51 protein-coding genes are annotated in these 55,888 nt (G+C 67.0%); 33 read left to right on the top strand and 18 right to left on the bottom strand.

Annotated features, from left to right (window positions below):
* Positions 1-82 precede the first annotated feature (82 nt).
* The 6 genes from ACWIGM_RS30420 (at position 83) to ACWIGM_RS30395 (ending at position 7,938) form a co-directional block, all read left to right on the top strand.
* Complete coding sequence (locus ACWIGM_RS30420; protein ID WP_454029722.1) at positions 83-1,060, top strand: ABC transporter permease; 978 nt, start codon at positions 83-85, stop codon at positions 1,058-1,060.
* Positions 1,057-1,893 carry an ABC transporter permease gene (locus tag ACWIGM_RS30415; RefSeq protein ID WP_454029721.1) on the top strand — a complete coding sequence of 279 codons (837 nt, stop codon included), beginning with the start codon at positions 1,057-1,059 and terminating at the stop codon, positions 1,891-1,893. Before ACWIGM_RS30420 ends, ACWIGM_RS30415 begins: the two co-directional genes overlap by 4 nt.
* Positions 1,893-3,500 (top strand): ABC transporter ATP-binding protein, encoded by a 1,608-nt coding sequence (locus ACWIGM_RS30410; RefSeq protein ID WP_454029720.1) that lies wholly within the window; start codon positions 1,893-1,895, stop codon positions 3,498-3,500. Before ACWIGM_RS30415 ends, ACWIGM_RS30410 begins: the two co-directional genes overlap by 1 nt.
* Before the next feature lie 130 nt (positions 3,501-3,630).
* Positions 3,631-4,920, top strand: coding sequence for an ArgE/DapE family deacylase (locus ACWIGM_RS30405; protein WP_454029719.1), 1,290 nt, complete (start codon positions 3,631-3,633; stop codon positions 4,918-4,920).
* An 86-nt stretch (positions 4,921-5,006) separates the two neighbouring features.
* The gene (locus ACWIGM_RS30400; protein ID WP_454029718.1) at positions 5,007-5,891 is read left to right on the top strand and encodes a DMT family transporter; all 885 of its coding nucleotides are present in this window, start codon (positions 5,007-5,009) and stop codon (positions 5,889-5,891) included.
* Positions 5,892-5,958: 67 nt separating this feature from the next.
* Complete coding sequence (locus ACWIGM_RS30395; RefSeq protein WP_454029717.1) at positions 5,959-7,938, top strand: hybrid sensor histidine kinase/response regulator; 1,980 nt, start codon at positions 5,959-5,961, stop codon at positions 7,936-7,938.
* A 10-nt stretch (positions 7,939-7,948) separates the two neighbouring features.
* Here ACWIGM_RS30395 and ACWIGM_RS30390 read toward each other — a convergent pair whose 3' ends face one another.
* From ACWIGM_RS30390 to ACWIGM_RS30350, 9 genes are all read right to left on the bottom strand, one after another.
* Positions 7,949-8,980, bottom strand: a complete 1,032-nt coding sequence (locus ACWIGM_RS30390) for a LacI family DNA-binding transcriptional regulator (protein ID WP_454029716.1) — start codon at positions 8,978-8,980, stop codon at positions 7,949-7,951.
* 122 nt (positions 8,981-9,102) lie between these two features.
* The gene (locus tag ACWIGM_RS30385; protein WP_454029715.1) at positions 9,103-10,227 is read right to left on the bottom strand and encodes an ABC transporter substrate-binding protein; all 1,125 of its coding nucleotides are present in this window, start codon (positions 10,225-10,227) and stop codon (positions 9,103-9,105) included.
* Positions 10,228-10,304: 77 nt separating this feature from the next.
* Positions 10,305-11,288, bottom strand: coding sequence for an ABC transporter permease (locus ACWIGM_RS30380; RefSeq protein ID WP_454029714.1), 984 nt, complete (start codon positions 11,286-11,288; stop codon positions 10,305-10,307).
* On the bottom strand, positions 11,285-12,265 hold the full coding sequence (locus ACWIGM_RS30375) for an ABC transporter permease (RefSeq protein WP_454029713.1): 981 nt from the start codon (positions 12,263-12,265) through the stop codon (positions 11,285-11,287). Before ACWIGM_RS30375 ends, ACWIGM_RS30380 begins: the two co-directional genes overlap by 4 nt.
* Positions 12,262-13,776 (bottom strand): sugar ABC transporter ATP-binding protein, encoded by a 1,515-nt coding sequence (locus ACWIGM_RS30370; RefSeq protein WP_454029712.1) that lies wholly within the window; start codon positions 13,774-13,776, stop codon positions 12,262-12,264. The genes ACWIGM_RS30375 and ACWIGM_RS30370 overlap by 4 nt, the downstream gene beginning before the upstream one ends.
* Entirely contained in the window at positions 13,773-14,630 is an 858-nt protein-coding gene (locus tag ACWIGM_RS30365; RefSeq protein ID WP_454029711.1) for a sugar phosphate isomerase/epimerase family protein, read from the bottom strand. The genes ACWIGM_RS30370 and ACWIGM_RS30365 overlap by 4 nt, the downstream gene beginning before the upstream one ends.
* A gap of 280 nt (positions 14,631-14,910) precedes the next feature.
* Positions 14,911-15,531 carry a protein-L-isoaspartate(D-aspartate) O-methyltransferase gene (locus ACWIGM_RS30360; protein WP_454029710.1) on the bottom strand — a complete coding sequence of 207 codons (621 nt, stop codon included), beginning with the start codon at positions 15,529-15,531 and terminating at the stop codon, positions 14,911-14,913.
* 209 nt (positions 15,532-15,740) lie between these two features.
* Positions 15,741-16,316 (bottom strand): peroxidase-related enzyme, encoded by a 576-nt coding sequence (locus ACWIGM_RS30355; RefSeq protein ID WP_454029709.1) that lies wholly within the window; start codon positions 16,314-16,316, stop codon positions 15,741-15,743.
* Positions 16,313-16,807, bottom strand: a complete 495-nt coding sequence (locus ACWIGM_RS30350; protein WP_454029708.1) for a CMD domain-containing protein — start codon at positions 16,805-16,807, stop codon at positions 16,313-16,315. The genes ACWIGM_RS30355 and ACWIGM_RS30350 overlap by 4 nt, the downstream gene beginning before the upstream one ends.
* 117 nt (positions 16,808-16,924) lie before the next feature.
* Here ACWIGM_RS30350 and ACWIGM_RS30345 point away from each other — a divergent pair, with 117 nt between their 5' ends.
* The 13 genes from ACWIGM_RS30345 (at position 16,925) to ACWIGM_RS30285 (ending at position 31,403) form a co-directional block, all read left to right on the top strand.
* Entirely contained in the window at positions 16,925-17,905 is a 981-nt protein-coding gene (locus ACWIGM_RS30345) for a LysR family transcriptional regulator (RefSeq protein WP_454029707.1), read from the top strand.
* Positions 17,902-19,368 carry an NAD(P)-binding domain-containing protein gene (locus ACWIGM_RS30340; protein WP_454029706.1) on the top strand — a complete coding sequence of 489 codons (1,467 nt, stop codon included), beginning with the start codon at positions 17,902-17,904 and terminating at the stop codon, positions 19,366-19,368. Before ACWIGM_RS30345 ends, ACWIGM_RS30340 begins: the two co-directional genes overlap by 4 nt.
* A 12-nt stretch (positions 19,369-19,380) precedes the next feature.
* Positions 19,381-20,343 carry a Bug family tripartite tricarboxylate transporter substrate binding protein gene (locus ACWIGM_RS30335; RefSeq protein ID WP_454029705.1) on the top strand — a complete coding sequence of 321 codons (963 nt, stop codon included), beginning with the start codon at positions 19,381-19,383 and terminating at the stop codon, positions 20,341-20,343.
* A complete protein-coding gene (locus ACWIGM_RS30330) occupies positions 20,334-20,837 on the top strand; it encodes a tripartite tricarboxylate transporter TctB family protein (protein ID WP_454029704.1) in 504 nt (167 codons plus the stop codon). Before ACWIGM_RS30335 ends, ACWIGM_RS30330 begins: the two co-directional genes overlap by 10 nt.
* Positions 20,834-22,330, top strand: a complete 1,497-nt coding sequence (locus ACWIGM_RS30325) for a tripartite tricarboxylate transporter permease (protein ID WP_454029703.1) — start codon at positions 20,834-20,836, stop codon at positions 22,328-22,330. Before ACWIGM_RS30330 ends, ACWIGM_RS30325 begins: the two co-directional genes overlap by 4 nt.
* Positions 22,331-22,758: 428 nt before the next feature.
* The gene (locus tag ACWIGM_RS30320) at positions 22,759-23,355 is read left to right on the top strand and encodes a flavin reductase family protein (protein ID WP_454029702.1); all 597 of its coding nucleotides are present in this window, start codon (positions 22,759-22,761) and stop codon (positions 23,353-23,355) included.
* A 17-nt stretch (positions 23,356-23,372) separates the two neighbouring features.
* Positions 23,373-24,377 (top strand): MsnO8 family LLM class oxidoreductase, encoded by a 1,005-nt coding sequence (locus tag ACWIGM_RS30315; RefSeq protein ID WP_454029701.1) that lies wholly within the window; start codon positions 23,373-23,375, stop codon positions 24,375-24,377.
* A gap of 17 nt (positions 24,378-24,394) precedes the next feature.
* Positions 24,395-25,738: an LLM class flavin-dependent oxidoreductase gene (locus ACWIGM_RS30310; RefSeq protein WP_454029700.1), complete on the top strand. Its 1,344-nt coding sequence runs from the start codon at positions 24,395-24,397 to the stop codon at positions 25,736-25,738.
* A gap of 9 nt (positions 25,739-25,747) precedes the next feature.
* Entirely contained in the window at positions 25,748-26,926 is a 1,179-nt protein-coding gene (locus tag ACWIGM_RS30305; protein ID WP_454029699.1) for a M20 aminoacylase family protein, read from the top strand.
* A gap of 26 nt (positions 26,927-26,952) precedes the next feature.
* The gene (locus ACWIGM_RS30300) at positions 26,953-27,486 is read left to right on the top strand and encodes a GNAT family N-acetyltransferase (protein ID WP_454029698.1); all 534 of its coding nucleotides are present in this window, start codon (positions 26,953-26,955) and stop codon (positions 27,484-27,486) included.
* 40 nt (positions 27,487-27,526) lie between these two features.
* A complete protein-coding gene (locus ACWIGM_RS30295) occupies positions 27,527-29,326 on the top strand; it encodes an amino acid ABC transporter permease/ATP-binding protein (protein WP_454029697.1) in 1,800 nt (599 codons plus the stop codon).
* 76 nt (positions 29,327-29,402) lie between these two features.
* Positions 29,403-30,344, top strand: coding sequence for an ABC transporter substrate-binding protein (locus ACWIGM_RS30290; RefSeq protein ID WP_454029696.1), 942 nt, complete (start codon positions 29,403-29,405; stop codon positions 30,342-30,344).
* 9 nt (positions 30,345-30,353) lie between these two features.
* The gene (locus ACWIGM_RS30285; RefSeq protein WP_454029695.1) at positions 30,354-31,403 is read left to right on the top strand and encodes an LLM class flavin-dependent oxidoreductase; all 1,050 of its coding nucleotides are present in this window, start codon (positions 30,354-30,356) and stop codon (positions 31,401-31,403) included.
* Positions 31,404-31,570: 167 nt separating this feature from the next.
* Here ACWIGM_RS30285 and leuA read toward each other — a convergent pair whose 3' ends face one another.
* Positions 31,571-33,238, bottom strand: coding sequence for a 2-isopropylmalate synthase (leuA, locus tag ACWIGM_RS30280; protein ID WP_454029830.1), 1,668 nt, complete (start codon positions 33,236-33,238; stop codon positions 31,571-31,573).
* Between the two features lie 237 nt (positions 33,239-33,475).
* The gene (locus ACWIGM_RS30275) at positions 33,476-34,732 is read right to left on the bottom strand and encodes an NAD(P)/FAD-dependent oxidoreductase (RefSeq protein ID WP_454029829.1); all 1,257 of its coding nucleotides are present in this window, start codon (positions 34,730-34,732) and stop codon (positions 33,476-33,478) included.
* 140 nt (positions 34,733-34,872) lie between these two features.
* Here ACWIGM_RS30275 and ACWIGM_RS30270 point away from each other — a divergent pair, with 140 nt between their 5' ends.
* The 5 genes from ACWIGM_RS30270 to ACWIGM_RS30250 are packed head-to-tail and all read left to right on the top strand — an operon-like array spanning position 34,873 to position 40,687.
* On the top strand, positions 34,873-35,751 hold the full coding sequence (locus ACWIGM_RS30270; protein WP_454029694.1) for a MurR/RpiR family transcriptional regulator: 879 nt from the start codon (positions 34,873-34,875) through the stop codon (positions 35,749-35,751).
* A 46-nt stretch (positions 35,752-35,797) separates the two neighbouring features.
* Positions 35,798-37,369, top strand: a complete 1,572-nt coding sequence (locus ACWIGM_RS30265; protein WP_454029693.1) for an ABC transporter substrate-binding protein — start codon at positions 35,798-35,800, stop codon at positions 37,367-37,369.
* 28 nt (positions 37,370-37,397) lie between these two features.
* A complete protein-coding gene (locus ACWIGM_RS30260; protein WP_454029692.1) occupies positions 37,398-38,330 on the top strand; it encodes an ABC transporter permease in 933 nt (310 codons plus the stop codon).
* Entirely contained in the window at positions 38,327-39,172 is an 846-nt protein-coding gene (locus ACWIGM_RS30255) for an ABC transporter permease (RefSeq protein WP_454029691.1), read from the top strand. Before ACWIGM_RS30260 ends, ACWIGM_RS30255 begins: the two co-directional genes overlap by 4 nt.
* A 33-nt stretch (positions 39,173-39,205) precedes the next feature.
* Positions 39,206-40,687, top strand: a complete 1,482-nt coding sequence (locus ACWIGM_RS30250) for a M81 family metallopeptidase (protein WP_454029690.1) — start codon at positions 39,206-39,208, stop codon at positions 40,685-40,687.
* A 44-nt stretch (positions 40,688-40,731) separates the two neighbouring features.
* Here the strand turns inward: ACWIGM_RS30250 and ACWIGM_RS30245 are convergent, their stop codons facing one another.
* Genes ACWIGM_RS30245 through ACWIGM_RS30225 form a run of 5 tightly spaced genes read right to left on the bottom strand, consistent with a single transcriptional unit; the run spans position 40,732 to position 44,772 of the window.
* Positions 40,732-41,067: a hypothetical protein gene (locus ACWIGM_RS30245; RefSeq protein WP_454029689.1), complete on the bottom strand. Its 336-nt coding sequence runs from the start codon at positions 41,065-41,067 to the stop codon at positions 40,732-40,734.
* Positions 41,067-41,951 (bottom strand): DUF6772 family protein, encoded by an 885-nt coding sequence (locus ACWIGM_RS30240; RefSeq protein WP_454029688.1) that lies wholly within the window; start codon positions 41,949-41,951, stop codon positions 41,067-41,069. The genes ACWIGM_RS30245 and ACWIGM_RS30240 overlap by 1 nt, the downstream gene beginning before the upstream one ends.
* 4 nt (positions 41,952-41,955) lie before the next feature.
* Complete coding sequence (locus tag ACWIGM_RS30235; RefSeq protein WP_454029687.1) at positions 41,956-42,783, bottom strand: carbohydrate ABC transporter permease; 828 nt, start codon at positions 42,781-42,783, stop codon at positions 41,956-41,958.
* Positions 42,776-43,648 (bottom strand): carbohydrate ABC transporter permease, encoded by an 873-nt coding sequence (locus ACWIGM_RS30230; protein ID WP_454029686.1) that lies wholly within the window; start codon positions 43,646-43,648, stop codon positions 42,776-42,778. The genes ACWIGM_RS30235 and ACWIGM_RS30230 overlap by 8 nt, the downstream gene beginning before the upstream one ends.
* Positions 43,648-44,772 carry a mandelate racemase/muconate lactonizing enzyme family protein gene (locus tag ACWIGM_RS30225; protein ID WP_454029685.1) on the bottom strand — a complete coding sequence of 375 codons (1,125 nt, stop codon included), beginning with the start codon at positions 44,770-44,772 and terminating at the stop codon, positions 43,648-43,650. The genes ACWIGM_RS30230 and ACWIGM_RS30225 overlap by 1 nt, the downstream gene beginning before the upstream one ends.
* Before the next feature lie 96 nt (positions 44,773-44,868).
* Here ACWIGM_RS30225 and ACWIGM_RS30220 point away from each other — a divergent pair, with 96 nt between their 5' ends.
* From ACWIGM_RS30220 to ACWIGM_RS30205, 4 genes are read left to right on the top strand one after another with little or no spacing between them, the layout of a single operon-like run.
* On the top strand, positions 44,869-45,660 hold the full coding sequence (locus ACWIGM_RS30220; RefSeq protein WP_454029684.1) for a FadR/GntR family transcriptional regulator: 792 nt from the start codon (positions 44,869-44,871) through the stop codon (positions 45,658-45,660).
* On the top strand, positions 45,632-46,933 hold the full coding sequence (locus ACWIGM_RS30215; RefSeq protein ID WP_454029683.1) for an ABC transporter substrate-binding protein: 1,302 nt from the start codon (positions 45,632-45,634) through the stop codon (positions 46,931-46,933). Before ACWIGM_RS30220 ends, ACWIGM_RS30215 begins: the two co-directional genes overlap by 29 nt.
* Before the next feature lie 31 nt (positions 46,934-46,964).
* A complete protein-coding gene (locus ACWIGM_RS30210; protein ID WP_454029682.1) occupies positions 46,965-48,254 on the top strand; it encodes an ABC transporter substrate-binding protein in 1,290 nt (429 codons plus the stop codon).
* Complete coding sequence (locus tag ACWIGM_RS30205) at positions 48,254-49,006, top strand: SDR family NAD(P)-dependent oxidoreductase (RefSeq protein ID WP_454029681.1); 753 nt, start codon at positions 48,254-48,256, stop codon at positions 49,004-49,006. Before ACWIGM_RS30210 ends, ACWIGM_RS30205 begins: the two co-directional genes overlap by 1 nt.
* Before the next feature lie 7 nt (positions 49,007-49,013).
* On the opposite strand, the gene ACWIGM_RS30200 is transcribed toward ACWIGM_RS30205, so the two are convergent.
* Positions 49,014-50,405: an ATP-binding protein gene (locus ACWIGM_RS30200; RefSeq protein WP_454029680.1), complete on the bottom strand. Its 1,392-nt coding sequence runs from the start codon at positions 50,403-50,405 to the stop codon at positions 49,014-49,016.
* Positions 50,402-51,196 carry a response regulator gene (locus ACWIGM_RS30195; protein WP_454029679.1) on the bottom strand — a complete coding sequence of 265 codons (795 nt, stop codon included), beginning with the start codon at positions 51,194-51,196 and terminating at the stop codon, positions 50,402-50,404. Before ACWIGM_RS30195 ends, ACWIGM_RS30200 begins: the two co-directional genes overlap by 4 nt.
* A 149-nt stretch (positions 51,197-51,345) precedes the next feature.
* Here ACWIGM_RS30195 and ACWIGM_RS30190 point away from each other — a divergent pair, with 149 nt between their 5' ends.
* From ACWIGM_RS30190 to ACWIGM_RS30170, 5 genes are read left to right on the top strand one after another with little or no spacing between them, the layout of a single operon-like run.
* Complete coding sequence (locus ACWIGM_RS30190) at positions 51,346-51,561, top strand: hypothetical protein (protein ID WP_454029678.1); 216 nt, start codon at positions 51,346-51,348, stop codon at positions 51,559-51,561.
* A gap of 53 nt (positions 51,562-51,614) precedes the next feature.
* Positions 51,615-53,081 carry a TolC family protein gene (locus ACWIGM_RS30185; RefSeq protein ID WP_454029677.1) on the top strand — a complete coding sequence of 489 codons (1,467 nt, stop codon included), beginning with the start codon at positions 51,615-51,617 and terminating at the stop codon, positions 53,079-53,081.
* Between the two features lie 21 nt (positions 53,082-53,102).
* Positions 53,103-54,539: a multicopper oxidase family protein gene (locus tag ACWIGM_RS30180; protein WP_454029676.1), complete on the top strand. Its 1,437-nt coding sequence runs from the start codon at positions 53,103-53,105 to the stop codon at positions 54,537-54,539.
* A 29-nt stretch (positions 54,540-54,568) separates the two neighbouring features.
* The gene (locus ACWIGM_RS30175; protein ID WP_454029675.1) at positions 54,569-55,048 is read left to right on the top strand and encodes a cupredoxin domain-containing protein; all 480 of its coding nucleotides are present in this window, start codon (positions 54,569-54,571) and stop codon (positions 55,046-55,048) included.
* A gap of 21 nt (positions 55,049-55,069) precedes the next feature.
* Positions 55,070-55,348, top strand: a complete 279-nt coding sequence (locus tag ACWIGM_RS30170; protein WP_454029674.1) for a copper-binding protein — start codon at positions 55,070-55,072, stop codon at positions 55,346-55,348.
* Positions 55,349-55,888 lie beyond the last annotated feature (540 nt).

The following is a 55,888-nucleotide window of genomic DNA, read 5'->3' as shown; positions in this document are numbered from 1 at the left end:
CGGTCGGGACAAGCCCGACCATGACGAGTGGTCTTGCCGGCCTGATCAATCGGCCGATCGACAATCTCTTCGGATCGCCTGAATGAACCTCGCGCAATTCCTCGCCGGCCGGCTCGCGAAGGGGATCGTCGTCCTCTTCGCCATCGCGGTGCTGAACTTCTTCCTGATCCGGGCCGCCCCTGGTGATCCGGCGCAGGTGCTGGCTGGTGAAGCCGGCGCTGCCGACGAGCAGTTGCTGATCCAGCTGCGCGAGCGCTTCGGCCTCGACCAGCCGCTGCTCACCCAGCTCTGGGTCTATCTCAAGGGCTACCTGACCTTCGATCTCGGCTTCAGCTATCGCCAGCAGCAGAGCGTGTTGAGCCTGATCCTCGACCGGCTGCCGGCGACGCTGCTGCTGACCGGCGCCGCCTTCATCGTCTCGCTGGGACTGGGCACGCTGATGGGCGCGCTCGCCGCCCGCCGCGCCGGCCGCTGGCAGGACAGCGTCATCACCACGCTGGCATTGGTCTTCTACGCGACGCCGCTGTTCTGGGTCGCGCTGATGAGCCAGATCGTCTTCTCGCTGAAGCTCGGCCTAGTCCCCAATGTCGGCTACGAGAGCATCGGTGCGAACTATACCGGGCTCGCCCGTGCGCTCGACATCGCCAGCCATCTCGTCCTGCCGGCTTTGACGCTCGGCCTGTTCTTCACCGCGCTCTATGCGCGGATGATGCGGGCCTCGATGCTCGAGGTCGCCGGCGCCGATTTCGTCAAGACCGCCCGCGCCAAAGGCCTCAGCCCCGGCGTGATCTCGCGGCGCCACGTCGCCCGCAACGCGATCCTGCCGGTGGTGACCCTTGCGGGGCTTCAGGCCGGCCAGCTCGTCGGCGGCGCGGTGCTGACCGAGACCGTCTTCGCCTGGCCGGGGATCGGCCGGCTGATGTTCGATGCCCTGGTCCAGCGCGACTATTCGGTGCTGCTCGGCGTCTTCTTCATCTCCTCGGCCATGGTCGTTGGCTTCAATATCCTGACCGACCTTGTCTACCGATTGGCTGATCCGCGCATTGAGGCGGTGTCATGAGCTTCCTTGAGCGTTTCGTCCGCAACCGCGGCGCCGTGATCGGCCTTACCATCCTGATCGTGGTGATCCTCTTCGCAATCATCGCCCCCCAGCTCTATCCGCAATCGCCGTGGCGAACGGTGGCGCGGCCCTTCCTCGCGCCTTTCGTGATGGATCGCTTCCCGCTTGGCACCGATACGCTCGGGCGCGACATCGCCTCGGGCCTCGCGCACGGCGCCCGCGTCTCGCTGACGATCGGGCTGGTCTCGACACTGGTCGCATTGCTCATCGGCGTGCCGCTCGGCGCGATTGCCGGCTATGCCGGCGGGATCATCGACGATGCGCTGATGCGCTTCACCGAGTTCTTCCAGACCATCCCCTCCTTCGCGCTCGCCATCGTCCTCGTCGCGATCCTGCAGCCCAAGCTCGGCTCGATCGTGCTCGCCATCGGCGTGGTCAGCTGGCCACCGGTGGCGCGGCTGGTGCGCGGCGAGGTGCTCTCGCTGAAGACGCGGGAATATGTCCAGGCGGCGATCACCATCGGCCAGCCGACCGCGCGGATCATCTGGAGCCAGGTCCTGCCCAACACGATCGCGCCGATCATCGTGATGGGCTCGCTGATGATCGGCTCGGCGATCCTGCTCGAATCCTCGCTCTCCTTCCTCGGCCTCGGCGATCCCAACCTGATGAGCTGGGGCTATATGGTCGGCGCCGGGCGCACCCGCCTGCTCGACGCCTGGTGGATCAGCTTCTTCCCGGGCGTCGCGATCTTCCTGACCGTGCTGGCGCTCAATCTCGCCGGTGAGGGGCTGAACGACGCGCTGAACCCGCGCCTCGCCCGGGGGAGGGAATGATGGCCGCTCCCGTTCTCTCGATCGAAGGCCTGAAGCTCGCTCTGCCGGCAATGGCCGACCGTCCCTATGCGGTCGAGGGTGCGACGCTGCGCATCGCCGCGGGCGAGACGCTCTGCGTCGTCGGCGAGTCCGGGTCCGGCAAGTCGATGATCGCCCATGCGGTGATGGGCCTGCTGCCCAAGGCCGTGAAACCGGTCGCGGGGGCGATCAAGCTCGCCGGCCGCGATCTGCTCGCTCTCTCGGAAGACGCGATGCAGGACGTGCGCGGCCGCGAGGTCGGCATGATCTTCCAGGAGCCGATGACCTCGCTCAACCCGGTCATGCGCGTCGCCGACCAGATCGTCGAGACCTTCGAGGCGCATAAGCTGCTGAGCAAGCCGGAACGCTATGCCCGCGCCGTCGCGCTCCTGACCGAGGTCGGCCTGCCCGAGCCGGAGCGACTGGCGCGCGCCTATCCGCATGAGCTTTCCGGCGGCCAGCGCCAGCGCGTGATGATCGCGATGGCGCTCGCACTCGAACCCAAGCTGCTGATCGCCGACGAGCCGACAACCGCGCTCGACGTCACCACGCAGGCGCAGATCCTCAAGCTGATCGACAATCTCCGCCACAAGCACGGCACCGCGGTCTTGTTCATCACCCACGACATGGGCGTCGTCGCCGAGATTGCCGACCGTATCGCCGTGCTGGAAAAGGGCGTCCTGGTCGAGGAGGGCACGGTCGACCAGGTGCTGGGCTCGCCGCGCCATCCCTATACGCAGAAACTGCTCGCCGCCGTGCCGTCGCTGACGCCGCCGGAGCGGCCGCCGCTGCCGGAGAGCAAGCCGGTCCTCACCGTCGAGAGGCTCGGCAAGGTCTATCGCAAGCGCGCCTTCTTCCGGCCTGGCCGCGAGGTCAAGGCGGCGGATGATGTCAGCTTCACCTTGGCGCGAGGCGAGACGCTCGGCCTCGTCGGCGAATCCGGCTCGGGTAAGTCGACGGTCGGGCGCTGCTGCCTGCGCCTGATCGAGCCGGATTCGGGCCGGATCACGCTGGGCGATCTCGCCATCACCGAGCTCAGCGTTGCCGCCCTGCGCCCGCACCGCAAGCGCATTCAGATGGTGTTCCAGGACCCGTTCGCCTCGCTCAACCCGCGCCAGACGGTTGGGCGGATCATCTCGGACGGGCCGGTCGCGCATGGCGTCCCACGCAAGGACGCGCTGGCGCGGGCGAAGGAGCTGCTCGAGCTGGTCGGCCTTTCCGCCAATGCGATCGACCGCTACCCGCACGAATTCTCCGGCGGCCAGCGCCAGCGCATCGGCATCGCTCGGGCGCTCGCGCTCGAACCCGATGTGCTCGTCGCGGACGAGGCGGTCTCGGCGCTCGACGTTTCCGTGCAGGCGCAGATCCTCAAGCTGATCAAGGACATCCAGCAGCGGCTCGGCCTCGCCATTCTGTTCGTCACCCATGACCTGCGCGTCGCCGCGCAGATCTGCGACAAGATCGCGGTGATGCAGCGCGGCCGGATCGTCGAGGCTGGCCCGACCGCCGCGCTCTTCGCCGCTCCGCAGCACGACTATACCCGCCAATTGCTCGCCGCCGTCCCCGGCGGGGAGCGGTTCGGGCGGTGATCACACCTCGTCATGGTCGGGCTTGCCCGACCATCCACGCCGTCGCCGGCCGCCGCCGGTGTTCAAGATATGGATGCTCGCCACAAGGGCGAGCATGACGGCGTAGCCCTACGACTACCGGAGACCTCCTATGCCGCTCGATTCCGCCCTGCGCGACCGCATCCTCGCTTCCGTCGAAGCGGGCTTTGCCGAGCAGATCGCTTTCACCCAGGAAATGATCCGCTTTCCCTCGACGCGTGGTGACGAGCACACCGTCCAGGACTTCATCTTCCGCGCGTTGAAGCAACGCGGCTTCACCATGGACCGCTTCGCCATGGATCGCGAGGCGATCGGCCGCCATCCCGGTGGCGCGCCGTTCTCGGACACGCATTCCGAGGCGCCGATCGTCGTCGGCATCCACCATCCGCGCGAGGAAAAGGGCCGCTCGCTGATTCTGCAGTCCCATGTCGACGTGGTGCCGACCGGCCCGGCCGAGCTCTGGACGCACCCGCCCTTCGATCCCGTCATCGAGGGCGACTGGCTCTATGGCCGCGGCGGTGCCGACATGAAGGCCGGCGGAGCCGCCAACCTCTTTTGCCTCGACGCGCTCCGGCGCATCGGCCTGCAGCCGGCGGGAACCGTCTATGTCCAGTCGGTGGTCGAGGAGGAATCAACCGGCAATGGCGCGCTGATGACGCATCTGCGCGGCTACGAGGCCGATGCCGTGCTGATCCCCGAGCCGGAGGAGGAGATGCTGGTGCGCGCCAACACCGGCGTGCTCTGGTTCCAGTTCGAGGTCCGCGGCGTGCCGATGCATGTGCGCGAGATGGCCGCCGGGGCGAATGCGATCGACGCCGCCTACCGGGTCATCGGCGCGCTGCGCGAGCTGGAAGCCGCGCTCAATCGCGAGAAGCATGGCCGCAAGCATTTCGAGGACATCGCCCACCCGATCAACCTCAACATCGGCAAGATCGAGGGCGGTGACTGGGCCTCCTCGGTGCCGTGCTGGTGCAGGGTCGATTGCCGTATCGGGCTTTATCCCGGCATGTCGGCCGAAGAGCTCGGCAAGCGCATCGAGGCGAAGGTGCTGGCCTTCGCCCGCTCCGACACCTTCCTCTCGAACAATCCGCCCAAGGTCGTCTTCAACGGCTTCTGGTCCGAAGGCTATGTGCTCGAACCCGGCAGCGAGGCCGAAGCTGTGCTCGGCCGCGCCCATCAGGGCTCGACCGGCAAGGCACTGAAGAGCTTCATGACCCCCGGCTATCTCGATACCCGGGTCTATGCGCTCTACGACAAGGTGCCGGCGCTCTGCTACGGGCCGATCTCGCAGAACATCCACGCCTTCGACGAGCGCGTCAGCCTGGCCTCGCTGAAGCGCATCACCGGCACCATGGCGCTCTTCGTCGCCGAATGGTGCGGCGTCGAGGCTATTGGGGGCTGAGGGAGGCTTGGTGCGCGCCTGCCGTGCATCGAGCCTGCATCGAAATGACATGACGGCGCAGGCTCGTCCTCACGCATAGTTCCATTATGCCGCCAGTGCCCGCCCGCTCGCTCCTGCTCGTCCCGCTGCTCGGGCTCCTCTGGGGCTTCAACTGGCCGGCGGTGCGGATCTCGCTGACCGAGATCGCGCCCTGGACCTTGCGGGCCGGCGGCATGACCTTCGCCGGCCTCGCGCTGGTCGCGGTCGCGCTGGCGCGCGGCGTCAGTCTCAAGGTGCCGGCGGCGCACTGGCCGAGGCTGATCGCTGCCGGCATCCTCTCGATCGCCGCCTTCAACATCCTGCTCGCCTTCGCGCAATTGATGGCGCCGACCTCGCGCGCCGCGATCCTGACCTTCACCATGCCGGTCTGGGCGACGCTGATGGCCTGGCCGATACTGGGCGAGCACTTCGATCGCCCACGGCTGATCGGCCTGGGGCTCGGCATCGCCGGATTGCTCTGCCTCGGCCTGCCGCTGATCCAGGCGGGACAATTCTCGCCGGGACTCGCTCTCGCTTTGCTCGCCAGCCTGAGTTGGGCGCTCGGCACCATCGTCACCAAGCGCTGGCCGGTGGCGGCGCCGACACTGACGATCGCCGCCTGGCAATTGCTGATCGGCGGCGCGGCCGCCGGCATCGGCATGCTGATCTTCGAGGGTGTCCCGGCTCCGAAAGCATTGTCGCCGCCGGTTGCGGCGGCACTGACCTTCCATATCCTCGGCGCGCAGGCGCTCGCCTATTTCCTCTGGTTCACCGTGATCGCCCGGCTTCCCGCCGGCATCGCCAGCCTCGGCACCCTGATGGTTCCGGCCGTCGGGGCGCTCGGCTCTGTGCTGCTTCTCGGCGAGCGCCCGGCGGCGAGCGACTGGCTTGGACTGGTGCTGGTCGTCGCCGCTTCAGGCGCGATTCTGATCTCGCCCAAACCGGCCCGCTAACCCTACGTCAATTTTTCTTTGTTCCACCGGGAACCTTTTGCGGAACGCCGCGTTCAGCGCGTTCGACATGTCACATGCCAAGGTTCCAAACGTGCTTCAGATTGCGGAAGGTCCGGTGACCGCCGAGCGCTATCGATTGCTGGTGGAGTCCGTCACGGACTACGCCATCTACATGCTCGATCCGCAGGGTATCGTGATCAGCTGGAACCCGGGCGCACGGCGCTTCAAGGGCTATGAGGATCACGAGATCATCGGTCAGCCTTTCTCCCGGTTCTATACGGACGAGGATCGTGCAAGCGAGCTGCCGGCACGTGCGTTGCGCGCGGCCGCGACCGAGGGGCGCTTCGAGAGCGAAGGCTGGCGGGTTCGCAAGGATGGCACGCGCTTCTGGGCCCATGTCGTCATCGATCCGATCCTCAATCCGGGAACTGGACGAGTGCTCGGCTACGCCAAGGTCACGCGCGACCTGACCGAGCGGCGCCAGGCCGAACAGGCGCTCAGGCGCAGCGAAGAGAAGTTCCGCCTGCTGGTGCAGGGCGTCACCGACTACGCGATCTACATGCTCGACGCCGACGGTATCGTCACAAACTGGAATGTCGGTGCGCAGCGCATCAAGGGCTATGCGCCCGACGAGATCATCGGCCAGCATTTCTCGCGGTTCTATACGCCGGAGGATCGTGAGCGCGGCGAACCGCAGAAGACGCTCCAGGCCGCGATCGACAATGGCAGTGCCGAGAAGGAAGGCTGGCGCGTTCGCAAGAACGGTGAAACCTTCTGGGCCAGCGTCGTCGTCGACCCGATCCGCGACGACAGCGGCGAGATCATCGGTTTCGCCAAGGTCACGCGCGACCTGAGCGAGCGCCATAAGGTCCAGGCCGAGCTCGACGCGGCGCGCGAGGCACTGTTCCAGTCGCAGAAGATCGAGGCGCTGGGCCAGCTCACAGGCGGCGTGGCGCACGACTTCAACAATCTGCTGACCGCCGTGCTGGGCAGCCTCGAACTCGTGCGCCGCCAGATCGGCGACGAGCGCCAGCTCAACCTGATCGACAATGCGATCAAGGGGGCTAGCCGGGGCATCTCCCTGACGCAGCGCATGCTGTCCTTCGCCCGCAAGCAGGAGCTCGCCTTGCAGCCCGTGGCGGTCGACGTGCTTGTTGCCGAGATGGGCGAGCTGCTGCAGCGCTCGCTCGGTCCGCTGGTCCGGATCGAGACCGATTTCCCCGCCGATCTTGCGACGGCTTCTGCCGATCCGAACCAGCTCGAAGCCGCCTTGCTCAACCTTGCCGTCAATGCACGCGATGCCATGCCGGAGGGCGGGACGCTCCGCATCGCCGCCGGCAACGAGGCTATCGGCAGCGGACACCGCACCGGCTTGCCGTCTGGGGATTACATCCGGCTTTCGGTGATCGACACCGGCAGCGGCATGGACGCCAGGACGCTCGCCCAGGCGACCGAGCCCTTCTTCACCACAAAAGGGGTCGGCAAGGGAACGGGGCTCGGCCTGTCGATGGTGCACGGCATGGCCGAGCAGCTCGGTGGCCGGCTGCTCCTCGATAGCCGTCTGGGACAGGGCACGACCGTGGAGATCTGGCTGCCGGTGGCGGCCGCAGCCGCTACGGCCGAGGCCGCCCGACCGACCGCGGAGCCTCAGGCTGCGCCCGGCGCGACGGAGCGCCCGCTCACCGTGCTCGCGGTCGATGACGACGCGCTCGTGCTGATGAACACGACGGCGCTGCTCGAGGATCTCGGCCACAAGGTTTTCGAGGCCAGCTCGGGCCGCGAGGCGCTGGCGATCCTTGAGAGCAATGGCGAGATCGATCTGCTGATCACCGACCATGCCATGCCGCAGATGACCGGCGCGCAACTGATCGCGGAGGTCGGCGAGCGCTGGCCGAGCCTGCCGGTGATTCTCGCGACCGGCTATGCCGACCTGCCGGCCGGCGCCGGAGCGGGTGTGCTGCGGCTCAACAAGCCGTTCTGGCAGGCCGATCTGGAGAAGACGGTCGCGACGGCGATGGCACGGCGCGCAACGGCGGCCGCGGCCTGAACCTGTCTTGTCAGGTCCGGCCGCTTTGCTTGGGCGGTGTAGCGGCGGAAGAGCGCTCGACAAGCCGCGTCGGCAGCACGAGATCAGTTTGGTCGCTGCGCCCCGACAACTGTTCGATCAGCAGCGCCATGGCCGCCTGGCCGATCTCGCGGCGCGGCTGGTGGACCGTGGTGAGTTGCGGCTCAACGGCTTCCGCTAGCACGATATCGTCGAAGCCGACGACGGAGACATCGTCGGGGACATTGCGGCCACGGGCACGCAACTCGCCCATGGCGCCGACCGCCATCTGGTCGCTTGCGGCGAAGACGGCAGTGTAGCTGGCGCCTCTCTCATCCAGCGTCCGGATCGCGGCTCGGCCGGCCGCGAGCCCGAAATCGCCCTCGACGACAAGCTCAGGATCGGCCGGAATGCCGGCATCGGCAAGGCCGGCGAGATAGCCGTCGCGGCGGTCGAGGCTCATCGGGTCCGGCATCGGCCCGGCGATATGGGCGATGCGACGATGACCGAGCCCGGCGAGATGGGCGACCGCGGCGCGCGCCGCGGCATGGTTGTCGACCTTGACCGTCGGCAGGTTCAGCCCGGGCAGCATCTCCAGCGCGACCACGATCGGCGGCAGTCTTGTGCGGCTGGCGAGAGCCTCGGGGAAGCGGCCGACCATCAGGATCAGCCCATCGGCATGACGCTCCCTGACCATGTCGACATAGCGCAGGATGCGCTCGTCATCGTCTCGGGCATCGCCCATCAGCACCTTGTAGCCGGCGTCGATCGCCGCCTCTTCGACGCCCTTGTAGATCTCCAGATAGAACGGGTTGCTGATGTCACGGACCAGGAGGATCACGGTACGCGTCGCCTGCAGGCGGAGATTGCGGGCCTGGGCGTTGGGGATGAAGCCGGTCGCCTTGACCACATCGAGCACGCGCTCGCGGGTGCGGGCCTTGACCTTCTCGGGCTGGGCCAGGGTGCGCGAGACCGTCGCGGTCGAGACGCCGGCGAGGCGGGCGACTTCGGCGATGGTCGGAGCGGCTGGGGTTGCGTCTTGCAAAGCTGATGATCTGGAAAAGCGGCAGCGAATCGGCAGGAGGAGGCAGGACGCCCATCATGCCGCAATCGCTGCCGGCAGGGCAGGGGTAGGCGCCCACGTCGCGCGGGCGCCCGATATCGTCGTTATTTGCCGCCCCAGCGGGCCGGATAGTTCGTCATCTGCTCGCAGCCGCAAAGCGCATAGTGCAGCGGCGGCATCTTGTCGTTGACGAACTTGTCGAGGTTCTCGGCCGTGATCGCCGGCTGTGGCAGCTTCCAGGTCGGGCCGGTGACGGGCTCGCCCTTGAGGATGCGGATCGCTGCGATCACCGGGGTGCGCCACTGATAGGTCGGATAGGTCGGCGCGATCGCGGTGAGCTTGTTCTTCTTCCACTTCTGCAGGAAGTCCTGCTGGTCCTCGCCATTGATCACCGGATAGGGCTTGCCGGCATCCTCGAAGGCTTCGAGCGCCGCGACGGCGGTGGCACCGGCATCCATCCAGACGCCGTCGATCTTGCCGAAGCGGTTGATGTAGTCCTCGACGATCGCCTTGGTCTTGGCGTTGTCGCCATTGGTGAACTCGGCGCCGACGACCTTGATGCCCTTCTCCTTGAAGATGCGCTCGGCCGCGGCCCAGCGGTTCTCCAGCACGTCGACGCCCGGCAGGATGCGCAGCGCCAGCACCGAGCCGCCGGCCGGGATCTTCTCGGCGATGAAGCTCGCGCCCTGGATGCCGAAGCCGTAGCCGCCGATCGGGTTGATGAAGGTGACCGGGGCCTTGCTGTCGACGCCGCGGTCGAAGACCACGACCGGCAGCTTCTTGGCGGCCGCCTCGACCGCCGGGGTCAGCGCCGCCGTGGTGTTCGGCGAGACGATCAGCGCGTCGCATTGGCCGCTGTTGACGAAGGCGTTGATGTCCGAGATCTGCTTGTCGTCCTTGCCCTCGGCATCGGCATGGGTGAACGAGGCGATGTCGGCCTTGTTGGCGTCGACCTCGGCCTGCATGTTGGTGAAGCCGACGACGCGCCAGGGATTGTTCACACCGGCATTGGAAAAGCAGAGCTTATAGGGGCCGGGCTTCTTGTACTTGGCGGTGTCGACCTTCTCGCCGCCGAGATTCTGCTCCCAGGGCTTGCCGTCGGGACCTTGCGGCGCGACCGTCAGCAGCGCCTTCTGCCGCTCGAATTCGGCGGGATCGTTGAAGTTTTGGGCGATGGCGCCCGTCGACAACGCCGCCAGCAGCGCCGTCAGGCCAATCTGCGTCTTCATCTTCACCTCCCTCTGTCGCGCCGCCTTGCCGGCGGCCTCTGGCGGAGCGCGTGGGATCACGCGCCTCCGAAAACTTGTTACGCCCGCCGCATGCGCCAGGCGCTCGACGCCACCGCGGCGATCAGGATCAGGCCCTGCACGGTTTCGCGCAGCGGCTGCGGCAGGCCCATCAGGTTGAGCAGGGTGAACAGGGCGAAGAGGCTGAGTGCGCCGGCGACGGCGCCGGTCACGCTGGCGCGCCCGCCGAGCAATTGCGCGCCGCCGATGACGCAGGCGGCGATCGCCTGCAGCTCCAGCCCTTGTCCGACCGCGGTCGAGACGCCAGCGAAGCCGCCGAGCAGGATGCCCGCGGTCACCGCCGACAGCGCCGAGATGATGAAGACCAGCACCCGCGTCGCGCCGACCGGCACGCCGGAAAGCTCGGCCGCGCGCGGATTGTCGCCGACCGCCAGCACCTGCCGGCCGAAGACGGTGGCGTGCAGCAGCCAGGCAGCGAGTCCGACGAAGACGGCGAGGATGATCACCGAGAGCGGCATGATCCCCGTCACCGGCACGTCGCGATAGACGAGCCGCCCGAGTGCCCGGAAGTTCTCCGGCAGATAGCCGCGCGGCGCGCCGCCCGACCACATCAGCGCAGCGCCGTTGAGCGAGAGCAGCATGCCGAGCGTCGCGATGATCGAGGGCACCTTGAGCAGGGTGACGACGAGCCCGTTGACCAGCCCAACGCCGAGCCCGATCAGATAGAGCACGCCGATCGTCCACCAGGTGTTGTCGGGATTGCCGCCGGCGAGCATCGAGCCGCCGAGCACGGTCAGCGTCACCAGCGAGCCTATCGACAGGTCGAAGCCGCCGCCGGCGATGACGAAGAGCTGGCCGCAGGCAAGGATGATCAATGGCGCTGCACGACGCAGGAAATTGAGGAAGCCCTCAACCTCGAAATAGCTAGGCTGCAGCACGGCGATCGTGCCGTAGAGCACGAGGAAGACGGCGAGGCCGACATTGATGCCGCGGGCGAAGCGCAGCGCCGTCGAGGGTCCAGACTGGGCAGCTGCGGCGCTCATGCGACGTGCCCCTTGCTGCGGACCGCATAGACCGCGACGGCGAGGATGACGATGGCGCCGCGCAGCACCTGCTTCGGGAAGGCGTCGATGCCGGTCATGTTGAAGACGGCGTCGAGCGTGGCGAACAGGAAGACGCCGGCGAGCGTGCCCCAGACGCCGCCGCGCCCGCCGGCGAGCAGCGTGCCGCCGATCACCACCACGGCAATGGATTCGAGATCATAGACGCCGTCGCGGCCGACCCAGGGCGCGCCGGCACGCAGGCGGCTGGCGAGATAGAGCCCGGTCAATCCGGCCATCAGCGAGCACAGCATATGCGCGCCGATCATCACGCGCTCGGTGCGGATGCCGGCGAGGCGGGCGCCGTCGCGGTTGCCGCCGGTGGCGTAGAGGTGCGCGCCGAAGCGCGTGCGGCTCAAAAGCAGCCAGATCGCGAAGGCCAACACGAACAGCAGCAGCACCGACCAGGGCAGGGGCCCGATCCGCCCATAGGCGAAGGCCTGGAAAGCGGCCGGGACCGAGCCGGCGAAATTGCTGAAGCTCGCCGAGAGCAGGCCTTGCAGGATCAGCCCGACACCGAGCGTCGCGATCAGCGGATTGACGTCGAGCCGGGCAATGATCAGCCCGTTGACGAGACCCACAGCCGCCGAGAGGGCCAGCACCGCCAGCACGGCCGGGGCGATCATCGCCGGCTCGCCCTTCATGATGAAGGAGGCGAGCACGGCCGAGACGCTGATCAGGTTGGCGACGGAAAGGTCGATCGAGCCGACCAAGATGGTCAGCGTCTGCCCGAGCGCGACGATGCCGAGCCCGACCATGCGCTGCGTCAGGCCGACAAAGCCCTCGCCGGTGAGATAGGCGTGCTGCCCGGTCGCGAGCGCGGTCGCGACATAGAGCGCGAGCGAGCCGGCGAACAGCAGCGGCGCAACCGGCACTTCGCGTGCAGGGCGGAGAGCGACGATGTCAGCGCTGGCGCTCATGCTGCGGCCTCCGCATGGCCGGTGCCCAGCGCAAGGTGCATGACGTCTTCTTCGCTGGCGCCGCGCTTCAGCTCGCCAGCGATACGGCCCTCATGCATGACGAGGATGCGATCGCTGACCCCGATGATCTCCGGCAGGTCGGAGGAGATCATCAGGACGGCGCGGCCGCGATCGGCGAGGCCGCGCATGAGCTGGTAGATCGCCGCCTTGGCCGCGACATCGATGCCGCGGGTCGGCTCCAGGAAGATCAGGATTTTGGGGTCGCGCGCGAGCCAGCGGCCGATCACGACCTTCTGCTGGTTCCCGCCGGAAAGCTCACGAATCTCCTGCGCGAAGCCGGCGGCGCGGACGTCGACCTCGGTCAGCTGCAGGTCGGCGGCGGCGCGCGCCATTGCGCCCGAACCCGGCGGCAGCAGGCGGCGCGCGAAGGCCCGCAGGGTCATCAGGACATTGTCGCGCAACGATTGCTGCGGGGCGATGCCCTCCTTCTTGCGGTCGTCGGAGAGGAAGCCGATGCCGGCGGCAATGGCGGCGCGCGGCGATGAGATCAGGCCGTCCTGTCCGTCGATGGTCATGCGGCCGTGCGTGAAAGGCTCGTCACCGAACAAGGCCCGTCCGAGCGCGCCCTTGCCCGAGCCTTCGAGTCCGGCGACGCCGACGATCTCGCCGGCGCGCAGGTCGAGCGCGATGTCTGAGAGCCCAGCGTTGCTTCCGCCATGCACCGTCAGGACGATAGGACCGAGCTTCGCCGGATCGCCCGGCGCCGGAAAGAAATCGGCGAGGTCGCGCCCGACCATCAGCCGAACGATCATCGCTGGCGTCAGCGCGGCGGCGGGGCGCGTCGCGACGAGCTTGCCGTCCTTCAGCACGGTGATGCGATCGGCGATCGCCTTCAATTCGGCCATGCGATGGGAGATGTAGAGGATTGCGGCGCCCTCGCGCCTGAGCGTCCCGACCAGCTCCAGCAGCCGGCCGGCATCGCGCTCGTCGAGCGCGGCAGTCGGCTCGTCCATGACGATGATGCGGGCATCGAGCGCCAGCGCCTTGGCAATCTCGACCAGTTGCTGTTCGGCGATCGAGAGCGATTTCACCAGCGCGCCCGGATGCAGCCTGGCACCGACACGCTCCAGCAGCTTGCGCGCGCCGTCATGCATCGCGGCACGGTCGAGCAGACCGCTGCGGGTCGGCTCCAGCCCGAGGAAGATGTTGTCGGCGACGCTGCGTTCGGGCAGCAGGCTGAGCTCCTGGTGGATGATGCTGATCCCGGCCCGGCGTGCCTCGACCGGATGCCGGAAGGCGACTGGCTGCCCGCCGAGCAGGATCTCGCCTTCGTCCGGACGATAGACGCCGCCGAGCACCTTCATCAGCGTCGACTTGCCGGCGCCGTTCTCGCCGCAGATGGCGTGGACCTCGCCGGCATGGCAGTCGAGGCTGACATCGTCGAGCGCCCGTACGCCGGTGAAGCTCTTGCCGATGCCGCGCATCGAAAGGACCGGCGTGCCCGCGCTCATGCCGCACCCGCCTGCGCCCAGCCGCGCCGGATGAAGCCGTGGCTCTCGGTGAGCAGCGTATCGAGATCGGGGAAGAGGTCACGCCAGACCCGCGTCGCCGCAGCGAGCGAAGGCAGCGCCCGGCCGAAGGCCTCGACCGTCAGCCAGCCATCATAGCCGGTGGCATGTATGGCGCGGAAGGTTTCAGCCCACGGCACATGGCCGCGCCCGACGATGCCGCGATCGTTCTCCGAGAGATGGATATGGTTGATCTCGGACGCGTACCGGCTGTAGGCGCCGACCGGGTCGCGTTCCTCGATATTGGCGTGGAAGGTGTCGTACATGTAGCCGAAGTTCGGATGCCCGACCCGAGCGCGGAGTGCGCTCGCGGCCTCCATCGTGTTCAGCGCGTAGCATTCGAAGCGGTTGATCGCCTCCAGCGAGAGCGCGATCCCGGCCTTGCCGGCATCCTCCGCCATCGCATGCAGCGCCTCGGCGAGATAAGCGAGTTCGTCCTTGCGCGGGCCTTCGCCGGTGAAGACACCGACCGGCGAGTGATAGGGGCCGGCGATGATGGTGGCGCCGAGCGCCGCGGCACAGTCGACCGCCCATCGATGCCGTTCGCGAGCCTTTTGGCGGATGGCGGGATCGGGCGAGAGCGGGTTGCTGTCCTCGGCGACGATAGTGACGATCGTGCGCTTCAGACCGATCGCGTCGAGCCGGCGGCCGAGCCGCTCGTAATGCCCGACCTCGCCTTCGAAGACCGGGATCTCGACGCCGTCATAGCCGATCTCGCGGATGCGCTCGCACAACGGCAGATGCGCCTCATCGATGAAGCCACCGACCGTCAGCAGGTTGAAGCCGATCTGGACCATGACCGGGCTTTCGCTCCGCGCTCAGCGTCGCCGCAGCGCGGTCGCGCTGCCGGGAAATGCCGCTGAATCGACGATGCCGACACACATGATCGGTGCTCCTCCCAAGAGTGGCTCATTCTGCGGAGCCGCTTCGAAAGGGATTATGTAATCGATTGCAAAACTGTCAACTGGCGAGTTTTTCAGCGTATCCATTCGCCTTTGCGCCGAAAGCCTTGGGCAAGAGCGCGGCGTCCCTATCGTGTGCGGACCATCCCTTGCTCCGGTTCGGGAGTTTGCCCGCTCACACCGCCCTGCCGGCTTGGCCGATCAGCGGCACGAAACTGACCGCTGCAAGGACCTCGCTGGCGAATGCGTCCTCGCCCTGCCGTGCCAGCTTGGTCAGCATCTGGCCGTATTCGCTGCACGCGACAGGGATTAGAAGCCGTCCGCCAATCGCAAGCTGTCGCTTCAAGGGAGCAGGTATGGTGCTGCTGCCGGCCGAGACGATGATCGCATCGAACGGCGCCGCCGTGGGCCAGCCCTTGGTCCCGTCGGCGCACAGGATTTCGGCATTGCCGTAGCCAAGGCGCTGCAGCCGTTCGGCCGCTTGCGCCGCCAGCGTGGAATGCCGCTCGATCGCCCAGACCTTGTGCGCCATCCGGCTTATCACGGCCGCGGCATAGCCTGAGCCGGCGCCGACCTCGAGCACCTTGTCCTGTGCCGCTATTCCGGCGGCTTCCAGCATCAAGGCGACGACATAGGGTTGCGAGATCGTCTGACCCTCCCCAATCGGAATCGGGCCGTCGCGATAGGCGAACTCTGCCAGCTGGTTTGCGACGAAGATCTCGCGCGGAACCTGCCGCATCGCGTCGAGCACGTTGCCATCGCGGATGCCGCGCCCGGCAAGCTGCTGCTCGACCATCCGGTTGCGGGCCTGAACGAAATCGATGGCTGTCGGCATGGCCAGCCTCTGCAGGCTGCGGCCCCAGGTCGGGCAGAACCGCCGGCCTGCGAAGGCGCCAATGGCTATGCCGACTTGATAGCACGGGAACTGGCGCAGACGCGACCTTGCGCAATGCTCGAAGCCTGCCGGATCGACAGTGCCACTCGCTGCGTGAGGGCTGAGGCGCGCTAGTCTCTGATCGGCTCGCCGAGCGTGTGCATGAGCCGGTTGGCCCAGCCGAAGATCGCAGCGGAGAGGATGAGGTCGAGGATCTCAACCTTGGAGAGGCCGAGATCGGCAAGTTTGGCGATGTCGTCGGCCGTGGCTTCGGACGGCGTCTTCGACAGCCTTGCGGCGAAATCGAAGATCGCCTGCTGGTGTTCCTCCAGCTCGGCGTCGAGCTCGCGGGCGAAGATCTCCTGGATCACGTCGGTGCGCTTGGTCAGGGCGTTGAAGCGCGAGGCGTGCACCGCCGCGCAATAGACGCAGCGGTTGACGATCGAGGCGGCGGTGGCGCCGAGCTCGCGCTCGGCCGAGGACAGCCCGCCCTTGCCGTACATGATCGCGTTGAACAGAGGCGAGCGCACCTTCAGCGATTCCGGATCATGCGCGAGCGTCAGCACGTAGTCGGAGATCTTCTTGTTCGACGGCGTCACCTGCATCGCATCGAGCTGCTCCGGCGTCGCCTCGGCGAGCACGACCGGCGTGACATAGGGCGACCAGTGCGGGACCTTGTCGGTAAATTCGTGGACGACGGTGCTCATGCGATGGTCCCCAGCAGCCGCAGGCCGGCGATGACGCGCGCCTGGTAGTTCACGAAGGCGATCAGCTCGGCCAGCCTGACGATGTCGGGCTCGGACAGGCCGGCTGCGACCAGAGCCGCAATGTCGGCCTTGGTCGCGTCCTTCGGCGAGTGTGTCACCAGGTCGACATGGCGGATGATCGCCCGCAGCCGGGCGCCGATATCCGCAGCAGGATCGGCGCCATCGGCAATGGCGAGGTGGGCAGGGCTGTCGCCGGCCTGGCGCAGCAGCCCGCGATAATGCTCGGCGAGGGCGGGATCGGCATTGGCGCGTGCCATGCGGGCTGCGAGCGCCGCGCGTTCGGCCCGGTTGATCCCACCAGGGTCGCGCGGCAGCAAGACGGCGTCATGAGCCGCCTGGCTGAGGTTCAGGATCTCAGCCCGCTCAGCCAGCATTTCGGCGAGACCGGAACCTGAATCCGACAGGGTTTCGATGAGTTGGGAGCCGCTCATCCACATCCTCCTGAGCTGCCTGCGTAGCGATCGCGGTACAGCCTACGCTTCATGCTTGACCTGCATCAACTACGATCTATCATCCAGTTTAGGAATAATGATCCGGCACGCGAACGCATGGACCTGCGCCAGCTCGAAGCCTTCGCCGCAGTCTTCTCCGCCGGCAGCATCACCGGCGGCGCCAAGCTGCTCGGCCGCTCGCAGCCGGCGCTGACCCGGCAGATCCAGGAGCTTGAGGAGGCGCTCGGCTTCAGCGTGCTGCACCGCGCCGGCCCGCGGGTAACGCCGACCGAGCAGGGCCTGCGCTTCCATCAGGAGGTCGAGCCGGTCATCGCCTGGCTCCGACACCTGCGCGAGCGGGCTGCAGCGATCGCCGCCGACAAGCCGCGCTCCCTCGAAATCGCCTCGATCGCCTCCTTCGCCGCCGGCATGTTGCCGGCGGCTTTGGCGCGGCTCGGCGAGGAGGCCTTGCCCGAACAGGTCCATATCCGGACAGCGCTGGCCGAACAGGTCGTCCAGTCGGTCGCGACCCATGTCGCCGAGATCGGCGTCACCAGCCTGCCGGTCGATCATCCGGCGCTGGAGATCCACTGGATCGGCGAGGCGCCCTGCGTCGCGGCGGTGCGTGCCGATGATCCGCTTGCAGAGGCCGAGACGATCCCGCTCGCCGCGGTTGCCGACCGCCGACTGATCGCCATGGCCAATCCTTTCCGCTGGCGCCGGCGCGTCGACGCAGCGCTCGAGCGGGTCGGTGTCCGCCCTGCCGCGATCCTCGACGCCAATACCTCGAATACCGCACTGATGGCGGCCCGCGCCGGGCTCGGCATCGCCATCCTCGAGCCGGTCATCGCCTACGGCATGCCGCTCGAAGGCGTCGCGATCCGCAAGCTCGACGTGCCGATCTCCTTCCTCTGGGGTGTGGTGACGCCCTATGGCCGCCCGTCGACGCCTCTGGTCGACGGGCTGATCGCGGCTCTGGAGACGCTGTCCCGCGAAACCCTGCCCGGTTTCATCAAACATCCGCCGGGCGCGCGCGAGCGGCTGGTTGCGGATGTGTTCGGCCCGTTCCCCGACAAGCCGGTCCGAGGCGTGGCATGAACGCCGTCTCTCCCGTCGCGACCGGTCTGCCTGCGCTGGAACAGCGCCTGCGTCAGGACCTCGACTGGCTGGAATGGCCGGCCAAGGACTGGGTGCCGGCGCGCGAGCACGAAGGCCAGCGCGTCCACGACGTCGTGATCGTTGGCGCCGGCATGTGCGGCCTTGCCGCCGCCGGGGCGCTCAAGGGCCTCGGCCTTTCGAACATCGTCCTCTTGGACCGCGCGCCCGCCGGCCGCGAAGGCCCCTGGGTGACCTATGCGCGAATGGAGACGCTGCGCTCGCCGAAGCAGCTCGCCGGCCCGGCACTCGGCTTGCCAGCCCTGACCTTCCGGGCCTGGTACGAGGCGCAGTATGGCCGCGTCGCCTGGGATGCTCTCGGCAAGATCCCGCGGCCGCTGTGGATGGGCTATCTCGCCTGGTACCGGAAGGTCCTGAACCTGCCGGTCGAGAACGGCGTGTCGGTCGATGCGGTCGTACCGCAAGGCGATCTGCTGGCGCTGACGGTCTCGGATGCGGAGGGCTCGCGCACGATCTTTGCCAGGCATCTCGTGCTCGCCACCGGCCGCGATGGGCTCGGTGCCTCCTGGGTGCCGCCGATCGCAGAGACGATCGATCGCCGTTACTGGGCGCACAGCGCCGACGAAATCGACTTCGCCGCGTTGAAAGACAAGCGCGTTGGTGTCGTCGGGGCCGGTGCCTCGGCCATGGACAATGCCGCGACTGCGCTGGAGCAGGGCGTCGTCAGCCTCGACCTGTTCGTGCGCCGCAAGGAACTGCCGCGCATCAACAAGTTCACGGGCATCGGCAGCCAGGGCGTCGTCCACGGCGTCGCCGGCCTGCCGGATGAATGGAAATGGCGCTTCTTCGACTATGCGCTGAAGGCGCAGACGCCGCCGCCGCGCGACTCGACCTTGCGCGTCTCGCGCCATGCCAATGCCCGCTTCCATCTCGGCAGCCCGATCCTTGATCTAACTGAGAAGGACGGCGCTCTGGCGCTGACGACGCCGAAGGGCAGCTACACAATCGACTTCCTGATCTTCGCCACCGGCTTCTCGGTCGATCTCGGCGAGCGCCCGGAACTCGCTGCGGTCGCGCCCTTCATCCGCTTCTGGAAGGATCGCTACGTTCCGGAGGGGATCGACAATCCCGAGCTCGAAAGCGCCCCCGATCTCGGCCCCTCCTTCGAGTTCCAGGAGAAACAGCCTGGCACTTGTCCGGCGCTGGCACGCATCCACTGCTTCAACTACCCGGCGATGCTGAGCCATGGAAAGCTCTCCGGTGACATCCCTGCCGTGAGCGCCGGTGCCGACCGGCTCGGCCGTGGCATCGCCCGCGCCCTCTTCGTCGCCGATCGCGAAGCGCATTACCGCTCGCTCGTCGCCTATGACACGCCCGAATTGCTCGGCGACGAATGGAAAGATGCCGACGCCCTGCCTGCCGACCTCTCCGCTTCCACCTCCTGAAGGAGTGCCTCGATGATCAAGCGCCTGTCGATCGCAGCCAGCCTCGGAGCCGCGCTCCTCATGACCGGCGCGGCCCGTGCCGACTATCCGGAGAAGCCGATCGAGATGATCGTCGCCTTCGCGCCCGGCGGCGGCACCGACGTCGCCGCCCGTTCGATCGCCCGCTACATGGAGAAATATCTCGGCGGCAGCGCCCGCATCGGCGTGATCAACAAGCCTGGCGCCGGAGGCGAGATCGGCTGGACCGCGGTCGCGCAGGGCAAGCCCGACGGCTACACGATCGGCTTCATCAACGCACCGGCCATCAACGCGCTCGTCGTCGAGGGCAAGACCAAGTTCAAGATGGGCGACCTGCAGCCGATCGCCAATCTGGTCTACGACCCCGGGGTCCTCGTCGTGCCGAAGTCCAGCTCCTATGGCTCTCTGAAGGACCTGATCGACGCGGCCAAGAAGGCGTCGACGCCGCTCGTCATCGGCACCTCCGGCGCCAGCGGCTCCTCCGAGCACATCGCGCTCCTGAACTTCCAGCGCCTCGCCGACACCAAGTTCACCCCGGCCTTCTTCGGCGGCACCGCCCCGGTCCGTCAGGCCGTGCTCGGCGGTCACGTCCCGGCCGCGACGATGAACCTGAGCGAAGCCCTTCAGATCGCCCGCGAGGGCAATATCAAGGTGATCGGCGTGATGAGTGCCGAGCGCTCCGCTTACCTCCCGGACGCCCCGACCTTCCGCGAAGCCGGCTATGATGTCGTCGTCGGCGCCTCGCGCGGCATCGCCGCACCCAAGGGCGTGCCGGCCGATGTCGTCGCCAAGCTGGAGAAGGCTATCGACCAGGCGCTGAAGGATCCGGAATATCTCGACGCCGCCAAGAAGGCCGAGATTCCGCTGCAATATCTCGCCTCGAACGACTTCAGGACCTTCCTCGACCGCGCCAGCACCGATCTCGAGGCGACCTGGAAGGCGACGCCGTGGAAGTGACGGACGCCGCTGGGCCGGCCGTGACCGAAGGCCGCTCGCGCAGCCCGATCGAGATCGCCTTCGCGTTCGCGCTCGTCGCGGTCTCCATCGCGGTCATCGCGACGGCGTCGCGCTATCCGGTCGAAAGCGCCGCCTATCCGGTCGCGATCGCGGCAGGCATGGCGGTGCTGGGCCTGTGGATCGCGATGCGCGAGATCCTGCGCCGCCAGCGCGGCAATCCGACGCTCGGCGCCTTTGCCCAGCACGGCCCGCGCCTCGGCATCGGTGTCGCGGCGCTTGTCGCCTATTTCGCCGCGGTCAGCCTGATCGGCTTCATCCTGCCGAGCCTGGCGCTCTGCGTGCTCCTGCCGGCGGCAGTAGGCTTTCGGCGCTGGGGCCTCGCGGCCGTGGTCGGGCTGGTCTGCGTCGTCTCGATCCTGCTGATCTTCGTCTACGCGCTCGGCCGGCCGATCCCGGAAGACCTCCTCTCACCCCTGCTGGCGAAGCTCAGATGATCGACGCCCTGCTGCACGCGCTCCCGCTCGTCTTCGCCCCGATGAACATCCTCGCCATGTTCATCGGCCTGATCGCCGGTCTCGTCGTCGGCTGCCTGCCGGGGCTGACCGTTGTCACCGGCCTTGCCGTGCTGATCCCGCTGACCTTCGGGCTCGATCCGCTCTTTGCGCTCGGCATGATGGCCGGCATGTACAATGGCGGCTCCTATGGCGGCGCTATTCCCGCGATCCTGATGCGCGTGCCGGGCACCCCGGCCTCGGTCGCGACCGTGCTCGACGGCTACAATATGACCCAGAAGGGGCAAGCGGCCTATGCGTTGCAGGTCGCGTTGCTCTCGGGCGTGATCGGCAGCGTGCTCTCTTCGATCTCGCTGATCCTGCTTTCGCCGCCTCTGGTCTCGTTCAGCCTGCTCTTCGGGCCGATCGAATATTTCTGGCTCGGCATTCTCGGTCTCGCCACCGTCTCCTCCCTGCTCGGCGATGATCTGCCGAAGGGGTTGATCGCCTGCGGCATCGGCCTCCTGATCGGCGCGGTCGGCCAGGACATCTCGAATGGCACCGAGCGCTTCACTTTCGGCCAGCTCGATCTGCTCGACGGCTTCAGCGCGATCGTGCTGCTGACCGGGCTCTTCGCCGTGCCGCCGGTGTTGCAGATCGTCGAGGAAGCGATGAAGACCGGCATGAGCGGCGACAAGCTCAAGCTGCACCGCCAAGGCTCGGCGCTGAGCCAATGGCGCTTCTTCACACCGGTCTGGATCCGCTCTTCGATCATCGGCATCATCATCGGCATCCTGCCCGGTGCAGGCGGCAGCATGTCGTCCTTCCTCGCCTATAACGAGGCCAAGCGCGTCGCCCGCAATCCTGAGACCTTCGGCCATGGCAATCCCGAGGGCGTCGCCGCCTCCGAATGCGGCAACGGTGCCGACAATGCGGCCTCGCTGATCCCGGCGCTGGCGCTCGGCATCCCCGGCTCCGGCGTCGCTGCCGTCATCCTCGGCGGCCTGCTCGTGCACGGCCTGCGGCCCGGCCCGCAGCTCTTCCGCGAGCATCCGGACATCGTCTACGGCTTCATGCTGCAGTTCCTGGTGACGTCCTTCCTGCTCGCCATCGTCGGCGGCCTGGCGGCGACACGCATCTTCGGCCAGGTACTGCGTCTGCCGCGCATTGTGCTCGCTCCGGTTATCCTGCTCTTCGTCACCATCGGCGTCTATTCGGTCAACAACTCGCTGTTCGACCTCTGGGTACTGCTCGGCGTCGGGCTTATCGGCTATGTGCTGGAGCGGCTCGACTATCCGAGCGCGCCGATCGTGCTCGGCCTGCTGCTCGGTCCGATGGTGGAAAGCCAGCTGCGCCTCGCGCTGACCATCTCCGGCGGCAACGCCTCGGCGCTGGTCTCGACGCCGATCGCGATCATCCTGGCCCTGCTCAGCGCCGCGATCCTGCTGACGCCGGCCTGGCGCCTGTTCCGCCAGCGCAGCACCGCTGCGGCCTGAGCGCCGGCAGAGTAGAAACCTGCCGCGCCGGAGGCCGGAGGCGAGCGCTTCCGCCTCCCGCTGGCCGCATCTTTGAAAAGACATTTCATTGACCCTGCTGGTTTCAGCAGGAAGAATGTCAGTATCGAGCGCCGATGGCTGCGCCCGGTCGCGGGATTTGCTGGAGCAGCTTGCACCGCGTCAACAATGCTAAAAGCACCACGATGACATCGTGGGCTCCGGGCACGGAGGCACGTCGATGAAACCGGGTAATACTTCAGAGTCTGAACGCTCCAGCAATCTGCCGCGGTGTTCCTGATCTTTCGTCCTGCGGCCTGACCGCAGGACCTATCGCTTCCTAGCAGCGTCAGCGTGCCGGCTTGCCCGGCCGGAGCGTCGTTCCCTGACGACGCGCGCCTCGCTGCGTCCTCCCGCCAGCCGAGGCCTTCATGACTGTCGTCTCGCTCGTCACTCCAGCATCCGCGGCGCCCCGTTCGTTCGGCCGGACTGCGACGGCGCAAGCCGAGGCGCCCAGCTTCCGGGCGGCGCTGCGCCATCTCGCCGGCGGGGTCAGTGTGATCACGACCGGTCAGGGCGCCGATCGCACCGGCCTCACCGTCACCTCGCTCTCGTCGCTCTCCGCCGAACCGCCGACGGTGATGTTCGGGCTCAACCTGGGGTCATCGAGCTTTCCGGTGCTCGCGCGCCATCGCAGCTTCGGCGTCAATTTCCTCAACGCGACGCAAAAGCAGATCGCCGATCGCTTCGCCGGCCGCGGCGGCGAGAAGGGCCCGGCCCGCTATGCCGGAGCGAGCTGGACGCAAGGCGTCACCGGCGCGCCGTTGCTCGAAGGCGCTTTGGCTGCGCTCGACTGCGAGGTCGAGGAGCTGATCGAGCGGCATTCGCACGCCATCGTCATCGGCCGGGTGCGCGAGGTCAGGCTCGGCGGTGACGACGCGGCGCTGGTCTACTGGCGCGGCGATTACGAGCGCCTCGGCTGGATGGCCGAGGAGGCGCGCACGGCCTGCGGCCTGCGCGGCATCTGATCCCGGCGAGACATCCCATGGCCTATTCCCTCAGCCTGCTCGACAAGAGCCCGATCCTCGACGGCGAGAGCGCGGTCGATGCCCTGCAGCGCACGATCGGCCTGGCGCAGGCCGCCGAGCGGCTGGGCTATCGCCGTTTCTGGCTCGCCGAGCATCACGGCTTTCCCGGCCTCGCCAGCTCGGCGCCAGAGATACTGGTGGCGCATCTGGTCGCCCGCACGCGCCGCATCCGCATCGGCTCCGGCGGCGTGCTCCTGCAGCATTACAGCCCCTACAAGGTCGCCGAGACCTTCAATCTGCTCGCGGCGCTGGCACCGGATCGCATCGATCTCGGCATCGGCAAGGCGCCGGGCGGCTTGCCGCTCTCGACCAGGGCGTTGCGCGTCCAGCACGATCCCAAGGGCGCTCGCTCCTTCGAGGCGCTGCTGGCGGAGATCGATGGCTTCCTTTCGGGTTCGCTCGATGCGGATGATCCGCTTGCCGGCGCGCAAGCCCTGCCGAAGCCGCCTGCGCCAGTGGAGCGCTTCCTGCTCGGTGCCAGCCCGGATAGCGCAAGGCTCGCGGCCGAGCGCGGCTGGCGCTTCGTCTTCGCCGGCCAGCTCAATGGCGATCCCAAGGCGATCGAGGCCAGCCTGGATGCCTATGCCAAGGTCGGTGCCAAGCATCCGCCGCTGTTCGGCCTCGCCGCCCTCGCCGCCGCGACAGCCGAGGAGGCGCGGGCGCTGACCGATCCGTTGCGGGTGGTCAGGCTGACGCTCGACAACGGCCAGAGCGTCAATCTCGGCAGCGAGGAGCAGGCGGCCGAATTCGCCCGCCAGGCCGGGGCCGCCTCCTTCACCACCGAAATCCGCCGCCCGAGCATCCTGTCCGGCACCGCCGAGGACGTCCGGCGCGAGCTCGATGCGCTCTCGGCGCGCTTCGGCATCGCCGAATTCGTCATCGATACCCCGGCCGCCGCGACCGCCCAGCGCCTCGCCTCGATTACGCTGCTCGCCGGCGACGCGCCGGCGCTGGCCGCCTGAGCCGACAGGAGACATCCATGAGCAAGACCCGTCTCACTTTCGGCCTGATGCTGCAGGGCCCCGGCAGCCACATGAACGCCTGGCGCCACCCGAGCAATCCGCCTGATGCCAGCGTCAATCTCGACTTCTTCATCCGCAACGCCCGCAAGGCCGAGGAGAACGGCATCGCCTTCGCCTTCGTCGCCGACGGGCTCTACATCAACGAGAAGTCGATCCCGCATTTCCTCAACCGCTTCGAGCCGCTGACCATCCTCTCGGCGCTGGCGACGGCGACGAAGAAGCTCGGCCTCGTCGGCACGGTCTCGACCTCCTATAGCGACCCTTTCACCATCGCCCGGCAATTCGCCTCGCTCGACCTGATCTCGGGCGGGCGCGCCGGTTGGAATGCCGTCACTTCGCCGCTGGAGGGTTCCGGCCGCAATTACGGCCGCCCGCATCCCGAGCATTCACTGCGCTACGAGATCGCGCATGAATATCTCGATATCGCCAAGGGCCTCTGGGATTCCTGGGACGACGACGCCTTCGTCCGTGATCGCGAGGCCGGCCGCTTCTTCGATCGCGAGAAGCTGCATACCCTCGGCTACAAGGGCCGCTTCTTCCAGGTCGAGGGCCCGCTCAACATCCAGCGCTCGCCGCAGGGCCAGCCGGTGCTGTTCCAGGCCGGCGCTTCCGATGCCGGCATCGGACTTGCTGGTCGCCATGCCGATGCGGTCTTCGCCAACCATGTCTCGCTGGAGGAGGGGCAAGCCTTCTATCGCAGCATCAAGACCAGCGCGATCGCGCAGGGCCGGCTGGCCGACGACGTCAAGATCTTCCCGAGCGCCGGGCCGATCGTCGGGCGCACCCGGCAGGAGGCCGAGGACAAATACCAGGCGATTCGCGATCTCGTCTCGATCGATGACGCGCTCGCCTATCTCGGCCGCTTCTTCGACCATCACGACTTCAGTGCCTATCCGCTCGATGCGCCGTTCCCGGAGCTTGGCGATATCGGCAAGAACAGCTTCCGCTCGACCACCGACCGGATCAAGCGCACCGCCGCCCTGAAGCGCCAGACGCTGCGCGAGGCGGCGCTGGAGGCGGCGACTCCGCGCGCCGACCTGATCGGCTCCGTCCAAGAGATCGCCGATATCCTGATCGAGCGCGTCGAGAAGCAGGCCGCCGATGGCTTCATCCTCGGTTTCCCGGTGATCGGGCAGGGCCTCGACGATTTCGTCGAGCTGGTCATCCCCGAGCTGGAGGCGCGCGGCGTCTACGATCGCAACCTGCCGGGTTCGACCTTGCGCGACCATCTCGGCCTGCCGCGCCGCGAGAGCCGTTATGCGCGTCCAGCTCCTTCATCCGTGCCGCGCAAGGCGGGCTGAGCCGATCGCATGACCGTCCACGCCCCCATCGCTGGCGCCGGCATCGATCCCGGCATCGCCGCCTCGATCGAGGAGTTCGTCGCGCTGCGGCACGACCTGCACCGGCATCCCGAGCTCGCCTTTCGCGAGACCCGCACCAGCGCGATCGTGGCCGAGCGGCTGGCGAGCTATGGCTACGAGGTCTCGACCGGGCTCGCCGGCACCGGCGTGGTCGGGCAGTTGCGCAAGGGCGATGGCGCGCGCCGGCTCGGCCTGCGCGCCGACATGGACGCGCTGCCGATCGCCGAGCAGACCAGCCTCCCTTACGCCAGCGCGACCGCCGGCGTCATGCATGCCTGCGGCCATGACGGCCATACCGCGATCCTGCTGGCGGCGGCCAGGCGGCTAGCCGAGCGCGATTTCTCCGGCACACTCACTTTGATCTTTCAGCCGGCCGAGGAGATCGGCGCCGGAGCGCGCAAGCTCCTGTCTGAAGGGCTGTTCGAGCGCTTCCCCTGCGACGCCGTCTTCGGCCTGCACAACTGGCCGGGCGTGCCATCAGGCCAGTTCGGCTTCGTCGAGGGGCCGGCGATGGCGGCGGTCGACAAGGCCATCATCCGCATCGTCGGCAAGGGCGGGCACGGTGCTTCGCCGCATGAGACGGTCGATCCGGTCGTCGCCGCATCCAGTCTCGTGCTGGCGCTGCAGAGTATCGTCTCGCGCAATGTCGACCCGCGCCAGGCTGCCGTCGTCACTGTCGGCTCGATCCATGGCGGCGAAGCCTCGAACGTCATTCCCGATGCCGTCGAGCTGAAGTTGACGATCCGCAGCTTCGACCTGGCGGTGCGAGCGCAACTGGAGGAGCGCATTCCGGCGCTGGCGCGAGCCCAGGCAGAAAGCTTCGGCGCTGTGGCCGAGACCAGTTATCACCGCGGCTTCCCGCCACTGACCAATCATGTCGCGGAAACACAGCTCGCCCGCGAGGTCGCGCTTGCCGCCTTTGGCGCGGCGAAGATCGAACCTGACTTCAAGCCGCGCATGGCGAGCGAGGATTTCGCCTTCCTGCTCGAAGCCCGGCCCGGCAGCTATCTCTTCGTCGGCAATGGCGACAGCGCCCCGCTGCACAGCCCCGCCTACGATTTCGATGACGGCATCATCGCCCCCGCCGCGAGCTTCTGGGTTCGCCTCGCCCGCACCTTCCTCGTCTAGATCCTGCAACGGAGAGGCTTCCCGCCATGTCCGACCAGTTCCTCTACACCACGCCCCTCGACCCGCTCGCCGAGCCCCTCGTCGAGCAGCTCACCTGGGAATACGCCACCCGCTACGGTAATTATTTCGGCGAAGAACCGGGCGCCGAGATGAGTCGCTATCCGGCTTCGCTGTTCGCTCCGCCCGACGGCAATTTCGTCCTGCTGCTGCGCGACGGGCGCGCCATCGCCGGCGGCGCCTTCAAGCGCCATGACGAGCAGACGGCCGAGCTGAAGCGGATCTGGACCGACACGGCCTTCCGCCGCCAAGGCCTCGCCCGCCGCGTCGTCGAGGAGCTGGAGGCGCAGGCGGTGCGCCAGGGTTATAGCAAGATCTTCCTGACCACGGGCTTCCGCCAGCCCGAGGCGAGGGATCTCTACCTCAACACCGGCTACACGCCGCTCTTCGACCCTGCGGTCGATCCCGAGATCTACAAGAAGCTCGCATTCGAGAAGGATCTGGCGGTTGCGGCCTATCGGCCGCGCCCGCCCGCCGAGCAACTGCCACTCAGCGCCGCCTGATCGCGCCGCTTCGCAAGCATCAAGGGGACGAATTCCAGCCATGACCCTCGCCAGCGATCTGGCGGGCCTGCCCGCGCACGCCCGCAGCACCCCGCCGACACGCGATTTCAGCCGCTACAAGATCGTTCCGGCGCGCTACCCGGCCCGGACGATCGGCACGGCCTTCGCGGTCGTCGTCATCTTCGCTGTCGCGAACTCGATCCTGTCGAATCCACGCTGGGGCTGGGATGTCTTCGCCGAATGGTTTTTCTCCGAGCCGGTGCTGGCGGGCCTCGCGCGCACGCTGCTGCTCACCCTGCTCGGCACGGTGCTCGGCTTCCTGCTCGGCACCGGCCTCGCTTTGGCGCGTGTCTCGGGCTCGCCGCTGCTGGCCTCGCTGTCCTGGGCTTATGTCTGGCTGTTCCGCTCGATCCCGCTGATCGTGCTACTGCTGATCCTCAACAATCTCGGCTATCTCTATTCGACGGTCTGGCTCGGCGTTCCGTTCACGGACATCACCTTCGCCTCATGGTCGACGACGCAGTTGATCACGCCGTTCTTCGCGGCGGTGCTCGGGCTCACTTTGCACGCCGGCGCATTCTCCTCAGAGATCGTGCGCGGCGGCATCCTCTCGGTCGACCAGGGCCAGCATGAGGCTGCGGCCGCACTCGGCCTGCCGCGTTACCGCCAGTTCTCGCGGATCGTGCTGCCGCAGGCGATGCGCACCATCCTCCCCAATGGCTTCAACGAGATCATCCTGCTCGCGAAGGGCACCAGCCAAGTCTACATCCTGGCCCTGCCGGAGCTGTTCTACACCATCCAGATCATCTACCGGCGCAATCTCGAGGTGATCCCGCTGCTGATGGTGGCGACGGTCTGGTACCTCGTCATCCTGAGCGTACTGTCCTTTGTCCAGCATCATATCGAGCGCTATTACTCGCGTGGCGCACTGCGCAATCCGCCGCCTTCGCTGATCGGCCTGGCACTGGCGCGCTTTGGCCGTTCGCGTGATGTCGCCGCGGCGCGGCGTACCGAGGCGGCGCTGGCCCAGCCGAGTTCATCCGCCGTGGTGGCTCCTTCGCTGGCGAGCCTGCAACGCAGCGGCGGCGAGATCCGCATCAGCAATGTCTCGAAGAGCTTCGGCCCGCTCAAGGTGCTCGACGATGTCAGCCTGGCGCTGCGGCCGGGCAGTGTCACCGCGATCATCGGCCAGTCCGGCTCGGGCAAGTCGACGCTGCTGCGCTCGATCAACCATCTCGAACGCGTCGATCAGGGCTTCATCGCCATCGACGGCGAGCTGATCGGCTACCGTCAGGACGGCGACACGCTCTACGAGCTCAAGGAGCGCGAGATCCTGAAGCGCCGCCTCGATGTCGGCATGGTCTTCCAGAGCTTCAACCTGTTCCCGCATCTGACCGCGATCGAGAACGTCATCGAGGCGCCGCTCGCGGTGCGGGGCGTCAGCCGCGAGCAGGCGCTGGCCGAGGCGGGCGAGCTGCTCGCCCGCGTCGGCCTCGCCGACAAGGTCGACGCCTATCCGCGCCAGCTCTCCGGCGGCCAGCAGCAGCGCGTCGCGATCGCCCGGGCGCTCGCCCTGAAACCGAAGGTCCTGCTCTTCGACGAGCCGACTTCGGCGCTCGATCCCGAGCTCGTCAACGAGGTGCTTGACGTCATCAAGGAGCTCGCCCGCTCCGGCACGACGCTGGTCATCGTGACCCACGAGATCGGCTTCGCACGCGAGGTCGCCGACGAGGTCGTGTTCATGGAAGCCGGCCGCATCCTCGAAGTCGGCCCGCCGGCCCGCGTCCTGGCCGAGCCCGACCATCCCCGCACCCGCGAATTCCTCGCCAAGGTCCTCTGACTGCCGAGCCCACGGTCGCCAACGAGCCCGAGGGCCGGCGATTGCGGCCTCAACTCTCCAGGAAAGACGAAAGACGATGATATCGCGAGTGCGCGCCCTGTCGGCGCTTCTCCTCGGCGGCCTGGCCGCGATCACCCTGGCCCAGGGCCCGGTCAAGGCTCAGGCGCCGTTCGATCTCGGGCCGGAGCAGCCTGGCAGGGTCCGCGCCGAGAAGCAGCCGGAAGCGATCGCCGCCATCCCGAAGGGCTTCAAATTCGCGACGCCCGGCGTGCTCACCGTGGCGGTCAGCCCTGGCGGGCCGCCGCTCGCGACCTATGCCACCGACGCCAAGACCGTGGTCGGTGCCGACGCCGATTTCGCCCAGCTGATCGCCGACAGCCTCGGCCTCAAGCTCGATTTCCAGCCGATCGCCTGGGCCGACTGGCCGCTCGGGCTCGCCTCCGGCAAGTACGATGCGGTCATTTCCAATGTCGGCGTCACCGAGCAGCGCAAGGAGAAGTTCGACTTCTCGACCTATCGCAAGGGGCTGCACGGCTTCTTCGTCAGGGCCGACAGCAAGGTCACCGCGATCAGCGAGCCGAAGGATGCGGCTGGCCTCAAGATCAGCGTCGGCGGTGGCACCAATCAGGAGCGCATCCTGGTCGAATGGAGCAAGCAGAACGTCGCCGCCGGCCTGAAGCCGATCGAGCTGCAGCTCTTCGACGACGAGGCTGGCCGCCTCGTCGCGCTGCGCTCGGGCCGCGTCGACGTCATCGTCCAGCCGCATGCCCAGCTCGTCTTCATCGCGGCGCGGGACAAGGACATCAGGCGCGTCGGCACGCTCAGCGCCGGCTGGCCGCTGAAGTCGGACGTCGCGATCACCACGCGCAAGGGCAGCGGTCTGGTCGATGCGCTGACCGTCGCTACCAACGGGCTGATCGCCAACGGCAAGTTCAAGGCATCGCTGGCGCGCTGGAGCCTGGAGGAAGAGGCGCTCGACCGCTCCGAGACCAACCCGCCCGGCCTGCCGAAATACTGAAGAAGCGCCATGTCCAAGCTCGCCATCCGGCACATCGCCTTCCTGACCCCGGGCAACTACGACGACGCCGATCCGCGCGCCGGCCTTGAGGAGACGCTCGCGCTTTTCGAGCATGGCGAGGCGCTCGGCTTCGACAGCGCCTGGGTGCGCCAGCGCCATCTCGAGCCCGGCGTGTCCTCGGCGGCGACCTTCCTCGCCGCCGCATCCCAGCGCACCAGCCGGATCGGGCTCGGCACCGCCGTGATCCAGATCGGCTACGAGAATCCGTTCCGGCTGGCCGAGGACCTCTCGCTGGTCGACGTGCTTTCCGGCGGGCGGCTGAATGTCGGCCTGAGCGCCGGGCCGCCGCCCTTCGGCAAGTTGCTGGGCGAGCGCTTCTTCGATTCCGATCCTGCGACCTACGATTTCTCGCATGCCCGCGTCGCCCGCCTCGCCAGGAATCTCGACGGCGACTGGCTCGGCGATGCCGACAGCCGCATCACCTCCGCCGCCGGCGAGCATCGCCCGCGGCTGCGTCCGCATGCACCGGGTCTGCGTCAGAGGCTCTGGTATGGCGGCGGCTCGCTGCGCTCGGCCCGCTGGGCCGGCGAGAACGGCTTCCAGTTGCTCGTCGGCAATCTCAATACCGGTGAGGAGACCGACGATTTCTTCGTCGCGCAGCGCCGCCATATCGAGACGTTCCGCGCTCATTGGCGTGGCGCGGGCGAGCCAAAAGTCGCGGTCGGCCGCGTGATCGTACCGCTCGACAGCGCCGACGCTGCGACGCGCCAGCGTTATCGCGACTATGCGCAAAGCCGGCATGCGCGCACGCTCGCGCCGCAAGGCGAGCGCCGGACGCTGTTCACGCCCGATCTCGTCGGCACGGCGGCCGAGATCATCGAGCGGCTGGCGGCCGATCCGGTCCTGCCGCTGGTCGATACGCTGCGGCTGGAGCTGCCCTACAACTTCTCGATCGCGGACTATCGCCAGATCATCGGCGATTTCGTCGCGCTGGTCGCACCAGCGCTCGGCTGGCGCAATGCCGAGCCGGCCCTACGTCGCAAGGCCGTCGGGGAGTAGTGGGGAACCGCACCGTCATTCCGGGACTTCGCAAAGCGAAGGGCCCGGAACCCAGAACCGATGCCGCCTCCGAAAGAGGTGGCACCCGCCCCGCTCATTCGTGAAGCACCTGTGGCTCTGGATTCCGGGCTCAGGCCTTCGGCCTGCCCGGGAAAGACAGTGGACCTTCAGCCCTGCTGCCCGGCCATTACCCGCTGCATGCCGCTGAGCACGGCTTTCAGCGAGGCCATGACGATATTCGGGTCGATGCCGACGCCGTGCACGGCCCGTCCCTTCTCGTCCTGGAGCTGGACATAGCAGGCGGCGGTGGCATTGGCGCCGCGGCCGACCGCGTGCTCGTGATAATCGAGGAAGGAGAATTCGACGCCATACGTCGTCTTCAACGCGTCGACGAAGGCGTCGATCGGGCCGTTGCCGACCCCCTCGATCGTGCGGATCGCGCCGTCCTGCTTCAGCTCCGCCGTCAGCGTGCGCGAGCCCTGCGCGCCCGGATAGGTCTTGTGGGCGAGCAGTTCCAGCGGGGCGTCGCTCAAGAGGTAGGTCTTGCTGAACAGCGACCAGAGCACGGCGCTGGTCAGCTCCTTGCCCTCCTCGTCCATCTGCTCCTGGGCGATCTTGGAGAAGGCGATCTGCAGCGGGCGCGGCAGGTCGAGGCCGTGATCGGCCTGCAGGATGTAGGCGATGCCGCCCTTGCCGGATTGCGAGTTGATCCGGATCACCGCCTCATAGTCGCGGCCGACATCCTTGGGGTCGATCGGCAGGTAGGGCACCTGGAAGAGCGGGTCGTTGCGCTTTTCCTGCGCATCGAAGCCCTTCTTGATCGCGTCCTGATGCGAGCCGGAGAAGGCGGTATAGACGAGCTCCCCGACGTAAGGGTGGCGCTCATGCACCGGCAGCTGCGTGCAGTATTCGGCGATGCTGCGGATCTCGTTGACATCGCGCAGGTCGAGCTCGGGATCGACCCCTTGCGTGAACAGGTTCAGCGCCATGGTGACGATGTCGACATTGCCGGTGCGTTCGCCATTGCCGAACAGCGTGCCCTCGACGCGGTCGGCGCCGGCCATCAGCGCGAGCTCGGCAGCCGCAACCGCCGTGCCGCGGTCGTTATGCGGGTGGATCGAGAGCAGCACGCTGTCGCGGTCGGAGATGTTGCGGCCGAACCATTCGAACTGGTCGGCATGGACATTGGGCGTCGCCATCTCGACAGTCGCGGGCAGGTTGAGGATCAGCTTCTTCTGCGGCGTCGGCTTGATCACCGCCTTGACCGCCTCGCAGATCTCCAGGGCGTAGTCGAGCTCGGTGCCGGTGAAGCTTTCCGGCGAATATTCGAAGGTGAAGTTGGTCTCGGGCGCCTGCGCGGCCAGGGCCTTGATCTGGGCGGCCGCATCGGTCGCGATCTTGATGATTCCGGCCCTGTCGGAGCGGAAGACGACGTCGCGCTGCAGGGTCGAGGTCGAGTTGTAGAAGTGCAGGATGACGTTCTTCGCCCCCTTCACAGCCTCGAAGGTGCGCTCGATCAATTCGGAGCGACACTGGGTCAGCACCTGGATCGCGACATCGTCGGGGATCGCGCCGCTCTCGATGATCGAGCGGACGAAGTCGAAGTCGGTCTGGGATGCGGCAGGGAAGGCGACCTCGATCTCCTTGAACCCCAGCTTCACCAGGAGGTTGAACATGCGGTTCTTGCGATCGACGCCCATCGGCTCGATCAGCGCCTGGTTGCCGTCGCGCAGATCGACGGAGCACCAGATCGGCGCCTTGGTCAGCACCTGCGACGGCCAGCGGCGATCGGGCAGGTTGACCGGCGCATAGGCGCGGTATTTGGAAATCGGCATCGTGGTCATGGCAAAACCCTTGCGAAGGATGCGGCGTCAGGCCTGCTCGGGACCTTGCTGCGCCGTCATGCGATGGACAGGCCTTTGAACCCCGGCGCGCTCACAGCGCCGGGCGGCTAAGTCGCAGGGTCAGGCCCCGGATGGCGGACCGAAATCGCATGATCGGACATAACCATCCCGAGAGATGAAGATCAATCCTGACAGGTATCCGGCGATGCGCGGCCCAGATCGCCGGGGCTAGAAGCGGCTGGCCGCGAACGGCCCGGGATCGCAGAACGGCACCTGACCGGACATCATTTCCGCCAGCAGCCGGCCGCTCGCAGGGCCGAGCGTGAAGCCGTGATGGGCGTGGCCAAAGGCGAACCATAATCCGCCGTGCCGGGGCGCCGGGCCGATGATCGGCAGCATGTCCGGCAGGCAGGGGCGGGCGCCGCGCCATGGTTCGGCATCGAGGCGATGGCCCAGCGGCATGATCCGTCGCGCGATGCGCTCGGCTTGGTCGAGCTGCCAGGAATCCGAAGGTTCGTCGCGCGCCGCGAGCTCGATGCCTGTGGTCAGGCGGATGCCGCGCTCCATCCGGGTCAGCACGAAGCCGGCCTGCGCATCGCAGAGCGGGTGCTGCGGTATGGCTTCATCCGCGATTGCGTAGTGCATGTGGTAGCCGCGCTTGAAGCCGAGCGGAAAGCGATAGCCGAGCCGTTCGACGAGGTCGTTCGACCACGGCCCCAGTGCGACCACGGCTTCCGGCGCCTGCCAGTTTTCGCCATTCGCGGGTAGGCGCCAGATCGCGCCGTCATGCTGCAAAGCGCCGGCATCGCCTCGCAGCAGCCGGCCGCCACGCGCGGTGAAGAGGGCGGCATAGGCCCGTGTCACCGCGCCGGGATCACTGACGGTGACCGGATCGCGCCAATGCACGGCGCCGACGACTGCGCCCGGCAGCAGGCCCGGCTCGCGCTTCTGGAGCGTTGCAGCGTCGAGGAGGTCGTAGGCGAGGCCATGGGCTGCGAGCTCCTCAGCTGCCTCCGTGGCCTCCTGCAGGCCGCGGCGGGTGCGGTAGAGCTCGATCCAGCCCTCGCCGCGCATCAGGGCCTCGGTCCCTGCTGCCTTGCTCCAATGTCTGTGTTCGTCGATGCAGCGCTCGATCAACGGCAAAATGGCACGCCCCAGCCGGTCGAGCCGTTCGGGAGCGGAGTTCCACCAGTAGCGCGCCAGCCAGGGGGCCATCCGCAGCAGGGCCGTTGGCCGATAGCGCACCGCGACCGAGCGGTTCGAGGCGAAGGCTACGAGTGTCGCGAGGCTGCGCGGAAAGGCATAGGGCACGACCGAGGAGCGCTCGATCAGTCCGGCATTGCCATGGCTGGTCTCGGCGCCCGGCTCGCCGCGGTCGATCAGCAGGACGTTGCGGCCGCGCTCCTGCAGATGCAGCGCGACGCTGACACCGACGATACCGGCTCCGAGCACGATCACATCGGCCTGTCGTCCTGCAGTGGTCATCGCCTGGGCAAGCCCGTCTCCAAAGCTCGAAGCGAGCACATCGGCAGCCAGCCCCATCGCCTGTCAAATTGCAAGAAAATAAAAATCCTTTGACACAATGACAGAAAAATTTCTTCATGATGCTGCCGCAGGGAGCCTCGATGTCCCAGACCCTTCGCCAGAGATTGCAGGCTTGCCTCGCCGACGGCTCCAAGGCCGACAAGGCGCTGGCGAGCTATATGCTGGCGCAGTTGCCGAGCCTGCCTTTCGAGACGGCGGCGAGCCTGGCGGAGAAGGTCTCGGTCAGCGAGCCGACGGTCGGGCGCTTCTGCCGCACGCTCGGCTACAGGAGCCTGAAGGACCTGAAGGGCAGCCTCGCCGAGGAGATCGGCGACAAGCCCTGGCTGATCAGCGACCGATTGCGTGATTTCCAGCAGCGCAGCCTCGCGGGCGACGACCAGCTGGCGCGCAGCCTCCAGCTCGAGATCGCCGGGCTCGTCCGCCTCTACGAGCTCGCCCAGAGCGAGGACTGGAAGCGCGTGGCGCGCCGGCTGGCGAGCGCCTCGTCGATCTATGTCACCGGCTTCCAGACCGAGCGTGGCCTCGCGCAATACCTTGCCAACCAGCTTCAGTATCTGCGCGACGGCGTGCATCTCGTCGATCTTGCCGCCGGGAACTTCTCGGAGCTCCTGCTCTCGAACGAAGCGGAGCGCTGCCTGGTGATCTTCGAGGCATGCCGCTATTCGCGCATGGCCAAGCTGCTGGCCCGGCAGGCGAAGGACGCCGGCATCCCGACCACGCTCGTCACCGACGCCTTCTGCGATTGGGGGCGAGGGCTGGTCGACGAGGTGCTGGTCGTCTCGACAGAATTCAACCTGTTCTGGGACTCGACCGCGCAGATGGCGAGCCTCAGCAACCTCCTGATCAATGCGGTCTTCGTCGAGCTCGGTCCGCAGGTCGAGGCGCGCCTTAACCGGATGGCGGAGCTCTACGGCCGCTTCACCGGCCATGCCGGTGACGCCTCAGGCCCGCTCGACTGAGGCTTCCAGGTCTTTCGCAGCATCTCGAAACAAAAGGGGAAGCGAGATGAGGACGATGTTGAAGGGGAGCATGCTGGCGCTGGGTCTTGCCGCCCTGGCCACGACGACGACGGCGCTGGCGCAGGAGGCGACCTTCGTGATGACCGCGCGCCTCGTCGGCGCGCCGACCTATAATCCGATCAAGGCGACCAAGCTCAACACCGCGACGACACTGATCTTCGACCGGCTGGTGGTGCAGGATGCCGACCAGAGCTTCCATGGCCAGCTCGCCAGCTCATGGGACTCCAGTCCCGACGGCATGCTATGGACCTTCAAGCTGAAGCCCGGCGTGAAGTTCCACAATGGCGAGCCGTTCAACGCGAAGACCGTTGCCTGGTGGGTGCCGCAGTTCAAGGGCAGCGAGAACGCCTTCACGGTCGAGGCGATCGACAAGGTCGAGGTCGTCGACGACCTGACCGTGCGCTTCCACATGAAGCACCCCGACCCGAACCTGCTGTTCAACCTCGCCAGCTCCTTCATGTGCATTCCCGAGCCCAAATCCTACGAGGCGCTCGGCGACAAGTTCGGCGTGACCGAGGCGATCGGCACAGGGCCCTACAGGATGCAGCAGTTCACCGTCGGCCAGCAGACCGTGCTGCTGCGCAATGACGACTACGCCTGGGCCGGCGATCTCTCGAAGAACCAGGGTCCGGCCAAGTTCAAGAAGCTGACCTTCCGCGAGATCGGCGAGGAATCGACCGCCTATCTCGAATTGAAGACCGGCGGCGCCGACATGCTCGTCAACGTCCCCACCGATTTCCTGCCGCGCATCCAGGCCGACAAGGCGGTGAAGCTCGTGACCTTCCCGGGCAACGAGCTGGTCTACATGCCGATCAACACCAGCGTCGAACCCTTCACCGACATCAAGGTCCGCGAGGCGGCTGCCTTCGCCGTCAACCAGAAGGAGATCCTGACCAGCCTCTATGGCGGCAACGGTGCTGTCGCCGACAGCTTCCTGATCTCCTCGCTCAAGGAGGCGCAGGTCGAGCCGAAATTCAGGATTGCCTATGATCCCGAGCGCGCGAAGAAGCTGTTCGACGAGGCCGGCTGGAAGCCGGGTCCGGACGGCATCCGCGCCAAGGACGGCAAGCGCCTCGCGGTCAAGCTCTGGACCCAGAACGGCACCGAGTTCAAGCGCCTCGTCGAGATCGTCCAGGCCCAGCTCAAGGCGGTCGGCATGCAGGCCGAGATCAGCATCATCGACGCCGGCTCGATCAATGCGCAATACCGCAAGAAGACCGAGCACCAGCTCGCGATCCGCGCCTATCAGTGGACCAATGCCGACATCGTCGACTGGTTCTTCGCTGCCAAGCGGGCCGGCTATCCCAACGTCTCGATGTTCAACGATCCCGAGGCGGAGCGCCTCAACGACATCGCCATGAACAAGTCGAAGAGCTGGGACGAGCGCGTTGCGAACTTCACCAGGTACCATGAGTACGTGCTGTCGCAGTACCCGTTCGCGCCGATCTACCAGCCGGTGCAGAGCCTCGCCTATGGCAAGCGCATCGTGATGCCGGAGAAGATCCGCGGCATGGGGCTCTACAGCTCGACCATGCTGGACATCGCGCCGGCCAACTGAGCGCCAACGCGCCTAAGGGAGAGAGCCCTTGCTGCGCTTCGCGATCCGGCGGCTCGCCATGCTCGTGCCGGTGTTCCTGGCCGTCTCGCTGGTGATCTTCATGATTGTCCATCTCGTGCCGGGCGATCCGCTGGAGCATCTGATCCAGGTCGGCTCCTCGCCCGAGCAGCGCGCGCAGATGATCGCCCGCTACGGCCTCGACCAGCCGCTCCTCGTGCAGTACGGGCGCTGGCTTGCCAAGGTCGTCGCCGGCGATCTCGGCGACGCCATCGTGATGCGTCAGCCGGTGGCGCAGCTGATCGCCGAGAACCTGCCGCATAGTCTCGCGCTCGGCGGCGCGGCGCTGGTCTTCTCCACCACCGTCGGGATCGTCACCGGCGTGCTCGCCGCTTCCTTCCGAGACAGTCTGTTCGACCGGGCGGTGATGGGCTTCATCCTGCTTGGTTCGACATTGCCGAGCTTCTGGCTGGCGCTGCTGATGATCCTGATGTTTGCGGTGCAGTTCGAATGGTTCCCGGTTTCGGGCGCCCGCAGCTGGGACGCGCTGGTACTGCCGGCGCTGACCATCGGCATCGGCGGCACGGCGTTGATCGCGCGCGTCGCCCGCGCCGCCATGGTCGAGATCGCCGGGCGCGACTTCGTCCGCGTCCTCCAGGCCAAGGGCCTGTCCTTCTGGCGCATCCAGCTGCGCCATGTCCTGCAGCAGGCGCTGCTGCCGGTGATGACCATTCTCGGCCTGCGCATCGGCTGGATCCTCGGCGGGGCCGTGACGGTCGAATACGTCTTCGCCCGGCCGGGGCTCGGCTCGCTGCTGATCACGGCGCTCGGGCAGCGCGACTATCCGCTGGTGCAGGGCTGCCTGCTGATGCTCGCAATCGCCGTGATGCTCGGCACACTGCTCGGCGATCTCGCCCAGGCGGCGCTCGATCCGCGCCTGCGTGAAACCATGGGGGCACGATGAGCCGCTCGTCGCTCGCCGCCCGCCTGGCGCGTTCGCCACGCGGCGCGCTCTGCGCCCTGTTCCTGATCGGGCTGGCGTTCTGTGCGCTCTTCGCACCCTGGGTCGCGCCCTATGACTACGCGGCGCAGAAGCTCAGCCTCGCCAACACCCCGCCCTCAGCGGCACATTGGCTCGGCACCGACGAGTTCGGCCGTGATCTGCTCTCGCGCATCATCCAGGGCGCCCGCACCTCGCTCAGCGTCAGCGTGTTCTCGATCGCACTCTCGGTGCTTGCGGGAGCGACGCTCGGCGCGGCTGCCGGCTATTTCGGCGGCGCCTTCGACCGCATCGTCACCGTCATCGTCGACCTGACCTGGTCCTTCCCCGAGATCCTGCTGGCGCTGATCCTGATCGCGATCCTCGGGCCGGGGCTACATTCCACCGCGATTGCGATCGCCATTGCCTATCTCGCCCAGTTCACGCGGCTGACCCGGGCGCAGGTGATGGCGCTCAGGGGCGAGCTCTTCGTCGATGCCGCGGTGACGGCCGGTGCGAGCCCGGCCCGCATCCTCTTCCTGCATCTGCTGCCGAACGCGATGACGCCGGTCATCGTCGCCGGAATGCTGGCGACGGGCGACGCCATCGTGCTCGAGGCGACGCTCGGCTTCTTCGGCCTCGGTGCCCAGCCGCCGACCCCGTCCTGGGGCGCAATGATGAGTTCCGGCACCGCCCAGATCTTCATCGCACCTTGGATCATCATCTTCCCCGGCCTCGTCATCGCGACGACCGTGATCGCCATCAACCTGTTTGGCGATGCGCTGATCGAGGCCCTCGATATCCGCCGGCCGCTGCGCGACGGCTGACCGTCTTGTCCGCGAACGCTTGAGAGGACCGCCATGAGCTACACCGTGCTGACCGCCGAATTCGCGCATGAGAGCAACACGTTCAGCCGCTGCCCGGCCGACTATGCCGCCTTCCAGGATCGCGGCTTCGCCCTGGGCGAGGCGGCGATCGCCGCGCGTGGCGAGGCCAACACGCCGATCGCTGGTTTCCTCGATGTCGGCCGCCCGGCCGGCTGGTGCGTCGTCCATGCGATCAGCGCCGCCGCCCAGCCGTCCGGGCCGGTGACGCGCGACGCTTTCGACCGCATAGCAGGCGTGATCGTCGAGACGGCCAAGGCCCATGCCGGTGCGATCGACGGCGTGCTGCTCGGTTTGCACGGCGCCATGGTCACCGAGTTCTGCGAGGACGGCGAGGGCGAGCTCCTGGAGCGGCTGCGCGCCGTGCTCGGCAGGGACGTGCCGGTCGGGGTCACGCTCGACCCGCACGCCAACGTCACCCGCAAGATGACCGATCTCGCCGACATCGTCGTCTCCTACAAGACCTATCCGCATGTCGATGTCCGTGAGACCGGCCGGCTGGCGGCGGGGATCATGCAGCGCACGCTTGCCGGCGAGATCAAACCGGTGACGCTGCGCGCCGACCGACCGATGCTGGAGGAGGTCAATGGCGGGCGCACCGATATCGGCCCGATGGTCGAGCGCATCGCCAAGGCGAAGACCTATGAGAAGGAGACGGATGTCTTCGCCGTCAGCGTCAATGGCGGCTTCGGCAATGCCGATATCGCCGAGGTCGGACCGACTGTACTCGTCACCTGCCAGGGCGATCATGAGCGCCATCGCGCCTTCGCCGATGCGCTCGCCGAGGATATGTGGCAGCGTCGCTTCGAGATCATCACGCCTTTCCTCTCTGTCGAGGATGCGGTCGCGGAAGCTGCGGCCTATGTCGCGACCTCGGGCCCGCTGATCATCGCCGACTACGCCGACAATCCCGGCGGCGGCGGCTATGGCGACGCGACCGGCTTGCTGGGCGGCATGATCGCCGCCGATCTGCAGGATGCCTGCTTCGGCCCGATCGTCGATCCGGAGGTGGCCGCCGAACTGCATCGGCAAAAGCCCGGCGCGACGGTCTCGGTCCGGCTCGGCGGCAAGGTCGATCCGGAGATCGGCGGTGGTCCGCTCGACCTTACCGGCGCGCTCGTCAGCATCTCAGACGGCGATTATGTCGGCGACGGCCCGATGCTCGGCGGGCTGCAGGCGAGCTGGGGGCCGTGCGCGGTGCTGCGGGTCGGCGGGATCGAGATTCTGGTCACGACGATCCGCGCCCAGATGAACGACCTGCAGCAGTTCCGCGCCTTCGGCATCGACCCGGCGGCCAAGCGGGTTGTCGGCCTGAAGTCGATGCAGCATTTCCGCGCCGCCTTCGAGGCGATCGCCGGCAAGGTGATCGTCTGCGACAGCGGCGCGCTCTGCACGCCCGACCTGAGCAAGCTGCCCTATCGCCGGGCGCGCCGGCCGATCTTCCCGCTCGACAAATGAGGTTGGAGCATCCGACGGCCTGGAGCGCGTGCTGAGTTCGCGCTTCAGGCCTTCAGGTGCAGCGTCACCAGCACGGTGATCTCGGCGCCATCCGGCAGCGTCGCGCCGACGCGCAGGAAATTGCCGAAATGGGCGAGGCGCTGGAAGGTCACGGCGTCCTTCGCAGCCGGCAGATCGAACTCGGAACCCTCACGGCACCAATGCATGCCGTCGGCCGAGATCTCAATGCGAGCCTTCGGCAGTTGTCCCTTCGGCTCTTTTAGCGCGCGGACGAAAACGATCGCTTCCTTGGCCCAGCCGGCCTCGTAGGGTTCAGTCGCAGCTTCGCCGGTCCAGGTTTCGTTGCGGGCGACGACGGCGGTCAGGTTCTCCGGCAGCATCAGAACTCTCCCGACAGGCAGACGGAATCGAGATAGGCGAAGGCGCGCTTGTCGGTGTCGGTCTCGGCGAAGAAGGCGAGATTGAGCATGCACCAGAGATTCTTCATCGCGGGGATGCGGATGCAGTCGAAGCCGTCCATGGCGAAGACGCGATCGTTCACCTGGAAGCGTGTCGCCTGCATCGCGGCGAGGTCGAAATCGAAGCGTAGATAGTGCCAGTTCACCTTGGTCGGAATCTCGTTGTAGCAGAGCCGCTGCTCGCCGCCGGGCAGGTCTTCCCAGTCGTCGGGAGCAAGGTGGTAGTGGGTGATCGTCTTGCCGGCCGTTCCGATCGGCTTGATCGGCGCCGTCCTGCGTTTGAACTGCCATCTCTGGATATGCTGGCCGTCCTGCGCGTTGAGGAAGCGCAAATGCGGCATGACGCGATCGCCCGGCCCTGAGGTATCGCCGATCTGGAGATCGTAGAGGAAGCCGAAGGAGCGGATGTCGGTCTCCGAGAGCTGCAGCTCGGTCGCCTCGGGCTTGAAGGTGAAATAGGCCTCGAGCCGGATCGGTCCCGCCCGGCGGAAGGTCAGGCGCTTGATCGCGACGTTCTGCGCGCCCTTCTTCGGACGCGTCGCGATCTTCAGCGCATAGGAGCCGTCGACGCCACCATGCGAGCCGAAATCCCAGTTCGGCAGGGTCGAGAGCATGGCGTGGCTGTGCTGGGCATAGCCCGGCAGCATTGCGTCGAGGCTGTCCTCGTAATTGCCGACGAGCTGGGTCCAGCCACACATGCCGCGGTCGAAATCGTCGAGGCAGATGATGCGGGGCAGGGGATCGAAACGGCTGAGCTGCGGGTCGGCCTCGCGGATGGCGCGTCTGAAGTCGTCGAGCTGGGTCATGGTCCTACCCCTTCACCGCGCCGGCGGTCAGGCCGGCGACGAGATGCTTCTGCATGAGGATGACGAAGGCCAGCACCGGCACGAGCTGCACGGTCGAGGCGGCGAAGAGCACGCCCCATTCGACGCCTTCGACGGCGCCGATCATCTCGGAGATCACCAATGGCGCGGTCTTCGCCTTGGTGGTGGTGAAGATGAAGGCGAAGAGGAACTCGTTCCAGGCGTAGACGATGACGAAGACCGAGACGGCGAGCATGCCCTGCGCCGCCATCGGCAGGATCACCTTGGCGATGATCTGCATTTGCGAGGCGCCGTCCATCATCGCGGCCTCGTCGAGCTCGCGCGGGATCTGGTCGATGAAGGTGCGCATCACCACCGTGCCGAGCGAGACGAAGAAGGTGGCGTAGAGCACGATCAGCACGAAATGCGTGTCGTTGAGGCCGAGCCAGTTCACCACCGGAAAGAGCGGCAGGGTGATCACGATCGGCGGGATCAGGCGGATGAAGATCAGGAAGAAGGCGGAGGCCTGCAGGCCCTTCGAGGCGAAGCGCGAATAGGCGAAGCCGGCGAGCAGCGAAACGCCGACGGCGAGCACGGTCGCGCCGACCGTGACCAGGAAGCTGTTCCACAGGCCGAAGAAGAAATCGCCCCAGCGGCTCCACAGCGCCTGATAGTTCGCGAAGGTCGGCGAGAAGGAGAAGGTGCCGGAGGTCGAAAAGATGTCGCGGTCGGCCTTGAAGGACGACATGGCGATCAGGCCGATCGGCACCAGCGACCAGGCGATGATGGCAAGGACGCCGACGAGCTTGAGGAGATGGCGCAGAAGCTTAGGCACGCGCGAACATCTCCCTGTAGAGCCGGCGCAGATAGAACAGCGCGAGCAGGAGCGAGGCGAGCACCAGGAGCCAGCCTGTGGCGGCGGCCGGGCCGAAGGCGTTGTAGCGGAAGGCCTCGAGATAGAGATAGACCGCCATAACCTCGGTCGAGCGTGCCGGACCGCCGCCGGTCATCAGCCAGACCTCGGAGAACAGCCGGAAGGCGAAGATGTAGCGGAACAGGGCCGCGATCAGCAGCGCCGGCATCAGCAGTGGCAGCGTGATCCGGCGAAACGAGATCCAGGGCGAGGCGCCGTCGATCGCGGCGGCCTCATAGAGATCGCTGGGTATCGAGAGCCGGGCGGCATAGAGGATGATGAAGCTGAAGGGCAGATGCAGCCAGATCGAGAGCAGGCTGACCATGGCGAGCCCGTGGCTCGGGTTCACCGCCCATTCGATCGGCGGCAGGCCGAGCGACATCAGAAGCCGGCTCATCATCCCGACATCCGGCTCGAACAGGAAGCGCCACATCACCACCGCCGAGACTTCGCTGACGGCATAGGGCGCGAGCACGATCGCAAGCAGCAGCGCCCGAAACGGCACCCCGGAGGCGAAGAACAGCGCCATGCCGAGGCCGAGCAGGAGCTCGACATGCACCACCACGGCGACGACGATCACCGTGTTGATCAGCGCCTTCCAGAAATAGGCGTCGCCCAGCACCTTGGCGTAGTTGGCGAAGCCGACGAAGCTCGCCGCCTGGCCGAAGGAGGACTGGTTGAGGCTGAGCCAGAAGACATAGATCGCTGGCAGGAAGATGATGCCGCCGATCATCAATTGGACCGGCGAGACCAGCGCGATGGCTGAGAGGGGCGTGCGGGCGCTCATCACGCGATCCTGAAGCGCGCCAGCGCGTCGCGGTCGATCTCGATGCCGAGCCCCGGCCCCTGCGGGACAGCGAGCTTACCGTCAGCAAGCTGCGAGCCTTCGCCGACGATCGGATGGGTGAAGGCGTCGCGCAGCGGGTTCTGGTAGACCATGCACTCGAAGGTGCGGAAGGTCTCGGCCGCGGCGGCGAGCTGCAGGCTGGCGGCGACGCAGATTGCGCCGGACCAGCCGACATGCGGGGCGTAGGCCGTGTTGAAGGCGGCGGCGAGCTCACAGATGCGCCAAGTTTCGCTGATTCCGCCCGAGCGCGTCACGTCCGGCTGAATCAGCCCGAGCGAGCGATCCTGCAGCGAGATCAGCGCGTCCGAGGCGACGAAGTCGCTCTCGCCGGCCGCGAGCCGGATCGGCAGATGCTGGGCGAGCCGGCGATAGCCCTCGCGGTCCTGCGGCGCGATCGGCTCCTCGAAGAAGCCGTAGCCGAGATCGGCCAGCGCCCGCCCGACGATCAGCGCATCGTCGACGTCATAGGCCCAGTTCGCATCGACATAGAGAGCGATGTCGTCGCCGGCGAGCTTGCGGACAAGCTTGGCGCGGGCGATCGCATCGTGCAGCGGATGGCCGAGCTTGACCTTGATCTCGCGGAAGCCGGCCTTGAGCACGGCGGCGACCTCGGCCTCGACGGTGGCATCGTCGAGCCAGTTGATCGAGGAGGCATAGGCAGCGACTTCCGTGCGCCCGATGCCACCGAGCAGCTTGTGGATCGGTTGGCCGGCCTGCTTTCCGGCGATATCCCAGAGCGCGATGTCGACCGCGGCGATCGCCTCGACGATCTGGCCGCCAGGGCGCCCGGACAAGGCGGCGCGCATCGTCTTCCACAGCGCGCGCCGGTCGGCGGCATCGCACCCGATCAGCCGCGGCACCAGCGCCTCCTCGATGAAGCGGGCATAGCCGGCGGCGCCGCGGCGGCAGAGCCCTTCGCCGAAGCCGACTACGCCGTCCTCAGTCTCGACTTCGACCACGACGATTTCGATCGCCGGATAGTCGCCCTGCGACGTCCGCTGGACCTTGGGCAGCGTGGCCCGTAGCGGATGCGCGGTGATCTTCGCGATACGGCTGGCCGACATGAAGCGGCGTCCTCTTAGTGCTTAACTTATCTGATAGGTTGAACAGTTGCCAAGCTGAGTGGCATCTGTCAATGATCTCCCTGACGGAGGTGATCGATGAGCGATGCCGCTTCATCCCTGCTGGGTGGCGACGACCCATTCGCCGGCGGTGACGTCGTGCCGATGCGGCTGGGCGATGCCGTGATCCAGCGCATCACCCAGGCGATCCAGGATGGCAGGTTGAAGCCCGGCGACGCCTTGCCGTCGGAAGCGCGGATCGCCGCCTCCTTCGGCGTCAGCAAGCCGATCGCCCGCGAAGCGATCCGCCAGCTCGCGGCGATGGGCGTCGTGCATATCCAGCAGGGCAAGCCGACCCGTATTCAGGCGCTCGATGCCGCTCCGCTCGACCGCTTCTATCGTTTCGCCGTGCGCGGCCGTGCCAATGGCCTGACCGAGGCGGTGGAACTGCGCCGCATCCTCGAGCCGCCGATCGCGGCCCATAGCGCGGCACGCCGCTCGGCGGAGGATATCGAGAAGTTCGACCTGATCCTCGCCCGCATGGAGGATGCGCTCGGCCATGTGCCGCGCTGGATCGAGGCCGATCTCGATTTCCACGAGGCCATCGCCGCGTCCTCCGGCAATCGCCTGCTCGACTTCCAGATCAGGGGTCTCAGGCCGGTGATCCGCGAGGTCATGGAGATCTTCAATTCGCGCGAGAAGCGCACCAGGGACGACTGGCGCCGCACTTATCAGCGGCATGTCTGCGTCGTCGAGGCGATCCGCGCCGGCGATCCGGCCGCGGCTTTCGCCGCCATGAGCAAGCATTTCGAAGCGGCAGAAGCCGCCATCGCGGAACTCGCGAACCATCGGGAGGACAGGCATGAGCACGGAGACGGGACTGAACCGTAGGCAGTTCGGCTTAGGGGTTCTCGGGCTGAGCTTCGGGACGCTGGGCGCAGGCGCTGCCCGCGCGCAGCAAGGCGGGCCGTTCAACGTCTTCGCTCATCGCGTCATGCAGACGGTCGCGACCGGCGCGCAGGGCGGCGACATCACCAGGGACTGGGCCGCGAAGAACGGCGCCAGCGTCCAGTGGACGACCTTCGACACCGGCCCGTTGCAGGAGCGGCTGTTTCGCGAGGCGAGCCTCGGCGAGACCTCGGTCGATGTTGGCTTCGTCCTCAACACGCAGGTGGTGCCCCGCGCGGCAAACCTGTTCGAGCCGCTCGACGACTATCTCAAGCGCGATCGGCTCGAGGATGCCGCCGATATCTTCCCCGGGCTGATGCAAGGCATGACTGTCGGCGGCAAGCAGCTCGCCGTGCCGTTCCGCCATGCCTCCTCAGGCCTGCACTACAACGAGGAGATCCTAGCCGAGAAGGGCTTCTCCAAGCCGCCGGCGACGATCGAGGAGATGATCGAGATCGCCAGGGCCTGCAGCTACCGCCGCGCCGACGGTACGCAGGTCGTCGGGCTGTGCATGCCGGGCGTGACCTATCCCAATGTGATCGACCTCGCCCGCGCCTGGGATGGCGAGTTCATCACGCCCGACTTCAAATGCGCCGCCGACCAGCCGCCGATGCTGAACGCGATCCGGACGCTGCGCGAGCTTTTCCAGGCCAATGCCTTCCCGCGCAATTTCGCGACGCTCTCGCCCGAGGACGTCAATGTCTGGATGCAGCAGGGCCGCGCTGCAATGAGCCTGCAGAGCATGGGCCGCAATCGCATCTACAACGATCCGCAGAAGTCGAAGTTCTCCGGCAAGATCAAGACGATCGCCGTGCCGGCCTCGAAGACGCTGGCGGGCAAGTACGATGCGGCCCCGGCCAAGGTCGAGTTCTGGGGCATGGTCATCCCGAAGAACGCCAAGCGCAAGGATCTCGCCTGGAGCTTCATCAAGGCGATGGCCTCGAAGGAGGCGACGCTCAAGGCCGCTCTCAACGGCAACGGCCCGGTGCGTGCCTCGACCTATGCCGACCAGAGCTTCGCCGGAACCGTGCCTTATGCGGCCGAGGAGCTGAAGGTGCTGAAAGTGGCGCGCGTGCCGTTGCCGGCCTTCGATGAGGCGGCGCGCGCCGGAGACCTCTTCAAGGAAGAGGCGGAAGCCGCAGTACTCGGCATGAAGACGCCGGAGGAGGCGATGGCTTCGCTGGTCAAGCGCGTGCAGCCGCTGCTGCCGGCCTGACCGAAGGCTTAAAAAGCCCGGAGGAAATGCCATGACCTTTCCGATCTCGCGCCGTAGGTTCGGCGCTCTCGCTGGCGCGGCTGTGGCTGCTGCCGCCTTGCCTGGTCGTGCCTTCGCCCAAGCGAAGACGCTCACCGTTCTCGGCCACCGCGTCCACCAGACCGCGGCAACGACCGGGCCGGGCGGCGATGCCACCGAAGCCTTCCGCAAGGCGAGCGGGGCGAACCTCAACTGGGTCACCTTCGGCGATGTCAACGCCGTGCATGAGCGCCTGCTGCGCGAGGCCTCGCTGGCCGAGACCTCGATCGACGTCGCCTATCTCGTCAATGGCCGCGCCGTGCCGCGCAATCTCAAGCTGTTCGAGCCGCTCGATGCGTTCACGAAGGATGCGCCGATCGAGGCCTTCGACGATTTCGCGCCGGGGCTGATCGCGCCACTCAAGGTCGACGGCACACTGCATGGCATACCGGTGCGCCATGCCACCAATGCGCTGATCTATAACGAGGCGCTGCTGGAGGAGCGCGGTGTCAGCAAGCTGCCGGCGAGCTTCGAGGAACTGGTCGAGGTGGCGCGCAAGCTCACCTTCAAGCGTGATGACGGCACGCAGGTCCACGGCCTCGCCTTCACCGCCGTCTTCGCCTCGAATTTCCTGACCTTTTCGCGCTGCCTCGGCGGCGACTACATGACCGCTGATGGCAAGCTCACCGCCAACGAGCCGGCCATGGTCAAGGCGCTGACCATCCTCGCCGATCTCTACAAGACCGGCGTGCTGCCGCGGAATTTTGCCACGGTGAACAATGAGGAGATCACCACCTGGATGCAGCAGGGCAGGGCAGCGATGACGATCAACCCGTTCGCCCGGCTGGTCTCCTACAATGATCCGGCCAAGGGCAAGTATGGCGGGCGCTTCAAACCGCTGCTGCCGCCGATGGCCGCCGATCTTGCCGGCAAGGTCGCCTTCGCGCCGACGGTCGAGTTCTGGTCGCTGATGATCCCGAAGAACGCCAAGCAGAAGCCGCTGGGCTGGGAGCTGATCCGCGCTTTGTCGTCGAAGGCCGGCACCACGGCGATGGCACTCAACGGCAATGGACCGACCCGCATCTCGACCTATGCCGATGACAAGCTGAAGGCGGCGATGCCCTATGCCGCTGACGAAGCTGCGGCGCTGAAGGCCTCGCGCATCCATCTGCCGGCCTTTGACGAGCAGGCCCGCGCCCATGATATCTTCATCGAAGAAACGCAGGCCGCCGTACTCGGTCGCAAGCCGCCGCAGCAGGCGATGGACGATGCGGTCGCCCGCGTGAAGCCGCTGCTCGGCTGATGGCGGGCGTTCTGGCTGGACGGACCGCGCTTGTCACGGGCGCGGCTCGCGGGATCGGGCTCGCGATCGCGACGCGGCTTGCCGAGGCCGGCGCGCATGCAGTCATTCATGATCGGGACGCCGCGGCTGCGACCGCGGCGGCGGCCGCTCTGCAAGCGAAGAATCTTGCCGCATCGGCCCTGATCGCTGATCTCGCGGAGGCCGCGGCCCCTGCCGCCATGGCGGTGGAACTGACGGCGAACGGGACCGCGCCCGACATCCTCATTCTCTGCGCTTCCGTCGAAACCCTCGAGACCTGGGACGCGGTCTCGGAAGCCGCGATGGCTGCGCAGACGCAGATCAATCTCTTCGCGACGGTGCGACTGCTGCAGGCCTTCCTGCCCGGCATGCTGGCGCGTGGCTTCGGCCGGGTCATCGCGATCGGCAGCGTGCAGGAGGCGCGCCCCAATCCGACGCATTTCTATTACGCGGCGACCAAAACCGCGCAGACCACCATGATCCTCAATCTGGCGCGGACCCTGCAGGCGCCTGATGTCACCTGCAATATCATCCAGCCCGGCGCGATTCTGACGAACCGCAACCGCGCCGTCCTGGCTCAGCCCGGACGGGAGGAGCAGGTGCTGGCGCGCATTCCGCTCGGCAGGCTCGGCCGTGCCGATGACTGTGCCGGGATCGCGCTGCTGCTCTGCTCGCCCGAGGGCAGTTACATCAACGGAGCAGAGATCGCGGTCGATGGCGGCATGCGGCTCTGAGCTGCGGTCAAGCCGCGGGAGCCTCGTCGCGCCCGGATGCGGACAGCTTCGGCAGCGACAGCGTGACGCGCAGGCCGCCCTCGGGCCGGTTCTCCAGCACGATGGCTCCGTCGTGCGAGCGGGCGATGGCGAGCGCGATCGTCAGGCCGAGGCCTGAGCCACCAGTCTGGCGGCCGCGCGATTCCTCCAGCCGGACGAAGGGGTGGAACACCCGCTCCCGATCGGCCTCGGCAATGCCCGGCCCCTTGTCCTCGATAGTGACGGCGAAGCTATCGCCCGCATCGGTGATGCTGACCCTGGCCTCCTCGCCATACTTCACGGCATTTCCGAGGATGTTGGAGGCAGCGCGCTTCAGGGAAAGCAGTCTACCGAAGACCGGGGCGGAGTTCAGCCCGACCAGCAGGACGAAGTGACCCTGGTCGACATGTTCGTCGACGATGGTCTCGATTACCGAGGCGAGATCGACCGGACGCAGCGGCTCGCTGGAGGTCCCGCCACGCAGATAGTCGAGGGTCGAGTCGATCATCGCTTCCATTTCGCCGAGATCGGCGTCGATCAAGCTGCGGGTCGCCTCGTCATCCAGGAACTCGGAGCGGAGCCTGAGGCGCGTGATCGGCGTGCGCAGATCATGCGAGACGGCGGCCATTGCCTGCATCCTCTCGGTGACCAGATGCCGGATGCGCTCCCGCATCGTGTTGAAGGCGCGAGCGGCCCGGCGCACCTCGACGGGCCCGGTTTCGGGAAGAGGTTCAGGGGTTTGATCGAGGCTGAAGCGTTCGGCCGCCTCGGCTAGATCGCGCAAGGGCCGCGTCGCCCAGCGCAGCAGCAGGAGCGCGACGACGACGATGGCGACTGCGAAGCAGATCATGATCGCGGTCAGGCCCCAGTCGAGATGCTGCGAGGCGCCCAGAGCCGACGAGGAGAAATTGACCCAGGAGCTGTCGTCGAGCCGGACCGAGACCAGCATCATATGCTTGTAGGCATTGGCCTCGCCGGCGCCGAGTGCGCCGTCATCGGCGAAACCGACCCGGAAGGATTCCGCCGCCAGCTCCGGCGCCAGCTCCTTGAGCCGCGCCTCCATCGCACGGGTGCGCTCGGTCATCGGAGCCGTGCCGAGGACCAGGCTGACCTTGCTCCAGTGCACTTCGAGGCTGGCGCTCGACAGATCGTGCGCGACGCGGTCGCGTTCCGGCGCCTGCGGCAGACTGGCGATCGCCCGCTTGATCGAGACGATGCGCTCGGCGAGGCCGCGATCCTGGCCTGCCGTCGCGAGGTTCTCGACGCCGACGCGATAGGCCCAGTAGCCGAGCAGATGGAAAGCGAGCAGCGCCGCAACCAGGATCAGGATGGCGCGGCTGGCGACGGTATCGGGCCAGAGCCGCTCGGCGAGTTTCGTCAAGCGGGTTGCCCTCGTTGATGATCGATCTGCGAGGCGAACAGGTAGCCGGCGCCGCGGACCGTCTTGATCAGCTGACCGCCCCGGCTGTCGGCTTCGAGCTTGCGGCGCAGGCGGCTGATCTGGACGTCGATCGTGCGATCGAAGGGATCGTCGCTCATCCGCGCCTTGGCGAACTGCATCAGCGCCTCGCGCGACAGGACGCGGTTGGCATGCTCGACGAAGGCGACGAGCAGGTCGAACTCGCCGGTCGACAGGTCGATCAGCGTCCCCGAAGGCGATTGCAGCTCGCGGCGCCGCAGATCCATGCGCCAGCCCTCGAAGCTCACGATCGCGCTCGCCTGCGTGACGGCGGCGCCGCGTCCCGCCCGCGCCCGGCGCAGCACTGCCCGGATACGGGCGAGGAGCTCGCGCGGGCTGAATGGCTTGGTGACGTAGTCATCCGCCCCGCCTTCCAAGCCGATGATGCGGTCGCTCTCCTCCGCCCGCGCCGTCAGCATAACGATCGGCACCTGCGAACTTGCGCGCACATCGCGGCAGAGATCGACGCCGGAGCGGCCGGGCAGCATCAGGTCGAGGACGATCAGGTCGATGTCACTGTGCGCCAGCGCCTCCAGCATCGCGCGTCCATCCGGAGCCCCGGTGACCTGATAGCCGTGCCGCTGCAGGAAGCGCGCGACGAGCAACCTGATCTGCGGATCGTCGTCGACCACTAGGATATGGCCGTGGTCGTCGGCGGTCATCGCTGCGGGAGACGAGGCCGTCTCTGCTTGTGGTTCCGTTGGAATACTCATGCTCGCGCGAGCGGGCTCCTGCCATCTCATCGCCTGCACAATAGCGCGCTCGCGGTCCGGCCGCCCCCACGGCTTTGAAACAATTTGTAACGGACGCCCGCGAAAGGCCGCTGCTACCCCTGTCGCATCGAAACAGGGGATGCCGAATCGTGATGTTCGTGAAGGTGCCGTTGCTGATGGCGGTCGCTCTGGCGCTCGGCGCCTGCTCCGCCACGGTCCCAGACCACCTGGCGCGGCCGGCCGATCCGAACGCTCGCGTTCCCGCCGTTTCCTATCGCAGCGTGACGGCCGGCGCCGCGACCTTCCGCCCCGCAGAGCCCAAGGATTGGCGCGAGCTCAATCGCCGGGTCGGGCCGAAATCATGATTCTGCCTGTCCGACTGACTGCTTCGTTCGCTCCATCGCTGGAAAGGCCGACCTTGACCGCTCCGACCGCGCCGAATGCTCGCCGCCTGCTGCGCTGGGGCCTGCTCGCCGGGACGGCGGCGCTGCTCGGCGGCTGCGCCGGCTTCTCGCCGGATGGCGGCATGACGCCGATCCAGGCTGCCGCCTACGCGGAGATCGGCAAGGAGGTCGTCAAGATCGGCGACGACCAAGTCGCGCTCACGGCGAAGGCGCGGGTCGACCAGCTCCTGCGCAAGCCGCTGACGGCGGACAGCGCCGTCCAGGTCGCGCTGCTCAGCAATCGCGGGCTGCAGGCGTCCTTCAATGAACTCGGCATCGCCGAGGCGCAGATGGTCGCCGCCAGCTTGCCGCCCAACCCGCGCTTCGGCATCTCCAAGCTCTCCGGCCGCTTCGAGGTCGAGGTCGAACGCCAGATCGTCGGCAGCCTGCTCGCGCTCATCACCCTGCCGGCCAGGGCCGAGATCGCCGGCGATCGCTTCAAGACCGCGCAATTGCGGGCGATCGAGGCGGTGCTGCGGCTCGCTGCCGATGCCCGCCGCCAATACTACCGCGCAGTCGCCGCCAACGCCCAGGTCACCTTCTACCAGGAGGCGAAGGCTTCCGCCGACGCGGCTTCCGAGTTGTTCAAGCGGCTCGGCGAATCCGGTGGTGTCAACAAGATCGACCAGGCCCGCGAATTCGCCTTCGAGGCCGAATTGACGGTGCAACTGGCCCAGGCGCGCCAGCAGCAGAGTCAGGAGCGCGAGCGGCTCGTTCGCCAGCTCGGGCTCTGGGGTAACGACCTGAAATTCCGGCTTGGCAGCCTGCCGCCCTTGCCCCGGTTACAGTCGGTCAAGGCGATCGAGGCCGAGGCGCTACGCAAGCGCGTCGACATCCAGATCGCGCGGGCTGAGCTCGACACGCTGGCGAAGTCGCTCGGCCTTGCCAATGCCACCCGCTTCGTCAACGACATCGACCTGCTCGGACGCCGCACCTATGACCGCGGCCGCAGCATCAACGACCATGGTGATATCGAGCGGGAATCCAGCCGCAGCCGGACGTTGGAGCTGGAGATCGACATCCCGATCTATGATTTCGGCCAGTCCAAGGTGGCGCTCGCCGAGCAGACCTACATGCAGGCGGCCAACAGGCTGGCGGAGAAGGCGGTCAATGCCCGCTCGGAGGCACGTGAGGCCTATACCGCCTACCGCGCCAATTACGACATCACCCGGCAGTATCAGAACAACGTCCTGCCGCTGCGCAAGATCATCCAGGAGCAGTCGCTGCTGCAATACAGCGGCATGCTGAACGACGTCACCGACCTCATCACCGATGCGCGCAACCGCATCCTCTCGAATGTCGCGGCGATCAATGCCCGCCGCGACTTCTGGATCGCCCACACCGACTTCAAGCATGCGCTGATCGGCGGCGGCAGCGGAGGCGGCGGCTCGGCCACAGTCGCGGCTGCGGGCGGCGGCGATGCCGGCGGCGGCGGACACTGAGCGGGCGGAAGGAGCAGAACCATGACCACGCTATCGCGCAGAGGCTTCATCGGCACCTCCGGCCTCGTCGTCGCCGCAGCCGGCGCAGTGTCGGGACGCACAGCCTTCGCGGCCGTGCCGGAGGCTCCGACCATGGCGGAAGCAACGACGCAGGCCCCACTGGTGCCGACCTCCGGCCCCGACTACCAGCCGGTCGCGACGCTGAACGGCTGGACCTTGCCCTGGCGGATGAACGGCGACTGGAAGGAGTTCCATCTCGTCGCCGAGCCGGTGGTGCGCGAGTTCGCACCCGGCATGAAGGGCTATCTCTGGGGTTATAACGGCCAGTCGCCGGGACCGACGATCGAGGCGGTCGAGGGCGACAAGGTCCGCATCTACGTCACCAACAAGCTGCCGGAGAGCACGGCGGTGCACTGGCACGGCCAGCGCCTGCCCAACGGCATGGACGGCGTCGGCGGTTTGACGCAGCCGCACATCCCGCCGGGCAAGACCTTCGTCTACGAGTTCCAGCTGCGGCGCTCGGGCACCTACATGTACCATCCGCATTCGGACGAGATGGTCCAGATGGCGATGGGCATGATGGGCTTCTTCGTCGTCCATCCCAAAGACCCGGCTTTCCGCCGGGTCGACCGCGACTTCGTCTTTTTGCTCAACGCCTTCGACATCGAGCCCGGCTCCTATGTACCGCGCGTCGCCGAGATGACCGAGTTCAACATGTGGTGCTGGAACAGCCGCGTGTTCCCGGGCATCGACCCGCTCGTGGTCGGGAAGAACGACAAAGTCAGGGTCCGCTTCGGCAATCTGACGATGACCAACCACCCGATCCATATGCACGGCTACGAGTTCAAGGTCTCGTGCACCGATGGCGGCTGGGTCGATCCCGCGGCGGCCTGGGACGAGGTCTCGATCGACTGCGCCGTCGGCCAGATGCGCGCCTTCGACTTCGTCGCCGACGAGCCCGGCGACTGGGCGATCCACTGCCACAAATCGCACCACACCATGAATGCGATGGGGCATTCGGTGAAGAACTATATCGGCGTGAGCAAGAAGGACCTGGCCAAGCGCATCGCCAAGATCGCGCCGGGCTACATGCCGATGGGCTCGAACGGCATGGGCGAGATGGGCTCGATGGAAATGCCCCTGCCTGACAACACCTTGCCGATGATGACGGGCTTTGCCCAGTTCGGCCCGGTCGAGATGGGCGGCATGTTCTCGGTGGTCAAGGTCCGCGAAGGTCTCGCCAAGAACGACTACAAGGACCCCGGCTGGTTCAAGCACCCGGAAGGCACCGTCGCCTTCGAATACAAGGGCCAGAAGCTCGCCGAGGCGCCGCGCGGCACCTCCCCCGACAGCGGCATCGATCCGACCGAGTGGCGGGTCAAAGACCCGCGCAAGCCGAGCCTCGGGCCGGACGGCAAGCCACGGCCTGCCACCAAGAACCCGCATTCCAACCACTGAAGACGTCGACCTTCTAGCAGGAGAGCCTCATGAGAACAGCATTCAAGCTCGCCGCAATCGCACTTCTCTTCTCCGTCGGCTCTGCCCTGGCAGGCCCTGGTGGTGCCGGCCACGGCCATGGCGACGAGACCGCCTATGGCAAGCCGGGCGATCCCAAGAAGCCCGCGCGCATCATTGCCGTGGCGATGGCCGAGCGCGATGGCAAGATGTCCTTCATCCCCGATCGGATCGAGGTGCGCCGCGGCGAGCAGATCCGCTTCCAGCTGCGCAACAATGGCGAACTCGACCACGAGCTTGTCCTGGCGACGCTGGAGGAGAACCTCAAGCACGCGGTCGAGATGCAGAAGAATCCCGACATGGAGCACGACGATCCGAACGCCAAGCGCTTGTCGCCGAAGAAGACTGGCGAGATCGTCTGGGCCTTCACCAAGGTCGGCGAGTTCGACTTTTCCTGCCTGATCCCCGGCCACCGCGAAGCCGGCATGACCGGCAAGATCATCGTCAAGTAAGCCTCACGAAAGGAGCATCCCATGCTCAGGACGACAGCCACCCTCGCTTTTCTGCTCCTTGCCCTCCCGGCCGCGGCGCAGTCGGTCACTGGTACGGTCACCAAGGTCGACGAGCCCCAGGGCAAGCTCACCATCAATCACGGCGCGATCAAGAATCTCGACATGGACGCCATGACGATGGTGTTCCGCGCCGGTGATCCGGCCATGCTGAAGGGGCTGAAGGCCGGCGACAAGATCAAGTTCGACGCCGACCGCGTCAACGGCCAGATCACCGTCACCAAGCTCCAGAAAGCGAAGTGATCCGATATCGCGGGGGTGGATCGCGCCGGTCCATCCCTCTGCGCCGGGGCAGCGCCCCGGCGCTGGTTTTTCTGGGTGGCCTTTCCGCCGCGTTCGCCTCCGACGGTGACCTGCAGCGCACCCTCCTCGATCAAGGTTGCGTCAGGCCGAGGATCGAGACCGTGTTGAAGCGGGATTCGTTCGTCGTTTATCGCGCCAATTGCCTGGGCACGTCGCACAAGGTGCTGGATATCACCTGTGCGGGATCCCACTGCACGGTGAGTGGCCGGCTCGCGGAGCCGGAGGAACAGGTTCCGGCAGAGGCCCGATAGCAGCAATAGCCACCTCTCGCTGCTGGCCCGGCGTAGCCTTTTCGTTCTGTCGGCGCTGTCCGGTCACAGCGCCTGATTATTGTTTCCGCCGCACATGTCAGATGGTTGTGGCGCATATTATTGCGTTTGTGGTTTGAAAATCAGCGTTCTGGTTGGCTGACAATGCTGTCGTGGTGGTTATTGTGGGGTGGTTTTTGGCGGGAGCGCTCCGGAAGAGGGCGGAGCGCTT

This window comes from Allobosea sp. NPDC055332, from assembly GCF_053645455.1.
This window is presented reverse-complemented; position numbering and strand designations above follow the sequence as displayed.

What these genes read in the sequence shown, in the direction of transcription:
- ACWIGM_RS30420 (WP_454029722.1), top strand. Translation starts at nt 83, where the DNA reads ATGAACCTCGCGCAATTCCTCGCCGGCCGGCTCGCGAAGGGGATCGTC.
- ACWIGM_RS30415 (WP_454029721.1), top strand. Translation starts at nt 1,057, where the DNA reads ATGAGCTTCCTTGAGCGTTTCGTCCGCAACCGCGGCGCCGTGATCGGC.
- ACWIGM_RS30410 (WP_454029720.1), top strand. Translation starts at nt 1,893, where the DNA reads ATGGCCGCTCCCGTTCTCTCGATCGAAGGCCTGAAGCTCGCTCTGCCG.
- ACWIGM_RS30405 (WP_454029719.1), top strand. Translation starts at nt 3,631, where the DNA reads ATGCCGCTCGATTCCGCCCTGCGCGACCGCATCCTCGCTTCCGTCGAA.
- ACWIGM_RS30400 (WP_454029718.1), top strand. Translation starts at nt 5,007, where the DNA reads ATGCCGCCAGTGCCCGCCCGCTCGCTCCTGCTCGTCCCGCTGCTCGGG.
- ACWIGM_RS30395 (WP_454029717.1), top strand. Translation starts at nt 5,959, where the DNA reads ATGTCACATGCCAAGGTTCCAAACGTGCTTCAGATTGCGGAAGGTCCG.
- ACWIGM_RS30385 (WP_454029715.1), bottom strand. Translation starts at nt 10,227, where the DNA reads ATGAAGACGCAGATTGGCCTGACGGCGCTGCTGGCGGCGTTGTCGACG.
- ACWIGM_RS30380 (WP_454029714.1), bottom strand. Translation starts at nt 11,288, where the DNA reads ATGAGCGCCGCAGCTGCCCAGTCTGGACCCTCGACGGCGCTGCGCTTC.
- ACWIGM_RS30375 (WP_454029713.1), bottom strand. Translation starts at nt 12,265, where the DNA reads ATGAGCGCCAGCGCTGACATCGTCGCTCTCCGCCCTGCACGCGAAGTG.
- ACWIGM_RS30370 (WP_454029712.1), bottom strand. Translation starts at nt 13,776, where the DNA reads ATGAGCGCGGGCACGCCGGTCCTTTCGATGCGCGGCATCGGCAAGAGC.
- ACWIGM_RS30365 (WP_454029711.1), bottom strand. Translation starts at nt 14,630, where the DNA reads ATGGTCCAGATCGGCTTCAACCTGCTGACGGTCGGTGGCTTCATCGAT.
- ACWIGM_RS30360 (WP_454029710.1), bottom strand. Translation starts at nt 15,531, where the DNA reads ATGGTCGAGCAGCAGCTTGCCGGGCGCGGCATCCGCGATGGCAACGTG.
- ACWIGM_RS30355 (WP_454029709.1), bottom strand. Translation starts at nt 16,316, where the DNA reads ATGAGCACCGTCGTCCACGAATTTACCGACAAGGTCCCGCACTGGTCG.
- ACWIGM_RS30350 (WP_454029708.1), bottom strand. Translation starts at nt 16,807, where the DNA reads ATGAGCGGCTCCCAACTCATCGAAACCCTGTCGGATTCAGGTTCCGGT.
- ACWIGM_RS30345 (WP_454029707.1), top strand. Translation starts at nt 16,925, where the DNA reads ATGGACCTGCGCCAGCTCGAAGCCTTCGCCGCAGTCTTCTCCGCCGGC.
- ACWIGM_RS30340 (WP_454029706.1), top strand. Translation starts at nt 17,902, where the DNA reads ATGAACGCCGTCTCTCCCGTCGCGACCGGTCTGCCTGCGCTGGAACAG.
- ACWIGM_RS30335 (WP_454029705.1), top strand. Translation starts at nt 19,381, where the DNA reads ATGATCAAGCGCCTGTCGATCGCAGCCAGCCTCGGAGCCGCGCTCCTC.
- ACWIGM_RS30325 (WP_454029703.1), top strand. Translation starts at nt 20,834, where the DNA reads ATGATCGACGCCCTGCTGCACGCGCTCCCGCTCGTCTTCGCCCCGATG.
- ACWIGM_RS30320 (WP_454029702.1), top strand. Translation starts at nt 22,759, where the DNA reads ATGACTGTCGTCTCGCTCGTCACTCCAGCATCCGCGGCGCCCCGTTCG.
- ACWIGM_RS30315 (WP_454029701.1), top strand. Translation starts at nt 23,373, where the DNA reads ATGGCCTATTCCCTCAGCCTGCTCGACAAGAGCCCGATCCTCGACGGC.
- ACWIGM_RS30310 (WP_454029700.1), top strand. Translation starts at nt 24,395, where the DNA reads ATGAGCAAGACCCGTCTCACTTTCGGCCTGATGCTGCAGGGCCCCGGC.
- ACWIGM_RS30305 (WP_454029699.1), top strand. Translation starts at nt 25,748, where the DNA reads ATGACCGTCCACGCCCCCATCGCTGGCGCCGGCATCGATCCCGGCATC.
- ACWIGM_RS30300 (WP_454029698.1), top strand. Translation starts at nt 26,953, where the DNA reads ATGTCCGACCAGTTCCTCTACACCACGCCCCTCGACCCGCTCGCCGAG.
- ACWIGM_RS30295 (WP_454029697.1), top strand. Translation starts at nt 27,527, where the DNA reads ATGACCCTCGCCAGCGATCTGGCGGGCCTGCCCGCGCACGCCCGCAGC.
- ACWIGM_RS30290 (WP_454029696.1), top strand. Translation starts at nt 29,403, where the DNA reads ATGATATCGCGAGTGCGCGCCCTGTCGGCGCTTCTCCTCGGCGGCCTG.
- ACWIGM_RS30285 (WP_454029695.1), top strand. Translation starts at nt 30,354, where the DNA reads ATGTCCAAGCTCGCCATCCGGCACATCGCCTTCCTGACCCCGGGCAAC.
- leuA (WP_454029830.1), bottom strand. Translation starts at nt 33,238, where the DNA reads ATGCCGATTTCCAAATACCGCGCCTATGCGCCGGTCAACCTGCCCGAT.
- ACWIGM_RS30275 (WP_454029829.1), bottom strand. Translation starts at nt 34,732, where the DNA reads ATGACCACTGCAGGACGACAGGCCGATGTGATCGTGCTCGGAGCCGGT.
- ACWIGM_RS30270 (WP_454029694.1), top strand. Translation starts at nt 34,873, where the DNA reads ATGTCCCAGACCCTTCGCCAGAGATTGCAGGCTTGCCTCGCCGACGGC.
- ACWIGM_RS30265 (WP_454029693.1), top strand. Translation starts at nt 35,798, where the DNA reads ATGAGGACGATGTTGAAGGGGAGCATGCTGGCGCTGGGTCTTGCCGCC.
- ACWIGM_RS30255 (WP_454029691.1), top strand. Translation starts at nt 38,327, where the DNA reads ATGAGCCGCTCGTCGCTCGCCGCCCGCCTGGCGCGTTCGCCACGCGGC.
- ACWIGM_RS30250 (WP_454029690.1), top strand. Translation starts at nt 39,206, where the DNA reads ATGAGCTACACCGTGCTGACCGCCGAATTCGCGCATGAGAGCAACACG.
- ACWIGM_RS30245 (WP_454029689.1), bottom strand. Translation starts at nt 41,067, where the DNA reads ATGCTGCCGGAGAACCTGACCGCCGTCGTCGCCCGCAACGAAACCTGG.
- ACWIGM_RS30240 (WP_454029688.1), bottom strand. Translation starts at nt 41,951, where the DNA reads ATGACCCAGCTCGACGACTTCAGACGCGCCATCCGCGAGGCCGACCCG.
- ACWIGM_RS30230 (WP_454029686.1), bottom strand. Translation starts at nt 43,648, where the DNA reads ATGAGCGCCCGCACGCCCCTCTCAGCCATCGCGCTGGTCTCGCCGGTC.
- ACWIGM_RS30225 (WP_454029685.1), bottom strand. Translation starts at nt 44,772, where the DNA reads ATGTCGGCCAGCCGTATCGCGAAGATCACCGCGCATCCGCTACGGGCC.
- ACWIGM_RS30220 (WP_454029684.1), top strand. Translation starts at nt 44,869, where the DNA reads ATGAGCGATGCCGCTTCATCCCTGCTGGGTGGCGACGACCCATTCGCC.
- ACWIGM_RS30215 (WP_454029683.1), top strand. Translation starts at nt 45,632, where the DNA reads ATGAGCACGGAGACGGGACTGAACCGTAGGCAGTTCGGCTTAGGGGTT.
- ACWIGM_RS30210 (WP_454029682.1), top strand. Translation starts at nt 46,965, where the DNA reads ATGACCTTTCCGATCTCGCGCCGTAGGTTCGGCGCTCTCGCTGGCGCG.
- ACWIGM_RS30205 (WP_454029681.1), top strand. Translation starts at nt 48,254, where the DNA reads ATGGCGGGCGTTCTGGCTGGACGGACCGCGCTTGTCACGGGCGCGGCT.
- ACWIGM_RS30195 (WP_454029679.1), bottom strand. Translation starts at nt 51,196, where the DNA reads ATGAGTATTCCAACGGAACCACAAGCAGAGACGGCCTCGTCTCCCGCA.
- ACWIGM_RS30180 (WP_454029676.1), top strand. Translation starts at nt 53,103, where the DNA reads ATGACCACGCTATCGCGCAGAGGCTTCATCGGCACCTCCGGCCTCGTC.
- ACWIGM_RS30175 (WP_454029675.1), top strand. Translation starts at nt 54,569, where the DNA reads ATGAGAACAGCATTCAAGCTCGCCGCAATCGCACTTCTCTTCTCCGTC.
- ACWIGM_RS30170 (WP_454029674.1), top strand. Translation starts at nt 55,070, where the DNA reads ATGCTCAGGACGACAGCCACCCTCGCTTTTCTGCTCCTTGCCCTCCCG.